The 57,671-nt window shown below is 71.9% G+C and carries 39 protein-coding genes and 1 tRNA gene (2 of these 40 only partly in view); 20 read left to right on the forward strand and 20 right to left on the reverse strand.

The window, feature by feature from the left end:
• The 3 genes in view from IPQ09_14985 to IPQ09_14995 are tightly spaced (at most 5 nt apart) and all read right to left on the reverse strand, a layout consistent with a single transcriptional unit that may run on beyond the window.
• A protein-coding gene (locus IPQ09_14985) for a succinylglutamate desuccinylase/aspartoacylase family protein (protein MBL0195501.1) crosses the window boundary here: on the reverse strand, positions 1–250 show its 5' portion. Its footprint begins 935 nt before the window's first position; the window shows 250 of its 1,185 coding nt (coding positions 1–250); the start codon lies at positions 248–250; its stop codon lies off the left edge, out of view.
• Between the two features lie 5 nt (positions 251–255).
• Positions 256–2,304 carry a CBS domain-containing protein gene (locus tag IPQ09_14990; GenBank protein ID MBL0195502.1) on the reverse strand — a complete coding sequence of 683 codons (2,049 nt, stop codon included), beginning with the start codon at positions 2,302–2,304 and terminating at the stop codon, positions 256–258.
• Positions 2,301–3,038, reverse strand: a complete 738-nt coding sequence (locus tag IPQ09_14995) for a hypothetical protein (GenBank protein ID MBL0195503.1) — start codon at positions 3,036–3,038, stop codon at positions 2,301–2,303. Before IPQ09_14995 ends, IPQ09_14990 begins: the two co-directional genes overlap by 4 nt.
• Before the next feature lie 590 nt (positions 3,039–3,628).
• Between IPQ09_14995 and IPQ09_15000 the strand changes: the two genes are divergently transcribed.
• Both IPQ09_15000 and IPQ09_15005 read left to right on the forward strand, forming a co-directional pair.
• On the forward strand, positions 3,629–4,669 hold the full coding sequence (locus IPQ09_15000) for an integron integrase (GenBank protein MBL0195504.1): 1,041 nt from the start codon (positions 3,629–3,631) through the stop codon (positions 4,667–4,669).
• A gap of 122 nt (positions 4,670–4,791) precedes the next feature.
• Positions 4,792–6,162 carry a hypothetical protein gene (locus IPQ09_15005; GenBank protein ID MBL0195505.1) on the forward strand — a complete coding sequence of 457 codons (1,371 nt, stop codon included), beginning with the start codon at positions 4,792–4,794 and terminating at the stop codon, positions 6,160–6,162.
• Position 6,163: 1 nt separating this feature from the next.
• On the opposite strand, the gene IPQ09_15010 is transcribed toward IPQ09_15005, so the two are convergent.
• The 4 genes from IPQ09_15010 to IPQ09_15025 form a co-directional block, all read right to left on the reverse strand.
• Entirely contained in the window at positions 6,164–6,307 is a 144-nt protein-coding gene (locus IPQ09_15010) for a hypothetical protein (GenBank protein MBL0195506.1), read from the reverse strand.
• Positions 6,308–7,450: 1,143 nt separating this feature from the next.
• Positions 7,451–8,173, reverse strand: a complete 723-nt coding sequence (locus tag IPQ09_15015; protein MBL0195507.1) for an NAD(P)H-binding protein — start codon at positions 8,171–8,173, stop codon at positions 7,451–7,453.
• On the reverse strand, positions 8,170–8,325 hold the full coding sequence (locus tag IPQ09_15020; protein ID MBL0195508.1) for a hypothetical protein: 156 nt from the start codon (positions 8,323–8,325) through the stop codon (positions 8,170–8,172). Before IPQ09_15020 ends, IPQ09_15015 begins: the two co-directional genes overlap by 4 nt.
• Positions 8,326–8,913: 588 nt before the next feature.
• Positions 8,914–8,990: transfer RNA gene (locus tag IPQ09_15025), tRNA-Arg, on the reverse strand.
• 217 nt (positions 8,991–9,207) lie between these two features.
• Here IPQ09_15025 and IPQ09_15030 point away from each other — a divergent pair.
• The 3 genes from IPQ09_15030 (at position 9,208) to IPQ09_15040 (ending at position 14,076) form a co-directional block, all read left to right on the forward strand.
• Positions 9,208–10,746 carry a hypothetical protein gene (locus IPQ09_15030; protein MBL0195509.1) on the forward strand — a complete coding sequence of 513 codons (1,539 nt, stop codon included), beginning with the start codon at positions 9,208–9,210 and terminating at the stop codon, positions 10,744–10,746.
• A gap of 208 nt (positions 10,747–10,954) precedes the next feature.
• Positions 10,955–12,442 carry a hypothetical protein gene (locus IPQ09_15035; protein ID MBL0195510.1) on the forward strand — a complete coding sequence of 496 codons (1,488 nt, stop codon included), beginning with the start codon at positions 10,955–10,957 and terminating at the stop codon, positions 12,440–12,442.
• Positions 12,443–12,558: 116 nt separating this feature from the next.
• Positions 12,559–14,076, forward strand: a complete 1,518-nt coding sequence (locus IPQ09_15040; protein ID MBL0195511.1) for a hypothetical protein — start codon at positions 12,559–12,561, stop codon at positions 14,074–14,076.
• Between the two features lie 134 nt (positions 14,077–14,210).
• Here the strand turns inward: IPQ09_15040 and IPQ09_15045 are convergent, their stop codons facing one another.
• The 3 genes from IPQ09_15045 to IPQ09_15055 all read right to left on the reverse strand — a co-directional run bounded on the left by IPQ09_15045 (position 14,211) and on the right by IPQ09_15055 (position 19,481).
• Complete coding sequence (locus IPQ09_15045) at positions 14,211–15,602, reverse strand: zinc-ribbon domain-containing protein (protein MBL0195512.1); 1,392 nt, start codon at positions 15,600–15,602, stop codon at positions 14,211–14,213.
• A gap of 179 nt (positions 15,603–15,781) precedes the next feature.
• Entirely contained in the window at positions 15,782–18,298 is a 2,517-nt protein-coding gene (locus tag IPQ09_15050) for a DUF4838 domain-containing protein (protein ID MBL0195513.1), read from the reverse strand.
• Between the two features lie 19 nt (positions 18,299–18,317).
• The gene (locus IPQ09_15055; GenBank protein ID MBL0195514.1) at positions 18,318–19,481 is read right to left on the reverse strand and encodes a hypothetical protein; all 1,164 of its coding nucleotides are present in this window, start codon (positions 19,479–19,481) and stop codon (positions 18,318–18,320) included.
• 174 nt (positions 19,482–19,655) lie between these two features.
• Between IPQ09_15055 and IPQ09_15060 the strand changes: the two genes are divergently transcribed.
• The 8 genes from IPQ09_15060 to IPQ09_15095 all read left to right on the forward strand — a co-directional run bounded on the left by IPQ09_15060 (position 19,656) and on the right by IPQ09_15095 (position 32,117).
• A complete protein-coding gene (locus IPQ09_15060; protein MBL0195515.1) occupies positions 19,656–21,953 on the forward strand; it encodes a protein kinase in 2,298 nt (765 codons plus the stop codon).
• A gap of 175 nt (positions 21,954–22,128) precedes the next feature.
• The gene (locus IPQ09_15065) at positions 22,129–23,181 is read left to right on the forward strand and encodes a hypothetical protein (protein MBL0195516.1); all 1,053 of its coding nucleotides are present in this window, start codon (positions 22,129–22,131) and stop codon (positions 23,179–23,181) included.
• Positions 23,178–24,383, forward strand: coding sequence for a hypothetical protein (locus IPQ09_15070; GenBank protein ID MBL0195517.1), 1,206 nt, complete (start codon positions 23,178–23,180; stop codon positions 24,381–24,383). Before IPQ09_15065 ends, IPQ09_15070 begins: the two co-directional genes overlap by 4 nt.
• 50 nt (positions 24,384–24,433) lie before the next feature.
• A complete protein-coding gene (locus IPQ09_15075; protein MBL0195518.1) occupies positions 24,434–26,158 on the forward strand; it encodes an NAD-dependent malic enzyme in 1,725 nt (574 codons plus the stop codon).
• A gap of 210 nt (positions 26,159–26,368) precedes the next feature.
• Positions 26,369–27,571 (forward strand): CapA family protein, encoded by a 1,203-nt coding sequence (locus tag IPQ09_15080; GenBank protein ID MBL0195519.1) that lies wholly within the window; start codon positions 26,369–26,371, stop codon positions 27,569–27,571.
• A gap of 81 nt (positions 27,572–27,652) precedes the next feature.
• Positions 27,653–28,630: a hypothetical protein gene (locus IPQ09_15085; GenBank protein MBL0195520.1), complete on the forward strand. Its 978-nt coding sequence runs from the start codon at positions 27,653–27,655 to the stop codon at positions 28,628–28,630.
• Between the two features lie 1,667 nt (positions 28,631–30,297).
• Positions 30,298–30,492, forward strand: coding sequence for a hypothetical protein (locus tag IPQ09_15090; GenBank protein ID MBL0195521.1), 195 nt, complete (start codon positions 30,298–30,300; stop codon positions 30,490–30,492).
• A 56-nt stretch (positions 30,493–30,548) separates the two neighbouring features.
• On the forward strand, positions 30,549–32,117 hold the full coding sequence (locus tag IPQ09_15095) for a hypothetical protein (protein ID MBL0195522.1): 1,569 nt from the start codon (positions 30,549–30,551) through the stop codon (positions 32,115–32,117).
• A gap of 119 nt (positions 32,118–32,236) precedes the next feature.
• On the opposite strand, the gene IPQ09_15100 is transcribed toward IPQ09_15095, so the two are convergent.
• Positions 32,237–32,485: a hypothetical protein gene (locus IPQ09_15100; protein MBL0195523.1), complete on the reverse strand. Its 249-nt coding sequence runs from the start codon at positions 32,483–32,485 to the stop codon at positions 32,237–32,239.
• 25 nt (positions 32,486–32,510) lie between these two features.
• Positions 32,511–33,032, reverse strand: coding sequence for a hypothetical protein (locus tag IPQ09_15105; GenBank protein ID MBL0195524.1), 522 nt, complete (start codon positions 33,030–33,032; stop codon positions 32,511–32,513).
• Positions 33,033–33,146: 114 nt separating this feature from the next.
• Here IPQ09_15105 and IPQ09_15110 point away from each other — a divergent pair, with 114 nt between their 5' ends.
• Both IPQ09_15110 and IPQ09_15115 read left to right on the forward strand, forming a co-directional pair.
• Entirely contained in the window at positions 33,147–35,225 is a 2,079-nt protein-coding gene (locus IPQ09_15110; protein MBL0195525.1) for a BamA/TamA family outer membrane protein, read from the forward strand.
• Entirely contained in the window at positions 35,225–39,817 is a 4,593-nt protein-coding gene (locus IPQ09_15115) for a translocation/assembly module TamB domain-containing protein (GenBank protein MBL0195526.1), read from the forward strand. Before IPQ09_15110 ends, IPQ09_15115 begins: the two co-directional genes overlap by 1 nt.
• Positions 39,818–39,848: 31 nt before the next feature.
• Here the strand turns inward: IPQ09_15115 and IPQ09_15120 are convergent, their stop codons facing one another.
• The 5 genes from IPQ09_15120 to IPQ09_15140 all read right to left on the reverse strand — a co-directional run bounded on the left by IPQ09_15120 (position 39,849) and on the right by IPQ09_15140 (position 47,243).
• On the reverse strand, positions 39,849–40,559 hold the full coding sequence (locus IPQ09_15120; GenBank protein MBL0195527.1) for a transposase: 711 nt from the start codon (positions 40,557–40,559) through the stop codon (positions 39,849–39,851).
• A 146-nt stretch (positions 40,560–40,705) separates the two neighbouring features.
• On the reverse strand, positions 40,706–41,992 hold the full coding sequence (locus IPQ09_15125) for a TCR/Tet family MFS transporter (protein MBL0195528.1): 1,287 nt from the start codon (positions 41,990–41,992) through the stop codon (positions 40,706–40,708).
• Between the two features lie 55 nt (positions 41,993–42,047).
• The gene (locus IPQ09_15130) at positions 42,048–43,883 is read right to left on the reverse strand and encodes a PEGA domain-containing protein (protein MBL0195529.1); all 1,836 of its coding nucleotides are present in this window, start codon (positions 43,881–43,883) and stop codon (positions 42,048–42,050) included.
• A gap of 104 nt (positions 43,884–43,987) precedes the next feature.
• Positions 43,988–46,027, reverse strand: a complete 2,040-nt coding sequence (locus IPQ09_15135; protein ID MBL0195530.1) for a serine/threonine protein kinase — start codon at positions 46,025–46,027, stop codon at positions 43,988–43,990.
• 46 nt (positions 46,028–46,073) lie between these two features.
• Positions 46,074–47,243, reverse strand: a complete 1,170-nt coding sequence (locus IPQ09_15140) for a KamA family radical SAM protein (protein MBL0195531.1) — start codon at positions 47,241–47,243, stop codon at positions 46,074–46,076.
• A 117-nt stretch (positions 47,244–47,360) separates the two neighbouring features.
• Here IPQ09_15140 and IPQ09_15145 point away from each other — a divergent pair, with 117 nt between their 5' ends.
• The 4 genes from IPQ09_15145 to IPQ09_15160 all read left to right on the forward strand — a co-directional run bounded on the left by IPQ09_15145 (position 47,361) and on the right by IPQ09_15160 (position 51,746).
• Positions 47,361–48,011: a methyltransferase domain-containing protein gene (locus tag IPQ09_15145; protein ID MBL0195532.1), complete on the forward strand. Its 651-nt coding sequence runs from the start codon at positions 47,361–47,363 to the stop codon at positions 48,009–48,011.
• 113 nt (positions 48,012–48,124) lie between these two features.
• Positions 48,125–49,111 (forward strand): CBS domain-containing protein, encoded by a 987-nt coding sequence (locus IPQ09_15150; protein ID MBL0195533.1) that lies wholly within the window; start codon positions 48,125–48,127, stop codon positions 49,109–49,111.
• Between the two features lie 55 nt (positions 49,112–49,166).
• Positions 49,167–49,784, forward strand: coding sequence for a lysophospholipid acyltransferase family protein (locus IPQ09_15155; protein ID MBL0195534.1), 618 nt, complete (start codon positions 49,167–49,169; stop codon positions 49,782–49,784).
• Between the two features lie 27 nt (positions 49,785–49,811).
• Positions 49,812–51,746, forward strand: a complete 1,935-nt coding sequence (locus IPQ09_15160; protein MBL0195535.1) for a serine/threonine protein kinase — start codon at positions 49,812–49,814, stop codon at positions 51,744–51,746.
• 173 nt (positions 51,747–51,919) lie between these two features.
• Here IPQ09_15160 and IPQ09_15165 read toward each other — a convergent pair whose 3' ends face one another.
• Complete coding sequence (locus IPQ09_15165) at positions 51,920–54,145, reverse strand: SUMF1/EgtB/PvdO family nonheme iron enzyme (GenBank protein MBL0195536.1); 2,226 nt, start codon at positions 54,143–54,145, stop codon at positions 51,920–51,922.
• 419 nt (positions 54,146–54,564) lie between these two features.
• Here IPQ09_15165 and IPQ09_15170 point away from each other — a divergent pair, with 419 nt between their 5' ends.
• Entirely contained in the window at positions 54,565–55,620 is a 1,056-nt protein-coding gene (locus IPQ09_15170; protein MBL0195537.1) for a hypothetical protein, read from the forward strand.
• 28 nt (positions 55,621–55,648) lie between these two features.
• Here the strand turns inward: IPQ09_15170 and IPQ09_15175 are convergent, their stop codons facing one another.
• Entirely contained in the window at positions 55,649–56,401 is a 753-nt protein-coding gene (locus IPQ09_15175) for a CPBP family intramembrane metalloprotease (GenBank protein MBL0195538.1), read from the reverse strand.
• A gap of 80 nt (positions 56,402–56,481) precedes the next feature.
• Positions 56,482–57,671, reverse strand: partial view of a PrsW family intramembrane metalloprotease gene (locus IPQ09_15180; GenBank protein ID MBL0195539.1) — the 3' portion only. Its footprint extends 40 nt past the window's final position; the window shows 1,190 of its 1,230 coding nt (coding positions 41–1,230); its start codon lies beyond the right edge, outside the window; its stop codon occupies positions 56,482–56,484.

The following is a 57,671-nucleotide window of genomic DNA, read 5'->3' on the forward strand; positions in this document are numbered from 1 at the left end:
CACGCATCGCCGCCACGTTGCCGGCGAAGGCGACCACCTCGCCGCGCACGGTCACGTCGCCGCGGGAGAGGCGCTCGAGCACGCGCCGCGCCGCGCGCACGCCGCCGAGCTCGTTGCCGTGAATGCCACCTACGGCGATGAGCGTGGGCCCGGGCTCGCTGCCCAGCACACGGCCAAGCTCGCGCTGTTCCGGGAGATCGGAGGGGAGACCCGCCGCGAGATCGTTCGGAGTCGCGTTCGGTTTCGTCATGCTGCTCACCCGTTGCTTCTACGCCGCGGGTGCTCCGACGCGGGCTCCACTTGTCCGACCTGATTTTCCAGTAACGCGGCCGCGATTTCCATGAAGTCTTCCTCCGTGACCAGGCCGACCAGGCTGCCGTCCTGCACCACGGGGAGGCACCCGATGCGGTGGCGGCGCATGAGCGCGATCGCCAGCGTGGTGGCGGTGTCGGGCGTCACGGTGACGAGCTCGGCGCCTTTGCGCATGAGGTCGGACACGGCGGTGTCCCTCGTGAGGTTCGCTTCCGACTCGGACTTTCGCGCGTGCTCGGTCATGTGCCGCAGCACCGCGCGCGCGGAGATGAGGCCGACGAGCTCGCCCGTCGTGGTCTCCACCGGGAGGTGCCGAACGCGCTGCCAGCTCATGAGCTCGGCGACCATCTCCACCGCGTCATCGGGCTGCACGGTGAGCACGTCGGTGGCCATGTAGTGGCTCACCTTGTTGTAGCCGGTGCGCTTCTCGTAGACCTCGTCCAGCGTGGCGTCTTCCCACTCGGCCACCGGCGCGCCGCTCTTCTCGCGAGCGATCGTGCCCGCCACGAGCGCCCCAAGCCGCTCGCCCGTGGACCCCCGCGACATGCCCGCGAGCGACCGAAGCATCCACCGAGACCCGGTGCGCAGCGTGCGTGCCCGTTGCTCCACCACACCCAAGTAGCGGGCCGCGTCGGCGTCGTCGATGCCCGCGCGCCGAAGCCCCGCCTCCGCCAGCGGGAGCAGCTTGTCGAGGACGAGCGGCTGCGCGATCGCCTCCTCGCCGTCGAGCCACGTGAGGCGCGCGGCGAGGCCGTCCCGGGCCGCGGCGTAGAAGTTCGCCTGCGCGTGGTCGAACTCCATGCGCGCGGGGAGGTCCTCGACGGTCGCGGTGAGCTCGCGCATGAGCCCCAGCCAGAACGCCGCGTTCGCGACCTCGTCGAGGACCGTGGGGCCGGAGGGGATCGCCCGCAGCTCGATGCGCAGGTGGGGCTTGCCGTTCTCGGAGATGCCGTAGCAGGCGCGGTTCCACCGGTAGATCGTGCCGTTGTGGAGACGCAGCGCCTTGAGCTCCGGCACGCCCCCGCGGTCGAGGGTGGCGAGCGCGTCCTCCCCGTCGTCGGTGCCCACGAGCGGGCGAAAGCGGGCGACGTTGTCCTTGAAGAGGGCCGCGACCCCTCCGCTTATCCACTGGCGGCCGAAGCTCACGCGCGCGGCGCGGTCGCGCAGGTGGTGGCCGGGGGCTCGGATATCGCACGACTGCTCGAAGAGGGCGATGCGGGTCTCCGCCCAGAGGCGCTTCCCGAAGAGCGTAGGGGAGTTCGTGCCTATCGCGAGGGTGGGGGCGAGCACGAGCTGCGAGATGTTGTAGTACTCGGCGAACCGCTCGGGCTCCGCCACCTGCAGGTGCACCTGGAAGCTCGCGTTGCACGCCTCGAACATGATCGAGTCGTGCTTGAGCATGAGCTCGTCCAGGCCCTTGATGGAGAGGTCGTAGGCTTCGCCGCGCGCCGCGTTCATGACGCGGTTGATCGTGAGGTACCGAGGGTTCGGGACGATGTTCTCGAGGCCGAGGTCGGACTTGGCGATGGTCGGTAGAATGCCGGCCAGCACCGGCTGGACGCCGAGCTCCGCGCCTCGCTGCTGGACGCGGCCGTAGAGCTCGCCGAGCTGCCGCTCGAGCGCGGCGAGGCCACCGCCGGAGAAGGGCTGCGGGTCCGCGTTGAGCTCGAGGTTGAAGAGCCCGAGCTCCGTCGTGAAATGGGGGTCGTTGAGGCGCTCGAGGAGGTCGAGGGCGCGCGGCGCGCAGCCGAAGGTGTCGTCGACGAGGAACATCTCCTGCTCGGCGCCGATGCGCGAGACGCCCCGCTCGAACATGCCCTCTTCGAGCATGCGCTCGAGGCCGCGCAGGTCGCGGAGCACCGTGCGCATGAAGGCCCGCCGGCCCTCGCCGGAGAGCTCGCCCGTGACGAGCTTGTGGGCGTGGGTGTTGCCGTCGCCTTCACCAGACTCCGGCGCCGTCGCGTTCGGCCCGCTGTCGTTCGCGCGGGTCATTCGGTCCACTTCCCCAGGATTTTGGGCACCATAGCCCGCCACGTGACCCAGTCGTGGTCCCACTCCTTGCCCCACGACTCGACGTAGTTGGGTATCCCCTTCTCGCCAAGCACGTGGGCGAGGCGGAAGCTCTCGTCAATGTCTTCCCACTTGCCCTCGCCGGTGGCGAAGTGGATGTAGCGAGTGCGCAGCACGTCGAGGTGCCGCCCGGAGAGGGTGGGCACGAAGTGCAGCGGCGACGACACCCGGAAGTAGTCGGTAGGCTCGCTCCGCTCGCACCACTTCATGATGTTGAAGGTGCCGCTCAGCGCGAGCGCCTTGTGGAAGATGTCGGGGAACCGGCACACCACGGCCGCGGCGTGGAACGCGCCGATGGAAGCGCCCGCCGCCCAGATGCCGACGTCGCCCGAGCGGCAATCGGTGCGGATCGCCGGCGCCACCTCGTGCTTCACGTACTGGTGGTACTGGTGCTGCATCCACATGCGGTGCTCGGGGCTGGTCTGCTTGTCGAACCAGGCGCTGCCGCCGACGCTGTCGCACGAGTACACGCGGAGCCGACCCGCCTCGAGGAGCGGCGTCAGCACGCGGATGAGCAGGAACCGGTCGATCTCGTCGGCGTCGCCGCCTGCGGTGGGGAATACGAGGACGGGTTGCCCTGCGTGGCCCCAGCGAGAGAGGGTCGCCTCGCACTGGAGGCGCGTGGAGTGCCAGCGGGTGGTCTCGTAGGTGGACAAGGTCCCAGAGTACGGGGACGCGGCGGCGCTGCCAAGAGGCGCCGCGTGGGACCCCGGCCCCGGAGCCCTCGAGGCCGCTCGAGCGCTCCTGTCCCGGGACCCCGGCCCCGTCGCGGTGGTTCGCCCCGTCGCGGGAGACGCCCCGCGCCGCTCGGTTCCCCCAGAGGTCGCGAGCGCCCACCTCGTCCGCCGGCGAAACAATGTGCAGAATGCATTCAGAAGAGGGCCGCATCGTCTTCCCAAACGTCGCGCCACTTTTGGCGTGGTCGCACACGAGATCAACCACTTGGCGCGTCGCTCGTCGACCGAAGGGCGCGTGCTCCGGCGCGACGGAGCGAGAGGGGCGGCGGATCGACAGTTCGTCGTTGCGTGACGTACGCGCGCCGCTACCGTGCGTCGCGGCAGGGACGAGCCCCCCGTGCGCGGCAGGTCGCCCCTTTCAGCTGCCCACTCAGGGAATGTGGGGGGAATGTGGCGTGGGTCCTCCACCTGGAGGATTGTCCGGGGCCTGGCCACGACCAACAGTAGGAGACGCGCGCGGATCCCCGACGTGTTCTTGGAAGTCTCGCTCGGAAGTCGCAACAGGCACCATGCAAACACCCCGTCTCGTCGACCAGGTCCGCGACGCCGTCGCGGAACGAGGTATGAGCCCGCGCACCGCCGAAGCCTACGTGGGGTGGACGCGCCGGTTCATCTCGTATTACCCAAAGAGGCGTCCTCTGGAGCTCGGCGTGGCCGAGGTCGAGGCGTTCATTGCCCACCTGGGCGCTGAGGGTCGCGTCGCGGCCTCGACTCAGAATCAGGCGCTGGCGGCGATCCTGTTTCTGTATGCGCGCGTACTTGGCAGTCCGCTCTCGGAGCCGGGAGCGATATCGCGCGCGAAGCTGCCCGAGCGCGAGCTGGTCGTGCTGACCCGCGCCGAGGTCGCCGCCGTGCTCGCGCGCATGAGCGGCGCCCCCCGGCTGATGGCGTCGATGCTGTATGGGGCGGGGCTCCGGCTGCTCGAGTGCGCCCGGCTCCGCGTGAGAGACATCGACCTCGACCGCCGCGAGCTGGTCGTGCGGGGCGCTGGCGCGGCGACCGAGCGCACCACGTTCTTCCCCGCCGACCTCGTCGCGCCTATCCGCGAGCATCTGGACCGCACGCGAGGGCTCCATCAGTCGGACCTCGCGGCAGGGGCGGGTTGGGCCGACGGACCGTCGCCGCCCGAGACGCCCGACTTCGCGCCCCGCGCGTGGGCGTGGCAGTGGGTGTTCCCAGCGACGCGCACCCACCTCGACGCCGCCTCGGGTCACAGGGGGCGCCGCCACGCGCACCAGACTGTGCTCCAGAACGCCGTGCGCGGCGCGGTCTTGGCGACCGGGATGAAGAAGCGGGCGAGCTGTCACACCCTCCGCCACTCGTTCGCGGCGCACTTGCTCGAAGAGGGCTACGACATCCGCGCCATCCAGGACCTGCTCGGTCACAAGGCGCTCGGCACCACGATGGTCTATGCGCAGGCTGCGCGCCGCAAGCCTACGCCGAGCCGCGAGGCGGCGACCCATCTCCCCGGCTTGGCACTCTGCCTTGCCAACGCGGAGCTCGAAGCAACGACGAACCCCGAACCTACCGGCGCAGCGCGACACGCCTGAGCCATGGCTTGCCCATGGGCTCGTGTGAGTCTGCGGGGCCCCGCCGGCTCGAGAATTGTCGTGGACTCGCGGAGCCTTCGGAGAGACGCTGCCCCGCGGCGTGAGCCAAGCCGGAGGGATGGATGGACAGGAAACAGCTCCTAGGGACTCTCTCTCTCTCGTGGAACCGCGAGGCGAAGCGTGCGGGAGCGCTCGGCGCCGCGCGTGTGTTGGTCGCGTCGGCGGCCCTCGTCCTCTCGACTCCGGCGCGAGCCCAAGCGCCTCAACCACCGAGCGCCTCCCCAGCGCCGCCCGTGGCCGTGGCTCCGGCGGCGCCCGCGGCACCGGGAGCCGTCACGCCGCCGCCCGCGGCTCCCGCGGCTTCGGCCGCAGCGCTGAGCTACGAGCTCGCCGGCGCTTCCCTGCGTGTGCGCGCCACCTCGGGCGGCGTGGCGCGCGACCTGCGTGACGTACCCCTGGGGTGCGAGGGGCGGGGCCTCCTGCGGGATGGGACGAAGCTCTACGTCGCGTGTGGAACCGCTGGGGTGGCGCGGCTCGATCTCGCCGATCCCGCCGCGCCCGTCCTCGAGGGCCGCACACCCGTCGACGGCGAGGCGGTCTCGGTGTTTCTGCTCGGGCAGAAGCCTTGGGTCGAGATCGCGCGCAGAGAGGCCCGGCCCGTCGACGCGGTCGGCATCGCGGGCGCTCCGGCCGTCGCGCATGCGAGCGCGACCGGCGTGGCGACCGTGGCGACCACGCCGCGCGAGAGCGGCGAGCCCACGCCCGCCGCGCGTCCTTCGGAGTCCCGCGTCGCACCCACGCGTGTGGGCGACGTGTGGGACGTCGCCGTCGCCGCTCAGCTCTTCCTGCCGTTCGGCACGATCGGCTTCGGCGCGCTCGGCGAGGCCGAGGTGGTGAAGCGTTTCGACATCCCGCTCGCGATCCACCTCCAGGCCAAACCGGCCGGCTTTGGCGCGGGAAAACAAGGGGGAGTCGGCACCGCGGTCGGCGTCGGCGTGGTCGCGCTCGACACCCAGTTTCTCGAGCTCGGGCTCGGGTTAGGCGCCGCGACCGTGAACGATCGCCAATACTCCTCCACGGGCGCTCTCTCCGATGAGTCGAGCTCGGTCGTGGTGGCGCAGCTCGTCCGAATCGGAGCGCGCGATGGTCTCGCGTTCGACGGGCGCGCCACGATCATCGTTCGACGCGACAATTTCCAGTTCGGCACGTTCGACGGCTCCATGCAGATCCCCCTAGCGAGTCGTTGGCACTTCATCACCGGCGGGGGAGGGGGTGTCGTGGGCTATGGCTACGGGCACGCCGGCGCGCGCTATCGGCTCTCCGAGACCACCAAAGCAGGCTCGTTCGCGATCTCCGGCTCCGCGGGGGTGGCCGGCATCTTCGGCACCAGCACGTGCGTCACGACACGGAGCGGCAGCTACAGCTACCTCGAGTGCTCGGAGCGCAGCTACATCGGCCCCGCGCTGCGGGTCGGGCTCGAGTGGCGCCTCTGAGTCACCGGTCGTAGGGCGGCGGCGTCAGGCGATCGACGATCGCGTGAACGACCTTCTCCGCCTCCTCGTCCCACGCGAGCGACGAAGCGCGCGTGCCGCGCCCGTCTTGAAGCCGGATGTCTCCGACGAGCACGTGAGCGGCCATTCGTGAAGGATACACGGGCGGGCGGTACTGCCGCTGGAGCGTTACGGGCAGCCCAAGATCCAGTGGAACGGCGGCTCGCACATGACGAACGCCTCGAGCTTCGACACACCCACGAAGCCGAGCCCCCCCACAATCCGCTTGTTCTCGTGCCAGTACTTCATCACCTCGTCGTCGTAGTTGCGCCGGACGAGCCACACGTCATCGTAGAACTGGTCGCAGCCGATCTCCTGGCAAATGTCGCCCCGGGTCGCCGCCCTCGGCGCCCAGATCGGCCGGAAGATGATGGTCTTCATGTTGGCCTGCGGCAGTGGGGAGACGCTCGCCCGCACCCACAGGACGAAGTCGTTGCTCGGGCGGGGGGCGGAGGCTGCGGGCGGGCGGCTCGGGCTCGGGCTCGTCCCCCCTTGGCGCCGCACGGCGGCGTTGAGCGCGAGCCGCTGCGTGTCGTAGATGGCGCACGCCCGCTTGCTCCCCGCGCGGCAAGCGTCGCGCGCGCGCGCCCACAAGTGCACACGCGGCAAGTGCCGATCGCACGCGGCCTCGTCGCCGTCCTCGATGCACGCCTCGAAGTCGTCGCCCGGAGCTCGACGGACGGCGGGCCGGCTCTTGCGGTGTTGTTTGCGCTCGCAGAGCGCCTCGTCGCCCAACTCGCAGCCCCGGAACCGAGAGAAGTGCGCGAGCGGCGACGTGTCGCCCACTGCCGCGAGCCCTCCGCACGCCCCGCGCTCGCCGAGAAGGCAGGCCTGAGCGTTGCACGCTGGCTCCCCCTCCGAGGGGCATGGGAGCTTGCGGCCCGGCGTCGGGGGCACGAGCTTTCGGGCGGCCTCGACCGCGGTGCGCCAGGCGACGCTCGCATCCGCGCACGGCGCGGGCGCGAGCCCGACGATCGAGTGCTCGTGCGCGCGGAGCCGGTCGACGAGCTCGTCAGTGAGCCACGCGGGGCGTACCGCGGCGTCGCTTTCGCGGACCAGCCGGCAGCCGTCGGCGGCCCCGTACACGCAGCCGAGCGCCGCGAGGTGCAGGCCTACCTCGGGACCGAGCGCGTCGGGCCCGCCGGCGAGCGCCCGCCGAGCGCCGCGGACACACAGTGCGGGGACGCTACGGACACAGCCTCGGTGCTCGGCGAACGCGGCCGCGGTGCGGTCACCCCGCGCTTCGAGCGCGGCGGCGACCGGGCCGCATGAGGCGGCGGTGAGCGCGGAGCAGCTCCCGACCGCAGCGGTGAGCGCCGACTTGTCGGGCGCCGAAGACGCGCCGTGGCGGGCGCAGGAGGCCTCGTCGCCAGCCTCGCACGCGGCGAGGCAGCGCTCGTCGTTGCCCCTTCCGCAGGCGTCGATCGTGGCGCGGCAGGACTGCACGCGCTCGTACGTGATTTGCTCGTAGCTCTTGTCGAAGAGCTTGCAGTCGAGCAGGGCGAGCGCGAGCATGGTAACTGGGAGCAGTGCGGAAGCGGTGCGGGCCCAATTCATCGCGGCTAGGATGACCGCCGATCCCGCGCGCGGCAAGCCGTGGGCGGCGACGGGCGGCGCAGAGATAGACGATATGCCGCACGCCGTGCTCAGCGCAGGCGCGGGCGAAGTTGTGGCAGATCAAGTCGAGGTCGTCGAAGCGCGCTTGCGTCAACCGTGCCGGAGGCATCATCGAGTGAACGAGGTAGACGCCGACGTCCGCTCCCTCGAGTGCGTGCTCCGTGGCCCTCAGATTGAAAAGGTCGCACATCCGCCACGTGACGCCCTCCGCCGAGGGCTGACCTGCGACGCTTCGAGCAAGCGGGATTACGCGGTAACGCTGGGCGAGCGCGAGGACCAGCGCGCGTCCGACGAAGCCGCTCGCCCCGGCGATGGCGATTCGAAGACCCTCGCTCATCGGAGCGCCTCCGCGAACGACGCGAGCTGCACCAGCCCGTCACAGAACGCCGAATACCGCAGGCCTCGTCGCTCGCCCGAGAAGATGTCGAACCTCCGCCCGGGCGAAGCCTTCATCTGGTCCAGCAAGGCCACCGACGAGGCGTTCACCAAGGGCGCTGTGAAGATTCGCTGCCGGCCGCGAGCGACCCATCACGGGGGGGCGACGACGACCGCCGTGGACGGCTAATTCGACGCTTGCGCCCCGACGACCCGTTCCACGACGTCTGCTATCGACGCGATCACAGGGGGTGACGGCCACGCATTCCACGTCGCTGCAAGCACTTCGTCCGTTGTGCGCACGGCACCAAGTACCGGGCCAGACGCCACCAGGATCGCCTTCGGCCAGGGCAACAGGTGCTCCGCGTACTCCAGCGGTAGAGCATGGCCTCGTGGTAACCGCTCAGGATGTACCCAGCGTCCTCCGAGAGCTTGCACTCGATGACGGTCGCCCGGCGGGAGAAACACGACTCTGATCGTTCATCGCGCCGGCAGAGTATCGCGGATCGGGCCCGCTGGGGTGGGCGCGCGAGTAGAGAGCGCCCTCGGCGAGCCTAAACCGAGCACGCGCATGCATCCTACACGCACCGCCTGCTCTTTGTGGAGAGGGCGCCGAGAGCCAACCCTCGCGACTTCCAGCGCGTCGTGCGCGCCCACGACCTCCGGACCCGTGGGTCACCAAAGTTCGTAAACGCTATCGAGTGGCGCGTCACACAAGATTCGAACTTGTGACCCTCGGCTTCGGAGGCCGATACTCTATCCAGCTGAGCTAGTGACGCGAGCCGGCCGACCCTAGCTCAAAGGCTCCCGCGGGTAAAGGTCCGCTTCGAGAACGCTCGGTTCTGGACGGCGTACGGCAGAGCTTTCACGGAAGTTCCCGAGAACGCTCAGAAAATCCGCTCGCGTGCGAAATTTATTTACGCGTCGATGGACTGGGCAGTTCTTGGAAATCCTGTCACAACACGTCGCGAACCTGGACCCGACGGAGACTTGCCCATGACGACTGCCTCTCGCATCGCCTTCGCTAGCCTGCTCGCCCTCGCCTGCGGCGCCGCCGCCTGCAGCACGGAGGTCGTCGTCGTCGGAGACCCCTCGAGCCCGGGCGCGCCGGGCGCGGTGCCTGGTCTTGGCGGCGTACCGGGCCTCCCCGCGAGCCCCCCGCCGAAGGTCTCGATCGCAGAGGTCGCGGTCTTCCAGGGCGTAAAGGTCTCCGTCTTCGCCGAGGGCGAGCGGGTCGCCGAGCGCAACGCGCCGCTCATCGCGGGGCGCCCCGCGTTGCTGCGGGTCTACGTGGCCCCGCTGGACGGCTTCCAGGCCGGCAAGTTCGCGGGCGAGCTCACCCTGAAGGGCCCCGACGGTAAGGTCACCACCCTGCGGGACGTGCGGACCCTCACCGCCAAGTCGACCGACGCGGTCGCGACCTCCACGCTCAACTTCGAGTTGCCGCCGGAAGCGCTCGCGCTGGGCACCACGTTCTCCGTCTCCGTCACCGACGACGGCAGCACGAACCAGGAGCCCGCGCGCTATCCCGCGGGCACCGCCGTAGACGACCTCGAGCTCAAGGCCTCGAACGTGCTGAAGGTCGTGGTCGTGCCCGTGCGCTTCGACGCGGACTCGTCCAGGCGACTCCCCGACGTGAGCGAAGCCCAGCTCGCCGTCTACCGGCGAACGATGATGGCGCTCTACCCGGCGACCGACGTGACCGTCACCGCCCGCGCGCCGTACGCTTGGTCGAACACGATCGCGCCGAACGGTCAGGGCTGGGACACCGTGCTGAACGCGATGGTCAGCCTCCGCCGCGACGACCGCGCCGACAGCGAGACCTACTACTACGGCGTGTTCAACCCCTCCGCGTCCTTCGGTTCCTTCTGCTCCCGCGGCTGCGTCACCGGCCTCTCGGGCCTCGTGAACCGCCCCGCCGACGCCTTCCTCCGCGCGAGCGTGGGCCTCGGCTTCACCGGCGTGGAGTCGGCCAACACGATGGCCCACGAGATCGGCCACGCGCATGGCCGCGAGCACGCCCCGTGCGGTGGCGCGAGCGGCGCGGACCGCTCCTTCCCCCACAGGGGCGGGGGGATCGGCTCCTGGGGCTACGACATCCTCTCGAAGAAGCTCATCTCGCCGACCACGGGCAAAGACATGATGGGCTACTGCGATCCGGCGTGGGTCAGCGACTACACCTTCTCGGCGCTCTACGACCGCATCCTCGCGGTGAGCGGCGCGCAAGAGGCGAGCGCGCAGCGCTCCACGGCCGGCGGTGGTGGCAGCTACCGCATCGTCTCGTTCGACGGCGACGGCGAGGCGAAGACGAGCGACGTCATGCACCTCGATGACGAGCCCGAGGGAGCGCCGCAACAGGTGGAGTACCTTGGCGAGTCGAGCCGCGTGATGGCCCGCGCCACCGCGCACGTCTACCGCTACGATCACCTCCCGGGCGGCATCGTCGTGGCGCCGGAGAAGGCGGGCGACGTTCGCGCGCTCCGGGTGGCGGGGTTCACGCGGAGCCTCACCTTCGCGAACCTCCGCGTCCGCTGACGCGTCGGCCCGTCGCCCCCGCCAACCCGTCGAACCTACGCATCATTTTGACTTGCGCCCGCTTCGCGGGTGGCGCATACCCACGCCCGCAGGTGGGCGCTCGCGTCCTCCTGGTCGTGCAAGGCGTGACCTCGCCTTCGGCTCGGTCCCGCCTTCGACCTTGGTTCGCCCCTGCGGGCTCACGTCAGCTTCATCAGGAGGAAATGTGATGCGGAAGGTTCGCGTCCAGTTTGGCGGGTGGGCCCTCGCGTTGGGGTTCCTCGCGTGTGCAGCGTGCGGGGCGGGGGCCGAAGGCACGTCCGGAGCCGACGGCAAGGCGGGCGGGCCAGGCGCCGCCGGTGCCGATGGCAAACCGCCCGTCGCCGGCGGGAGCATCCGCCTCGTCGAGCCGAGCGCGTCCGTGCTGGGCGGCGAGGTCGAGGTGACCATCAGCGTGGACGGCCTCGCGCTCGCCCCCGCGGCCACGGTGAGCTTCGGCGCCGGCGTCAAGGTGAGCGATCTCGCCCTCGTCGGGAAGCACGCGATCCGCGCGGTGCTCACGATCGACGAGACCGCGGCGCTCGGCCCACGCGACGTCGTGGTCACGAGCGGCGAGGCGAAGCTCACGGCCACGCAGGGCTTCCAGGTCGCGGCCTCGCTCGGCGTCACGGTCTCGGGTGGCAAGGCCGAACAAGGCGGGCTCGTGCAGCTCGACCTCAAGAACAACAGCGCCGAGTGGTTCGACCCGGAGAGCTTCGAGCTCTACGGTCAGCTGTCCGCGGCCGACGGCGCGTTCGTGCCCCTCTCCACCGACTACCTCGGCCCGCGCGACGGCCGCGTCGTGATGCTCGCCGACCCCGCGCTGCGGGTCGGCCCGATGGCGCTCGAGGGCAGCAATTTTCCGGGTGATCCGAACGCGCCGGTCTACCTGAGCGGCCCCGCGGCGCTGACCGTGACCGCCCGCGCGCCGGAGACGCTCGCGGCGGCCGAGCTCACGAAGGTGCTCGCCCAGCCCTTCGCGACGTCGCTGCTGAAGTACACGACGGGGGTGAACAAGCTCAACGTCGTGAGCGTCGTCCCGAGCGGCACCCTGCGGCCGCTGGTGCTCGGAATGGGCAGGCTCGGCAAGCTGTCGAACCTCATTTCCCAGGCGGCCACGCAGATCTACCCGACGACCGAGGCCGGGAGCGGCACGCTCATCGTGGGGAACAGCACGTTCGAGGGCGGGGCCGACGCGGCGAAATTCGGCTTCAAGGTGAGCGCCGTCTCCATCGACGCGGAGGCACCTTTCGCCGAGCCCACGACCAAGCACGACGGCTCCGACGCGACCGCCTTCGCCGACTGGGGAGTCGCGCCGCCGGCGCCGGGTACGGCCACGCCGGTCCGTCTGCTCGCCGGTGAGCTCGTCACGGCGGACACGGCCGACGTCTACCGGCTTGGACCGTTCCCCGCCGGCTCGGTCAACCTGGAGGTCTCGGCCTTCAGCGACGCGCCGATCACCATCGCCGTCAGCGAGGACATCACCTTCCCGACCGGCGCCGCCAACACCACGAGCGTCGCGCTCGGGTACAGCGCTGGCATCTTCGGCGCACAAGAGAACGGGGCGAAGCTCGCGCACGGCGCGCGCGCCAGCGCGGGCACCTACCGCTTCGTGCGCGTGAGGCCCCTCAACTCGAAGCGTGGAAAGTACACGCTCGCAGTGCGGAGGCTCCCGTGAGCCCGAAGGCGAGCACCGGAGGGGCGAACGATGGCCCCAAGGCGAGCCCGAGCCGAAGGCGAGGGGCCGCCATGAACATCCTTATTGACGACAGGTCGTTTTTTCGGAGGACTCAGATGAACCGCTCGCTTCTCTCTTCTGCTCTCGGCGTCGCGGGGCTCACCGCGCTCCTCGTGGCCTGCGGTGGCGCCGACGGCGCGGCGGGCGCGCCCGGCAAGGACGGCGCTCAAGGCGCCGCGGGCGCCGCTGGAAAGCCCGGTGACTCGGCCAAGGTCGAGCCCACGGTGAGCTTCGTGACCCCCAGCAAGGCCGTGCTCGATCGCGAGATCGACGTGGTCGTCAGCGGGAGCGGGACCACGTTCACCGGGGCCGCGAAGGTCGACTTCGGGGCCGGCATCACCGTGTCGAACGTGCGCGTGGTGAGCCCCACCTCGCTCGCGATGAAGGTGAAGATCGCCCCCACCGCCGCGCTGGGTCTGCGTGACGTCATGGTGGACGGCCAGAAGCTCGAGAAGGCCTTCGCGGTGCAGCCCGCGATTTCCGTCCTCCCGGTAGGCAAGGTGGAGCAGGGCGGCGTGGCCCAGGTCGCCATCCAGAACAACGATCTCGCGAACCCGTTCGACAAGGACAACTTCAAGGTCGACGCGCCCGAGCTCGTCGACTTCGGGGTCTCGGCCGAGTCCAACCTGTTCGCTGGCGGAGCCGTGCTCGTGCCGCCGCTCGCCGCGGCCTCGGCCGCGCTCACGGTCGCGAACGTCGACAGCAAGGGGGCTTCGCGCACCACGTTCATCGGCGATCCCAACGACCTGAAGGTCACGCCGCGCGCGCCCGGCGCGATCACGGCGAACGCGGCGGCGGCCCCCCTCGCCCTCGGGGCCGACCTCGCGAGCTTCTTCGGCAAGCTCACCGTGCCCATGGGGTCCGCCTACATCGTGGACTACCGCATGGAGGTGCCCCTCCCCGCCGCCGGCGCCGCCGCGACCACGCCGCTCGCCGCGCTCTTCGGCAAAGGCGGCAAGGCCAAGGACCTCCTCGACACCGCCGCGCCGCCGCAGGGCTTCTTCGGCCCCGAGGACCCGCCGTACGACATCCACCTCGTCTACCCGATGGTGAGCTCCACCGCAGCCGAGGAGCAGTACCTCGTCATGGTGAACACCGCGGGCCGCGCCGGCTCTACGACGTTCAGCACGGGCCTCATCAAGGCGTCGCAGGTCGCGGAGGATGCGGCCGCCCACAACACCGCCGCGACGGCGCAGACGCTCACGGCCCTCGAGCCGATGCCCGTCAACCTGGCGAACGACGTCGGCGGCAAGGTGCTCACGGGCGCGCTGGCCGCGGCCACCGAGGTCGACATCTACAAGCTCACCGTCGTCGCGAACGACACCATCCAGGTCGCGATCGCCGGCGAAGGAGAGTACGACGTCGTCACCTCGCGCAACGGCACGCTCGACCCCGAGGCCGCGGCCACGCTCGGGTACGCGTACTCGTCCACCAAGGGGCGCGGCGGCAACGCCACGTTCTCGGTGAAGAACAACACGACCATCTACATCGCGGTCACTCCCTACCAGGGCCGGTTTGGCAAATACACGATGTCGGTGCGCAAGGTGCCCGCGCTCCCGCCGCCGCCCCCCTGAGCGCCCACGGACTCCCCACGACGCCGCGAGCTGCCCTGCAGTTCGCGGCGTTTTTCGTTGGAGAATCGATACCTCCGAAGAGCCACACCGTCGCGCGCGGCGCGGCCCGGCTCACGCGCTGGCGAGAGCGTCGGTCAGAGGTTGAAGCTCTTGCCGACCTTGACCGGACTCCCCGAGAACGGCGGCACATGGGCGCTGCGGTACTTGCCAGCGATGCAGCCGCCCACGGGCGTGCCGGGGAAGTCGCCTCCGTCGATCACCGCGGTGGTGACCGTGCCCGACGGGCCGAACGTGACGGTGACGTGGCCGGCGCCGGTCGGGCCGTCGGGCTTCTTGCAGCCCGAGATGTTCACCGCGGCGAGCGAGCCCGAGGCCGCCGCGCGGTCGAACGAGCCGCCCTGGTCGGGCGCCGCTGTCGGGGCGGGCGCGGCGGTCGGCACCGCCTTGCGCATCTGCTCTTCGAGCGTGAGGGGCTTCGTGGGGGCGGGCGCGGCGGTCGGCGCCGGGGCCGCGCTCGGCGCCGGGGGCTCCGGCGTTCCGGGGGCCTTGGTGCCCGGCTTGGTGCCCGGGGGCGGCGCCGTGAGCTGGCCGGGCTCCTTCGCCGACGTGGTCGTGGTGGGCGCGGGCGCCGCGTTCGTGGCCGTCGCGTTCGGGAGCGGGTCGTTCTGCGCGAGCGCGCCGGAGAGCGTAGAGGTCGGCGTGGGCGCCGGCGTGGCGACCGGATCGGGGCGGGTCATCACGATCGCGCCGACGATCGCGACGCCGAGGAACGCCGCGCAGCCGATGATCGTGAAGATGATCTTGTTGTTGCCCTTCTCCTCTTTGGCCGTCGCCGTTTGGGAGTCCCGGGCGCTGGTGTCGGCGGCCGGCGCCGCGAGCAGATCCGGCGGCGCGAGGGCAGCGCCGAACGCGCCGCCTCCGCTGAGGTTCATGATGTCCTCGACGCGCGGCGGCACCGAGGCGCGGTCCGACTGGGAGGCCGTCAGCGAGCGAATGTCGATGAGGCCCGAGCCGTCGCCCTTCGCGGTGGTCTTGCTCTCTTCTTCCTGCTTCGCCTTCTCGATGTCCTTCGTGAGGTTGCCGAGCGAGAAGAGCACGCTCGACGGGCTGCGTTCGCCCGTGAGCTTCATGTCGACGTCTTCGCCTTCGGTGCTCTCGGGCTCGCTGCCCGCCTTGTCGACGCCCGCGAAGAGGTCGGCCGCCTTCTCGCTGCCCTCACGACGCGCGGCCACGACGCTCTCCCGCGAGTCGTCCTTCTTAGAGTCGGCGTCCCCTTCGGCCTTCTTCGGCTCCGCCCCGACGTCGGCTGGCTTGCCCTCGCCGCTCGAAGCGGGGGCGATCGACGCCGTCGACGTCGCCTGCCCGTCCTTCGTGGGGTCCGCCGGCTCGGTGGTGGTGGTGCCTTCGGCTCCGTTCACCACGAGCGTCGAGCCGCACTTCTTGCAGCGGATCCGCAGGATGTTTCCCGCGACCTTGTCGTCTCCGACGGTGAACTTGGACTGGCAGGAATCGCAGGAGATCTTCATCGCGGGGGTACTCGACGGTGGAGGCGGAGCCTTCGATGGGGACGCGCTCGACGTCGAAGACGTCCGCGACCCAAGCTCCTTCTAGCCTCCTAGAGTAACGCACCGCGGGCGATCCTCGCCGTCCATTCGAATGTGGTGAAGTGTAGGACTCCGGCCCGGCGCGCGGCCCGTCGAGGGCCTCACCGCGGCCGGTAGAGCACCGGGCGGCGAAAGATGCCGCCAAAGTGGTGCGGGTTGTAGAGGCGCACCGCGATCGTGTTCACGCCCGGCTTGAGCGCCGCGCTCACGTCGACCTCCCACTCGAACCTGAAGTCGGTCGTCCACCACCTGCCGGGGAGGAGGCGGTACCCCACGAGCCCACCGTTCACGTAGAGCCACCCCTCGTTGAAGATGCCGGGGAAGAGCGCGCGGATCGGCCCCTTCGCCTGCTCCGCCGTCAGCGTGAGCTCGGTGCGGTACCACAGGTAGCCCGTGTAGCTCTGCCAGTCGGGGTGGAGCACGCCCTGCGCCTGCGCGTAGAGATCGGTCCGCAGCTGCTCCCACTCGGTCGTGGGGTAGTCCTTTCGGGTCTCGGGGGTCTGCGATGCGGCGTGCGCCGTCCAGTAGGCCAAGTCGATGGGCTCGTACGCGTAGCCGCGCATCACGCCCGTGTCGTGCGGATCGCGGTGGAACGCCCACTCGACCGGGAGCTTCTGCACGAGCGTGCCGCGCGTGCCGTCGAGCCGCGCGAGCACCGCGCGGTACTGTTCGACCTCGCCGGTCCACCAGGCGGCGGTGCTCTCGCCCATCTTGGTGTTCACGAACGTGGGGTTCATCTGCGCGAGCGCCTGCCGTGCGGCGAGCCCTCGGGCGCCGGCCGCGACGCCGGCCACGTAGTCGGCGTCGGTCGCCACGCTCGCGACCATCGACGTGTACCCGTCGAGGACCTCGAAGCCGAGCCGCGTGAAGCGCAGCCGCTCGGCGTATTGGGGGGCGTCGCGACCGGTCTTCTCGGCGCCGCGGAGCGCCGCCTCGGCGGCCTCGAGGTGGCGGCGGAGCCGCGCGATGAGCGGCCGCGGGTAGAGGGCGGGGATCGCGAAGTGGTGGTGCTCGGTGACGATCGATCGCTCCCACGCCCCCAGGATCTCTCCCCAATACTGCGACATCGCCGACGCGGCGGGCCCGTAGAAGCGCGCGTAGAAATCGCGGAGCAGCTCGTCGACGTCCGCCTCGGGGTTCCAGAGGAGCTGCCCGCGAAGGTAGAGGTTGAAGAACGTCGTCGCGATCGCGCTCCGGCTCTCGGTGTCGACGCCGAGCGCGCCCTCGCGCGCCAGGGTCTTCGCGTCGCGCCGGAAGGCCTGGATCGACGGGTTCGGCACGTCGCGCCAGACGATCATGCTCTGGTCGTAGTCGTAGATGGTCACGCGGCCATCCATGACCTTCACCCACCGCCGGAGCATGTCGCGGTACTCCTGCCGCGCGGGGGCGCGCGGGTCGTCCAGCGCGTGCACGGGGTCGATGTCGATGGGCGCCAGGCTGACGAACAGCGGCTTCGCCGCGACGACGTCGCGCTGAGGCGGTATCGTCGCGTTCGAATAGGCAAGAAACCCGATGCGCGATGGGCTCGTCGGGTATTTCCGCAAGAGCTGCTCGCTGACGCGGTTGTAGAAGTCGAGAAAGTTGTCGGTCACCGAGTACGAGAGGGCGTACTTGTCGCGCACGTTCGCGCGGAGCTCGAGGTCGCGCCGCTGGTAGAGGTCGTAGGTGCCGTCGTCCATCCCGAGCGAGAAATCCTGGCCCTTCGCGAACAGCGGCGCGACCTGCGCCGCGACGTAGTTCGCCGGGAATTCACCCGCGATAGGGCCATTCAGCGCCGTCCTCTCCGGGGGCACGACGTCCTTCAAGTACTTCTCGAGGGTGTGCCCGCCGGAGACCCGTCGCTCTCCGAAGAAGTTGCGCCTCGAGAAGTCGTCGGCGCCTGCGGTGCTGCCGTTCCACGCGATCCAGAAGCGACGCACCTCGAAGGGCGAGCCGTAGGCGTAGTCGAGCGCGCCGACCTTGAGCGTGCGCTGCTCGGGGATCGACTCGCCGAACGCCGTGGGCATGAACCAGCGGCAGCCCCACTCGCGCAGGAGGTAGGCCACGGCGTACGCGTGCGACGGGTCGTTGTTCCCGGCGACGTAGAGCCGCTGGCCCACGCGGCGGAGCGCGATGGCGTCCGCCCCCAGCCGTGGGCTCTTCTTCGCGGCCGCCGTGAGCCTCGCGCCCAACGCGGGCAGCGCGCGCAGCGCCTCCTCGCCCACGACCACGAGGGGGTCGTTGCCGGCGAGCGCCGCCGAGACGGAGGGGGTCGTGTCGGCGAGCTTCAGCCGCGCGCCGCTCATGCGCTCGATCATGACGACGAGCTCGGTCGCCGCGGCCTTCTCGCGCGGGCCGGCCTGGGGCGACACGACGACGACGGTGGACGTGACCCCGTCGGCCACCAGCACGAGGTCGTTCGCGCCCGGGGCGCCCACCGTGTCGGTCGCGCGCACGTTCAGCGGAGGGCTCGCGTCCGCCGACGCCGCGCCGGCCTCGCGGGCGTTCGGGGACGCGTCCGGGAGGCTCGCGAGCCCGGGCGACATCGGCGAGGGCTGGGCGCAGGCCGCGAGGGCGAGCGCGGTCATGGCGCCCGCCAGCCCAGCGAGGGAGACAGCCCGATAGACAGCTCGCTTCATGCCCCCCCTCCTCGCGCGCTCACTGGCTCGCGCGAGACGCGAGGCTGAGCGAGTGCGACTCTCGAAGGTACCTCGTGTGAGGGTTCTCTCGCCGCCAAATGACGGTGTCCATGAAATAGTGGTGGATGTTGACCAGCGCGTAGAGCGCCGCGAAATAGGGCGTGTCCCCGAGCGCCTCGCGGGTCGCCTTGCCCGCGAAGATTGCGTCGAGGGCCGAGGGGGCGCCGTGGAACAGCACCCACCCCAGCGCGAGCGCCGACAACGCGACCAGGCCCACCCTCGCCCCCGCGGACATCTCGAACCACGGGGCGCCCTCGCGCTCGCGCGCCTCGCTCCGCTTCAGGAGATGGACCACGAACAGGTATTGGAGCGAGTGCAGCGCGGGGTTCATGTACCGCACGAGCGGGTCCACGCTCGAGTAGATCGACCAGGCCCACACGCTCGCGAGGAGCGCGACCAGCGGCGTCACGAGGGGCAGTCGCCGCTCGCGCCGCCACTTGGCCCCGAGCGTCCACACGAGCGGCACGATCGACGCGAGGAACGCCGCGTGCGTCGCGTGCTCCAGCCCAAGCCCGTGAGGTGTGGTCGTGTAAACTACACCCTTTTCGATCACCTCCGTGCCCGGATCGGCGGGGCTCGCCCACGCGTACGCCCAGCCGCAGAAGCAGTGCGCGAGGATGGCCCAGCGCTCCCGGGGGAGGAACGTCACGCCCCGGCGCGCCGCTAGCACCATCATCACCCCGAACCCTTGCTTCACGTAGTGCCAGCCCACGAGGAAGAACATGGCCTGGAACAGCCACCCGAAGAGCGGCGCGGAGCGGAGGGCGATCGCCGCGAGCCCCCAGGCCCCGATGACCGCCGGCACGACGAAGCCCGCGAACACGTAGCGAGCGCGCTGCGCCGGCCCGAACGCGTCGCCGAGCGCGCGCGCCCGCGCGTCCTTGTAGAAGAGCAGGTACGTGACGGCGAAGTGGGGGTCGTTCAGCGCGTGCGCGGCGTAGAACATGGTGAAGCCCACCGCGTATTCGGCGTCGTCGAGCCCGAGCGCCCGGCGGAGGAGGGTGGAGAGCGGAAAGAGCAGCGGCGTGAGACCACCGACGGCGAGAAACTCGAGCACGCGCGCGCCTGCCCCGCGTAAGGGTGTCGTAGGTCTCGCGCCGTAGCCCACCGCGCCGGCCAGCACACGCGCAGCGGGCGCCGGGCGCGAAGGCTGCGACTCCGACGCGGCCTCGAGCCCTTCGGCTCCGCTCACAGCCACTGGCGCCTCCACGACGCGCGACTCTACCACGGCGCCTGCGGCGGGCGCGCGGCGGCCTGTGCGGTACGGCGCCACGATTTCCGCTAGCCTTCGCTCGGGATGGACTTCGCTCACCTCACGCTGGGCTATCGGCTCGCAGGGCGCTACTGCGTCGAGCGGGTGATCAAGGCCGGCGGGATGGGCGCGGTGTACGAGGCGACGCACCTCGGCACCCACCGCCGCGTTGCGCTGAAGCTCATGCACCCGAACATCGTCCAGCAGCCCGAGGCCCGCGAGCGCTTCGCGCAGGAGGCGCGGGTCGCCGCCCGGGTGAAGAGCCGCCACGTGGTCGACGTCCTCGACGCGGGCGTGGCCGACGACGTGGGCGCCGCGCCCTTCTTGGTCATGGAGTTGCTCGAGGGCGACGAGCTCGGCGACCTCCTCCGCAGGCGAGGGCGGCTCTCCGCCGCCGACGTGCTCGTGTGCCTCCAGCAGCTCGCGGACGGCCTCGAAGCGGCGCACGAGGCCGGCGTGGTGCACCGCGACATCAAGCCGGAGAACCTCTTCTTGGTGCGTCGGCCCGACGACGAGCCGGGCGCGCCGCCGCTGCTCAAGATCCTCGACTTCGGCATCGCGAAGCTGTCCCAGGGGGTCTTTCACGAGTCCACGGCCTCCACCGGGACGCCGCTCTACATGGCGCCAGAGCAGCTCGGCCGCGCCGTAATCACCCCCGCGGCCGACATCTGGGCGTTCGGCCTCGTCGCGTTCGCGCTCCTCGTGGGCAAGCCGTTCTGGCGGGTAGACACCGTGGCCGAGCTTTATGGAACCCTCCTCGGCGGCGAGTACCCGTCGGCCGTCGCGCGGGCGGCCGAGCACGGCGTCGTGCTCCCGGCGGGGTTCGACACGTTCTTCCGAGGGTGTGTCGCCAAGTCCGCCTCCGATCGTTTCGGGCGCGTCGAAGAGGCGATGAACGCGCTCCGCGCCGCGCTCGGCGGCGCAGCGTCCCTCGAGGCCTTCACGAGCGGTCGCACGGAGGTCCAGGCGCCACGCGCGCTCTTCGCGGGCAAGTACGACCTCGTGCGGCGGCTCGGCGCGGGCGGCATGGGCGAGGTGCACCTCGCGGTCCACGTGGGCCTCGGCCATCAGGTGGCCATCAAGCTCCTCCATCGCGGCGCGCTCGAGAACCCCGCCGCGGTCGAGCGCTTCCAGCGAGAGGGGCGCGCCGCCGTGGCGCTGAAGAGCCCGCACGTCGCGCGCGTGCTCGACCTGGGCGTCACCGACTCTGGAGAGCCCTTCATGGTCATGGAGTACGTGGAGGGGAAGGACCTCGCCGCGCACCTCGCCGCGCACGGTCCCCTCTCCGTGGGGGAGGCCGCGACCTACGTGCTCCAGGCCTGCGAGGGGCTCGCGGAGGCCCACGCGAAAGGGATCGTGCACCGCGATCTCAAGCCGGCGAACCTCTACCTCGCGACCGCGATCGATGGGCAACCTCTCGTCAAGATTCTCGATTTCGGAATATCGAAGCTCTCGGCCGAGGCGCAGCAGGGGGCCAACGTCCAGCTCACCCAGACCCGCACGTCGATGGGCTCGCCGAGCTACATGTCCCCCGAGCAGCTCCGCTCGGCGCGCTCGGTCGACGGTCGCGCCGACCTCTGGTCGCTCGGCGTCGTGCTCCACGAGCTCGTGACCGGCGCGCTGCCGTTCGACGCCGAGACCCTCACCGAGCTCACCGCGCGCGTGATCGCGGACGAGCCCGCGCCGCCCTCCCGGATCGCGAGCGGTGTCTCGCCGGAGTTCGACCGGATCGTGGCGCGGTGCCTCGCGAAGGATCGTGAGCGGCGCTACCCCGACGTGGCGACGCTCGCGCGCGATCTCGAGCCGCTCGCCGCGCGCCTCCCGCAGGCGGCCCAGGGCGTGGCCGCCCGCATCGAGCGCTCGACCAGCCGGCTGCGGGGCACCGGCGGCACCGACGTCGCGTGGGGCACCACGGACGTGTCGTCGCCCGCCTCCCCACCGGGGACCTCGCGGTGGGCGCTCGCGCTCGTGCTCGCGCTCGCGCTCGCGCTGAGCCTCGCCGTCGCTGTCCCGATCCGAGCGGCGGTGGTGAAGGCTCGCGCGGCGTCCGGGTCGCCGCACCCGGCGCCGTCCGCCGCGGGCCCCACGCCCAGCGCGGTCGCGCTCCCCGACGATCGCACCCACCTCCCGGTCCTCGCCGAGGCGGGCGCGCCACCGGCCGTCGTCAGCGCCCCGCCCGTCCCCACCGCCTCCGCCGCGCCGACGGCCCTCCCGACCTCGCGTGGCCCGCAAGCGGCGCCCCTTCCGAAGCCGCCGAAGCCGCCCCCCGCTGCGCCTGCGCCGTCCGCTGCCGCCGTCCGGCCCAAGGTGGACCCGAACGCGATGCCCGACGAGCGACGCTAGATCAGCGGCGCGATCGTCGATCAAGCCCGCCGATCCAGCCTGGTGTGTCCTCGGAGGACCCTGGCGTTGGCCCAGACGGCCCTGCACCTCCGCGGTTCGCGCAGCGGTGGCCACGGGACACCCTTCGAGTCTTCGACGTGCGCGTCCCGGCCCACTTGGCCTACTCTGAGGCGCGATGAAGACCATGCCCCCAACCCGGCTGCGCGAGCGCGCTGCCGCGATCGTCTTCGCCCTCGGCGTGGGCCTGGGCGTCTCTCCCTGCTGGCTCGTGGGGCTCGAGGGCGTGGCGGTGGCCGCGGGCGCCGACGCGGCCACGGCGCAGGTGCTCTTCGAAGACGGCAAGCGCCTCGCCGCCGCCTCCAAGTTCGTCGAGGCGTGCCCGAAGTTCGCGGAGAGCCAGCGCCTCGATCCCGCGGCAGGGACGCTCCTACATCTCGGAAATTGTTATGAAAAAACAGGCAGAACCGCCAGCGCCTGGGCCACATTTCTGGAGGCGGCGTCGGCCGCGAAGCAGCAGAGCCGTGGCGACTGGGCCGAGCTCGCCACCGCCCGCGCGGAGGCCCTGCGGCCGAAGCTCGCGCACCTCGCGATCTTCATCGCCGATCGCCCGCCCGGGCTCGTCGTGAAGCGCGACGGCACCGTGCTCACCGCCGCGTCGCTGGGCGCACCTTTCCCCGTCGATCCGGGCGCGCACGCCGTCGAGCTCTCCGCCCCCGGCCGCAAGTCGCGCTCGATCTCCCGCGTCGTCGGTGACGGCGAGCAGGCCGCGCTGCACGCCCCCTCGCTCGAGCTCGACTCGCCGACGTCGCCCGTCGCCGCGTCCGCCCCGGGGGCTGCACCGGTCGCGGCGTCGCCGGTCCCCCCTGAGGCGCCCTCGGGCGGCAACGCCACGCTTGGGTACGTGGTCGGGGGCCTCGGCGTCGCGGGCCTCGGCGTCGGTGCGCTCACGGGGGCGCTCGCGATCGGCAAGAACAACGAGTCGAAGGAGCTCTGTCCGAGCGCCGGCCGCTGCGCGAGCCAGGCCGGGATCGCGGCGAACGACAGCGCCAAGACGCTCGGCACGGTCTCGACGATCGCGTTCGTCGCGGGTGGCGTCGCGGTCGCGGCCGGCGCGGTGCTGGTGCTCACCTCGGGCCCGCGAGCGCGCGCGGCCGGCACGGCGAGCGTCTCGGTGGGGCCGGCGGTCGGACCCGAAGGCGCCGGGCTGCTCGTGGGAGGTGCGTTTTGAGTCTGCTTCCTCCCTCCTTCTCCGCGCGCATCACGGCGCTCGCGGTCGCCGGGCTCGCGCTGGGCGCGTGCAACGCGATCATCGGCACGCGCGACCTCACGTTCGCCGAGGCGCGCGACGCCACGCCCGACGCCCGCGGCGAGCCGCCCGACGCCGAGGCGCCCGACACCGCTGCGCCGGACGTCGAAGCGCCCGACGCGACCGGCGACGCGTCGACCGACGGGCCGTGCAGCGCCGACCTGGCGACCGACCCGAAGCACTGCGGGCGTTGCGGCCACGATTGCCTCGGCGGCGCGTGCGCGGCCGGCGTATGCCAATCGTTCGCGCTGTTCCCAAACCAGACCAAGCCGCTCGGAATCACGCTGCTGAACGGCATGCTCTACTGGACCAACTCGGGCACGCACGAGGTGCGCCGCGGGCGGACCGACGGCACCGACGAGGCGCTGTTCGCCAAGGCGAGCTTCCGGCAGCCTTGGGGCATCACGAACGACGGCGTCAACGTGTACTTCGCGGCCGCACGCGACCCCGGCGGCGTGTTCAAGTGCCCCGCGGCGGACTGCCAGGCGGGCCTCCAGCAGCTCACCTCCAACGTGTCGTACGACGTGGCCGTGAGGGACGGTGTGGCCTTCTTCACCGCCTACCAGGCCGGCACGCTCTCGCGCGTGAGCGTCGCGGGCGCGTCGGAGATGCAGCTCGCGTCGATCAACACCCCGTTCCACTTGGCGGTCGACGCGACGCACGCCTACGTCACGAGCAACGAGTTCCACATCGTCCGGGTGCCCCTGGTCGGGGGCGCTCCCTTCGACTTCGGTCCCAACCCCGGCGACCTCGCGGGCGGCATCTTCGTGGACGACACGCGCGTGTATTGGAACTACTCGCGGCCCGCCGCGGCGGGCGTAGTGTACTCGCAGGCCAAGGCGGGTGGCGCGCCCACCCAGTATGGCAACTCGGCGCGAAGCCCGCTGGCGAACGTCGCCGACAAGGAGCGCGTGTATTGGGTCACGCTCGGTGAGAGCGGCGTCGAGGCCGACCGCGTCGACGGCAAGCTCCTTACGTGCCCCATCGCGGGCTGCACCACGCCCACCGTGCTCGCGAGCGATCTCCGGAACGGCTCCGCGATCGCGCAAGATGAGCGCGCGCTCTACGTCGCGGAGATTGGCGCGAGCGGACCGGGCTCCATCCGCAAGATCGCGAAGCCTTGAGCGCCAGCGTTCCGTGCATACATCGCCCGACATCCTGCTAGGGTGGCCGGATGACGCGCATTTCCAGCACCTTCGACGTCGTGGAGACCCCCGCAGGGCGTGAGCTCCGCATCGCGGTGACCGGGCTCGACGTGCTGCGCAGCCCCGCCATCAACCGCGGCACCGCGTTCACGCGGGCGGAGCGCGAGCTGCTCGATCTCGACGGGCTCCTCCCGCCCCACGAGAGCACCCTCGACGAGCAGCTCGGCCGCATGATCGCCGAGTATGCGGAGCTGACGACGCCGCTCGCGAAGAACCAGTTTCTACGCGCCCTCCAGGACCGCAACGAGACGCTCTTCTATGCGCTGCTGTCGCGGCACGTGGAGGAGATGATGCCCATCGTCTACACGCCCACCGTCGGGGAGGCGATCCAGGCCTACTCGCGCCTCTTCAAGACGCCGCGCGGCCTCACGTTCTCGCCGCGCAACATCGCCCGCGTCGACGGCATCCTCGCGAGCCACCCCCGCGAGGACGTGCGCATGATCGTCGCCACGGACTCGTCGGCGATCTTGGGGATTGGCGACCAAGGCTATGGTGGCATCGGCATCGCGATAGGCAAGCTCGCGCTCTACGCGCTCGGGGGACTTGCGCCGTACCACGCGCTCCCGACGAGCCTCGACGTGGGCACGAACCGCGTGTCGCTGCGCGAGGACCCCCTCTACCTCGGGCTCCGCGAGCCCCGCATCGTCGGCGACGACTACTTCGCGCTCACCGACGCCTTCGTCGCCGGCGTGAAGAAGCGGTATCCGCGCGCCGTCCTGCAGTGGGAGGACCTCTCGAAGGACACGGCGTTCGACGTGCTCGAGCGCTACCGCGACGTGCTGCCCAGCTTCAACGACGACATTCAGGGCACGGGCGCGGTCGCGCTCGCCGGTCTGCTCACGGCCGCGCGCCTCCGCGGCACGCGCATCGAAGACGACGTCTACGTGATCCACGGCGCCGGAGCCGGCGGCGCGGGCGTGGCGAGCGCCATCGTCGAGGGCCTGGTGGACGCGGGTCTCGCGCCCGAGGCCGCGTCGGCGCGCGTGTTCGTGCTCGACTCCAAGGGCCTGCTCACCCGCGACCGCACCCTGGAGCCCTACAAGCGAGCCCTCGCGCAGCCCGATGTCGTGTATTCTGCATGGAACATCGCGGGCGAGGTGCCCACGCTCCTCGAGACGATCCGCGGGGCGCGGGCGACCGTGCTCGTCGGCCTCTCGGGGCAGCCGGGCGCCTTTGACGAGGCCGCCGTGCGGGCGGTCGGAGAGAACGCGGCCCGCCCGGTGGTCTTCCCGCTCTCGAACCCCACGACGAGCTGCGAGGCGCTGCCGGAGGACGTGTACCGGTGGCTGGGCGCGCGGGCGGTGGTGTGCACGGGGTCGCCGTTCGCGCCGGTCACCCTGCCCGACGGGGAGGTCCGGCCGGTGGGCCAGGGCAACAACGCCTTCATCTTCCCGGGTCTTGGCATGGGCGCCACGCTCACTTGCGCGCGGAAGATCACGGGCGGCATGGTGCTCGCGGCGGCGCACGCGCTCGACGCCTACACCACGAGGTTTCACCTCGCCGACGGGCGCATCTATCCCCCCGTCTCGGAGCTCCACGCGGTGTCGTTGTTCGTCGCCGCGAGGGTCGCGAAGCAGGCGCTCGAGGAGGGAGTCGCGGCTCGGGACGACCTCCCGCGAGATCTCGACAGGCTCCACGCCCTGGCGACCGCGGCCGCCTACCGGCCCGAGTACCTGCCCATCGCGCGCGGCTAGAGCGCCGAACCGCTTGATGACCGAGGATTTTCGCCGAGTTGCGAGCCGTGCGAGGCGCGACGACGAGTCCTACTGCTGCTAGGCGAGGAGGAGCAACGAAGTACGGCGACGTAAATCGGCGAAAAGCCGACCGAATCAAGCGGTTCGGCGCTCTAGCTGGAGCGCCACCCGCCCGCGTGCGCCAGGGCGGGAGTGCGCTATACCTCGGCCATGATGCCCGCCAAGAGCCTCCGCCCCACCCCGCTCGCCTCGATCGCGGCGCTCGTCACGCTGGTCTCGATCGCCGCCTTGCCCGAGGTCGGCTGCGCGGTGAACCTCACCGCCGACGGCGCCGACGACCCGGGCGGCGGCGAGTCGGGCGACGCGGAGGACGCGGTCGGCGTGCCCATCACCGAGCCCGACGAGACCGACACGGCGTCCACGCTCGCCGCGGCGCCGCTCGACGTGCGCGCGGTCGAGGGGCTCTTCGACGTACGCGGCGTGGGCGACAGCGCGTGGTCGCGCACGCACCAGAAGGAGCCCATCGCGGCCGAGTTCGGCAAGGCGCTCGATCGCTTCGACGCCACCGGCAAGGCGTACCGAGGCCATGTAGGCTACATCAACTGGGAGACCGTGGTCGGCGAGCGCTGCGAGACCTTCGACAGCGTGTACACCCCGGGCAAGTCGTACGCGTTCGTGTCGCGCGCGGACAACCTGAAGCAGGCCATGGACCGCGGGTTCAACCTCGTGGGGCTCTCGAACAACCACTCGCGCGACTGCACGTCGCCCGACGGCGAGGCCATGACCGCCCAAGCCACGGCGGCGCTCGCCGACGCGAAGCACGCGTTCCACGGCGTGGGCGACGCGGGGCGCAAGAACGACGTGAAGGTGACGACGTTCGTAGCCCAGGGAAAATCGATCCGCGTCGCGTTCGGCAGCCTCTACCTGGGGAGCCGACGCGCGTGCACCGGGTCGGTGTGCGCGAACGACAAGCGCGCGCTGTTCGAGAACCTCCGCGGCGCCGCTGCCGATCTGCGCGTCGTCGCCATCCACAGCATGAACGGGACCACCCAAGACGAGCTCGTGCACGCGGGCATCGAGTTCGTCAAGTCGTACGACGGCGACGTCGTGTTCGGCAGCGGCCCCCACGTGTGGAAGCCCGTGCGCGTCGTGCGCAAGCAGAGCGGCAAGACCGGCGTTATCTTCGAGAGCCTCGGCAACTTCCTCCACCCGAACCTCGCGGCCCAGCAGAAGAACTACATCGGGCGCGCGCTGTTCGACCCGAACGCGCTGGTCCTTCGGCAGGTGCAGGTCATTCCCGTGTACAATACAGGTTCCGACGTGAAGTTCTCCACGGCCGATCTGCGCACCTTGCCGTCGAACCTGAAGCTCAAGACCTCCGAGCGCGGCGGTTTCGCGAACGTCAAGCCGTAGCGGTCTTACTGCCTCGGCGAAGGCCACAATAGTTGGCCCTCACGGCCCGGATCGTCTATCGACAGGGGGAAGGAGGCCGACATGGAGAAGACACCCTCGCGACGCGCGTTCCTCGGCCTCGCCGGCGGCGCGGCCGCTCTCCTCGCGGCGCCTGGCCGCGCCGAGGCCTCGATTGGCCTCGACCGCGTGAGCTCGAGCGCGCTCGGCACCACGCTCGCGCTCACCCTCCCGAGCGCGCCGTTCCCGAGCGGCGGCTCCGGCTACACCGACTCCACGGTGTGGGTGTTCGTGCCGCGCCACTTCCGCCCCTCCGGCCACGAGATCCCCATGCTCGTGCACTTCCACGGGCACAGCACCACGGCCGAGCACGCGATGGCCGCGCACAAGCTCCGCGAGCAGCTCGCGGCGAGCCGGCAGGACGCCATCCTCGTCGTTCCGCAGGGCCCGGTGAACGCCTCCGACTCGTCGTGCGGCAAGCTGGAGTCGCCCGGCACGTTCGCGAGGCTCACGTCCGAGGTGCTGGTCGGCCTCGGCACGCGCGACGCCACGCGCGCGCTCCGCACGAGCGCGTTCCAGCGGTCCCGCGTGGGCCGCGTGTGCCTCTCCGCGCACTCGGGCGGCTACCACGCGGCCGCGCAGTGCGTCCGCCACGGCGGAGTGGGCATCAACGAGGTCTATCTCTTCGACGCGCTGTACGCCGACGCCGACGTGTTCCGCGACTGGGTGCTCCGCGGCAAGGGCAAGCCGCCGCGAAGCCGCCACAAGCTCGTGTCGTACACCGCCGGCGGCAACACCGAGAAGGTGAGCGAGTGGCTCTTCGGGGAGCTCGAGCGCGGCGGCGTCCGCGTCGAGCGCGAGAAGGTCGAGGGCAGCATCTCGCGCCAGGCCCTCACGCGGGCCGAGGCGGTGCTCGTGAAGACCGCCAACGCGCACGGCGCCGTCGCCTTCGAGACCAGCGCGCTCCGCGACTGCCTGTACGCGTCGTCGCTACCTCGTCACCTCGACTCCAACTGGTTCTCTGCCAAGCGCGGCGCCCGCCCCATCGAGCGCGTCCGCTAGTCTCCTGGAAGAGTGATCCCTTCCAGAAGTCGCGCGGCTCGGCCTTTCGCCACAAGGGAGCGAGGGGGTGTCCCGTTTTCGGCGGCGGTGGGAGGATACTCATGTTCGAGGGTCGGCGTTCTCGCGCGGTCACACCCGAAACCACTGTCCCCTGAGCGCAAAGCGCCGCCTCCACCGCGCGGAACGACGTCCGAGTTGAGGACGGGCCCGCCGCCGCCGAAAACGGTCGGGCAGAAGCCGGGCGGGGGGGGGGGGGGGGGGGGGGGGGCGCGGGGGGGGGGGGGGGGGGGGGGGGGGGGGGGGGGGGGGGGGGGGGGGGCCGCCCGCGGGCGGGGCCCGGGGGGGGGGGGGGGCCCCCGGGGGGGGGGGGGGGGGGGGGGGGGGGGCGGGGGGGCCTGGGCCCGGGGGGCCCCGGGCGGGGGCTGCGGGCTGGGGGTGGGCGCCCCGGGGGCGGGCCCGGCCGGGGGGGGGGGGCCGCGCGGGGCCGGCCCCCGGGGGGCCGGCCGGGGGGGGGGGGGGGGGGCGCCGGGGCGGGGGGGGGGGGGGGGGGCGGGGGGGCGGCCGGCGGGCGCGGGGGCGCGCCGCGGGCGCCGGGCGCCGCCCGGGGGCCCCCGCGGCCCGCGGCCGGCGCCGCGGCGGGGGCGGGGGGGGGGGGGGGGCGCCGGGGGGGGGGGGGGGCGGCCGGCCGGGGGGGCGGCCCGGCGCGGGGGCGGCGCGGGGGGGGGCCGGGGCGCGGGGGGGCCCCGCGGGGGGCGCGCGGCCCGGGGCCGGGGCGGGGGGGGGCGCGCGCGGGCGGCGCGCCGGGCGGCGGGCCCGGGGGGCGCCCCGCGGGGGGGGGGGGGGGGGGGCCCGGGGGGCGCGCGGGGCGCGGGCCGCCGGCCCCGGGGCCGGGCGCCGGCGGGGGGGCCGGGGGGGGGGCGCCGCCGGGGCCCGGGCGGCCGGGGCGGGGGGCCGCCGCGGCCGCGCCGGCCGGGCCGGGCCGCGGCGGGCCCGGCCGGGCCCCCCCCCCCCCGGCGGCCCCGGGCGGCCGGGGCCCGGGGGGGGGCGGGGGGGGGGGGGGCGGGGCGCCTCCCCGCGGCGGCGGGGGCGGGGGGGGGGGGCGGGGCCGGCGCCGCCCCCCCCCCGGGGGGGGCGCGCGGGGCGGGGGGGGGGGGGGCGGCCGGGGCGGGGGGGCGGGGGGGGGGGGGGGGCGGGGGGGGGGGGGCCGGGGGCGGGCGGGGCCGGGGGGGGGGGCCGCCGGGGCGCCGGGGGGGGGGGGGGGGGGGGGCCGCGCGGGCCCCGGGGGGGCGCCCGGGCGGGCCCGGCCCCGGCCGGGGGGGGGGGGGCCCCCGCGGGGGGGGGGCGCCCCCCGGGGGGGCCGGCCCGGGGGGGGGGGCCCCCCCTCCCCGGGGGGGGGGGGGGGCTCCCGGGGGCGGGGGGCGGGGGGGCCCCCCGGGGGGGGGGGGGGGGGGGGGCGCCCCCCCCGGGGGGGGGGGGGGGGGGGGGGGGGCAGCCCCCCCCCGGGGGGGGGTTGGGGGGGGGGGGGGGGGGGGGGGGGGGCCCCCCCCCCCCCCCCCCCGCCCGCGGGGGGGGGGGGGGGCGGGGCACCCCCTCGCTCCTCGGCATGACACCGAAGACCGGACTTCTGATACGAACCACGACTCCAGGGGACTAGCCCCGCGAAGGTTGTGTGCGGAGTCTCGCCCGGTCCCGACGGCGTCGCCTTCGTCGGCGGCGTGCTCGCCGGCGCGAACAGCCCTACGCACGGAAACTACTCGTACCAGGACATCACCCTCAAGACGACCGGCGCCACGTCCATCACCGTCACCGGGCTCACGGGGGCAGGCTGGGGGCTCGCGGGCGCCTCGCACGACTGCGGGTGACGGCGGCGTCTTCTGGTCTCGACACGCCGCGAGCGCCCGCTGGATAATGCGCGCCCATGAAGCACGCCTCGTCCCCCCTGCTGTCGCTCAGCGTCGCTCTCGCGCTCTCCTCGGCGGTCGTCGTCTCCGCCTGCGGCGCGCCACCCGCGCCCGGGGGCGCCGGGAAGCTCGCCGACAAGACCTTCGCGGGGCAGAACCGCTGCAACCCTAAGAACCACGATCGTCCGTTCATCGTCGAGTGGGACGCGACCGACCAGTCGACCTTCCAGTCGTACGCCGCCAACGACATCGTCGTCGTGAAGTACGAGGGCTGCGAGATGAAGGTCCTCGACGGCTGCCGCAACGACGCGGTGAAGGGCGACGGCGGTTCGTACGCACCGGTGCAGTGGACGAGCGGCGGCGTCGAGATCCTCGACATCCACGACCAGACCGAGCTCTACGCCAAGCTGCCCCTTGGCGCGGCCACGCTGAGCGGCAAAGTCGAGAGCGGCGAGAAGCTGCACATGGAATATTACGTGAGTGGTACACGCACCGCCACGCGCGACTCGGTGTTCCGCAAGGACCTCGAGAAGAACCCGCGCTGCGCAGGCGCCACGCACTTCGTCTACGCGTACAACCTCGGCGCCTTCGCGATCGCCACGCAGTCGAACCTGAAGGGGGAGGTCCACGGCTCGTACCTCGGCTTCGGCGCGGGTGGCAGCAAGGCCAACGAGACCAAGACCGACAAGAAGGGCGGCGAGCTCTCCGCGTGCAAGGCGGACTCGGCCAAAGAGGTCGACTCGTGCAAGGTGCCCATTCGCCTCACGATGCGCGAGATTTCCCCGGGCGAGAGCCCCACGAAGGCCGCCGGCGTGGGGCCGGTGAGCGACCAGTCCCTGAACGCGGTGGGCGCTCTCCAGGCGACGAGCGACGCCGAGAAGAAGGCCGTCGCGCTCTTGCAGTCGGCGCAGTCCAAGAAGCAGTCGGGCGACGGCAAGGGCTGCCTCGCCGATCTCGACGCCCACGATGTCCAAGATCCACGCCCGGGCGGCCTCTCCACGGCCCCCGCGAGCGGCAAGAACGCCGGGCTGCGCGCCGAGTGCGTCATGCTCTCCGGGCAGTGCGAGGCGGGCAAGGTCGCGTTCCGCAAGGCGCTCGAGGCCACGAAGAGCGGGGAGATCGGGCCCGACCGCATGGACGCGATCGTGCAGGCCGAGGCCGGGCAGTGGTGCCGCGGTGCGAACATGGGCGACAAGGACAAGTTCGCGGCGGCGGGCCAGACGCTGACCGCGGGTGGCACGGGCACCCAGACGAAGAGCGTCGCCCAGTGCCAAGAAGCGTTCGACACCTGGATGCGGCTCCGCCCTCGCATGGACCCGAAGCCCAAGCTCGACGCCGTCACGGCCACGGCCGTCGGGTGCTTCGCCAAGGCGGGCGACTGCGGCGCCGCCTGGAGGGCCTACAGGGCCATCAACGACGCCAAGGAGCCCGGCCCCGAGCGGCGCGAGCCCGCGCGTGGGAAGCGGCCCGAGCGAGTGACCCACGGCCCGAGCCCCGACGGCTGGAAGGGCTACACCGAGGAGGAGACGCGGCGCGCGTTCGATGGTCTGAGCGAGAGCATGGGCCCGTCGTGCAAGGGCAAGTGAGCGGCGGTCTCCGGGTTGGACGCGCCTTGTTCGTAGAGACGCGGTGGCGCGCGCCGAGGCTCGGGCGGGCGCAGCGTCGAGAGACGTAGGGTAGGTTCATCCATCGGCCCGCGAAGCGGTCAGCCGAACAGCGCGCGCGCGCCCAGGTAGGCGACCAGGGCGATCGCGGCCGCGATCGCGCGCCGCTTGAGACCGGCGCGAAAGCCGAGCACGACGCCGATCGGAAGCACCGCGAGCGCGAGCACGCCCTCAAGTCGGCGGCCGGATCGCGCGAGGCCGACCGCGAGCGCGACCGCGAGCGTACACGTCGCCGCGAACGTCACGACGACGATCCCGAAGGCGAGAGGTGGAGGCACGAGCGCGCTCATTTCATGTGGCTCGCGGAGATCGCGCTCATCGCGCGCCGCCGTCACGCGGCAGGTCGCCTTCCCGGAGATCGCGGCCCACGTCTTCCTCTTCGCCGACATCGTTGAACACGGTCGTGCGTGAGGCCGGCGCCGTCGCGATGGGCGGAGGCTCGGGGAGCTCCCCGCCGCTCGCGTCGAGCCACTTGCCCGGCGCGAAGTAGAGCTGGGCGTCGGCCCCGCGCACCTCGGTCCACGGGGCGTACCGCGCACCTCGAGGCGGCACGACCCAGCGACCCCGGCGCCAACGCGCGCGCTTCCCCTGGAACGTCCACTCGCCGTCGAGCCACACCACGCCTTCGACGCGGGGACGGGTGGGGATGAGCTCCGTCTTGGCCGGAGGAGGAGGCGTCGTTATCGGCACGAGATCGGTCACCTGGTGCGTCACGAGCGTGGGTCGCGGCACGGCAGGCGCTCCGCACCCGACTGGCGCGAGCGCGAGCGTGGCGAGCGCGACGAGCGCCGGCGATCCGAGCCCGGCGCTGCCGAGGATGGTGCGGACCGAGGGCACGCGGCCATGCTACTCCACCCCAGGCGCGGAGCCGAGGTGCCCATTCCTTCATCGAGACCACGACTCGCCGACCGGAGCGCGAGAGCGTCGACGTCCTGGCGGGCCGGCTCTGGGGTGCTCTGGGCGCTGGTCGCGGTCTCAGGGATCCTGACTGGGATCCTGACGACGGGGTGCCACTCGATCCCGAAGGGCCGCTCGGCGATCTACAGCGTCGAGGTCAAGAACGTACGCGCGCGCGGGCCGAGCCCCGACATCGCCGAGATCGAAGAGAAGCTCGCCACCACGCCGAGCCCGAAGTTTCTCGGGCTATTTCGGGGAGTCGTCTACGAGTACACGACGTTCGAGCCGCAGACTCTGCAGAAGGATCTCGCGCGCGTTCAGGCCGCCTGTCGCGCACGGGGGTACTACGAGGCCCGCGTGCGCGCGGGGCGGGTCCACCAGACGACCGACAACCACGTTCGGGTCGAGATCCTCGTCGATCCGGGCGAGCCCGTGCGTGTCGCGAGCGCGCAGTTCGCTGGCATGGACGGCCTCCCGCTCGCCCTCCGCGCGAGCGCGCGGGTCGCTGCCGCCGAGGCCCTCGAGGAGGGCGCCCCGTTCGACGAGGCGGCGTACGACGCGGCGAAGGAGGCGCTGCGGAGGCGCCTGACCGACGAGGGGTACGCTTTCGCGACCGTCACCGCGCGCGCCGACGTCGACCTCCCGCGCCACCGGGCGTTCGTCCACTACGCGGTCGAGCATGGGACACCCCAAGCCCTCGGAGACGTTCGCGTCGTGGGCCTCGGGACCCTCCCGGAGGACCAGGTCCGCTACGCGCTGTCGCTCGAGCCCGGCGCGCCGTATTCGACGAAGGCGATCGAAGAGGCTCGGCAGGCCGTGCTCGAGCTCGGCGTCTTCGCGTCCGTCGAGATCCTCCCGGCGCTCGACGAGGGCCCGCGCGCCGACGGCCGGGTCCCCCTCGTCGTGAAGCTCGAGCCCTCCAGGCTACGCACCGTGCGCGTCGGCGGCGGAGTCGAGTTCGACGCCCTGAAGACCGCCCTCAGCGCGACGGCAGGCTGGGAGCACCGCAACTTCTACGGTGGGCTGCGGAAGTTCCACGTCGACCTCACGGTCGGGCTCGTCCTCTACCCGCTCCGCGTGAACAACATCGAAGCGCCGACCGACATTTTTCCCGAGGCTCGCCTCCGCTTCGATACCCGACAACCTGGCGTGTTCGGCGGCCGCATCGCAGGGTTCTTCCGACCGAGCGTCGAGGTCTATCCCGTGCTGATCGACCCGAACCCGCCGAAGGACGCGAACGTGCTCGGCTACGGCGAAGCGCGAGCGACCCTGGGCATCGAGCGGGTCTTCAAGCGCGTGTACGGCGCGCTCTCGCAGAACCTGCAAGTCGCCTATCCGTTCTCCTATCTCGGACCGGTCGATCCCACGCTGAGCCCCGTCGTCATCTCCTACCCCGAGCTCCAGGTTCAGCTCGATCTCCGCGATAGCCGCGTGAAGCCGCGCAAGGGCGTCTACGCGGCGGCGTCGTTCCAGGTCGCGGGGGTGGGCGGCGACGCGAGCGACGTGAAGATCCAGCCCGAGGTTCGCGGCTACGTCCCCGTGTCCAAGCGTGTCGTGCTCGCGGCGCGCGCGGGGCTCGGGTTCCTCGTCCCCTTCAACTATGGCAGCGCGGTGTTCGGAGACCCCGACGCCCTCGACGAGAAGTCGCGCACGCTCGACTACCAGCTCGTCTATTTTCGGGGACTCTTCGGCGGCGGGCCGAGCTCGAATCGAGGGTATGCCGCTCGCGGCATCAGCCCGTATGGCAACGTCGGCTTCTTGACTCCGGACTCGGCGAGGCTCCGCCAGGACTCGGACTGCCAGCCCGATTGTCGCGTCCCGACCGGCGGGTTTTCCCTCTGGGAGGCGTCCCTGGAGGTGCGAGTCGACGTCGTCGGGCCGCTCTCGGCCGCGACCTTCTGCGACGCCGGTGACGTGTCCCCGCAGCGAGGGAGCATTCGCCTCGCGCACCTCCACCTCTCGTGTGGACTGGGCGCTCGCTACCAGACACCGGTCGGCCCCATTCGCCTCGACGTGGGTTATCGGATTCCGGGGGCGCAGGTGATAGGCGGGCTCACTCCCGACGAGAAGGAGCCGAGCACGCTCGCAGGCGTCCCGATGGCGATCGCGCTCGGCGTGGGGGAGGCGTTCTGATGGCTCGACGGGCGCTGCGACGCGCGCTCGACGCGCTCGGCCTCTTCCTCGTCGCCTTGTTCACGCTCGCCGTGGGCGCGGTCGCCCACCTCGGGACCCGCCCAGGACTTCACACGATCACGTGGGCCGTTCACGCGGCCACCGGTGGCACGTTCAAGGGGACCCTCGAAGCGCGAGGGCTCGGGTCTATCGGTCTGCGAGGTGTCCGTGGCCTCGACGCCCGCGTCCGCTCTCCGAGCGGCGAGACCCTCGCCTGGGTGAGCGGCGTCGACGTGGACACCGACGTCCTCGGGCTCGTCGAGGGAGCCGTCTTCGGCGACCCGCCCACGCTCAGGGTCGACCGCCTCGCCATCGATCACGTCGCGCTCGACGTCTCCATGAAGGACGCCGGAGACGGCGAGAAGACCCTCGCGCTCGCCGACGCGTTCCTCCCGCGGACGCCCAAGCCAAAGTCGAACCCGGGTCCGACGCCCACCATCGAGCTGCGCAGCGTTCGCGTGCATCATGCATGGATATACGGGCAGGTGGCGGAGACCTTCGCCGCCGACGTGGAGGCCCACGGTCTCGACGCTTCGCTCAGATCCAGCGCCCAAGGTCTCGACCTCCGCGTCCACGACGTCCGGGTCGCGGCCCGAGAGGTCCTCCCCAAGACCGCGGTCGTGATCCGCGTGACGGCGCACGCGGCGCTCCCGGACGAAGGCGACGAGGACCTCGGCGCGGACCTCACGGGCGAGGTGGCGGGCGTCCCGTTCGTGATCGGAGGCGCGCTGCGAGGCGCCGCGTTCGAGGCGCACGTGGGGGTGCCGACGGCCGACGCCGCGAAGCTCACCGCGCTCGTGCCGGGGCTCTCTCTCCGCGGGCCGGTCTCGGTGGGGATCGAAGCGCGGGGTCAGCTCGGCGGAAGGGCGATCGCCTCCGCGCGGGCGCAGCTCGGCCCGGCCCTCGTCTCCGCCCGCGCGCGCGCGGATCTTGGGCCGGACTTCGTGGGCGACGCCGTATTCATGGCGGAGAACATCGACCTCACGGCGCTCTCCGCCGGCGCGCCGACGTCACGCCTCGGCGTTCGCGGTGAGGTGACTGCGCGCGCCCCGAGCGTCGGACCACCCTCGGCGGAGCTCTTCGCAGATCTCGCGCCGCGGTCCCACGTCGCGGGGCAGGGGCTGCCGCCCGTGCGGCTCGACGCAACGCTGGACGTCTCGGGGATCGCGACCGCGGACGTGGTCGCCGCGGAGCCGGGTGCACGCACGACGCTCCACGCGGAGCTGCCGACGCGCCCCACGGCCGGCCCCGTGACGTTCACGACCGACACAGCGCTCTCCCTCGCGGCGCTCCGACGCGCCGGAGCGCTCGGCCTGGGGGTGGGCACGTTGCGGACCCGCGGCACCTTGGACCTCGTGACGCTGGCCCTCCGCGCGCGCGCCGATCTCGCGGCGCGGTCGCTCGACGTGCGGGGGGTGCGCGCCTCGCGCGTGGACGTCGGGGTGGACGCGCGCGGCTCGGTCAAGGCGCCCGATCTGCACGTCACCCTGGGGGTGCAGGGGCTTCGGTTCGGCGCACGACACGCGCTGAGTCGCCTCGACGTCGAGAGTGACGTTGCCGTGAGTCGCTCGATTCACATGCGAAATACACGAATAGCGGGCAGGGGGTACGGCGAAGCGCTCTCCCTCTCGGCCCCCACCGCGCGCGTCGACGGGGCGGACTTCGACCTCGGTGGCGTCGAGCTCGCGGGGCTCGGGGGAAAGCTCTACGCCGAGGGCTCGCGACGGGGCTCCAAGATCGCCGCGCGGCTCCGGACCGAGGGAGAAGCGCTCGATCTCGCGCGGCTCGCGCGGCTCGTCGGCGAGCCCCGACTCGCCGGGCGGCTCTCGCTCGACGCAGACGTCACGCTCGACGGGGGAGAGGCGGAGGGCGACGTGCGCGTGACCCTCCGCGACGGGAGCGCGCCCGGTGTGCCTCATGCCCACGTCGCCCTCGAGTCTTCGCTCCACGCGCGCCGCGGTCGCGTGGCGATCGACGCCCAGCTCGGCGAGGTGGTCACGGTACGCAGCGTCGTTCAGGAGCTGACCCTCGACGGCCCGGCGCTCTCGAAGGCGGCCTGGCTGCGGGCCAGCGCCGACGGCGCTCTGTTCGCCGACCTCGATCTCGCGCGGCTCCACGAGGCCCTCCCTTCGGCCACGGAGGATCTCCCGGTCCGCTTGATGGGTGGCCGAGGGCGTGTGCAGGCGCGGTTCGTTCACGCGGCCGAGGGGCGACTCCCCTCGGTCAGCGCCGCGGTGTCGACGCGCGGACTCGCGCTCGGGCCGAAGCCCGCGGTCGGTGGCGCCGTGGCTGCGACCGCGTCGAGGGCTGCGCTGCGCGTCGACTTCGGGGCGGAGGCCATCGTCGATGGGGTCACGGGATTCGCCGCGATCTCCGGCCGACTCACCGACGCGCGGGGCCCCGTCGTCTGGCTGGACGGCCGGGGCCAGCTCCCCCTCGAGCTGCTCCTCGCCGGTGGGGAGACGAGCGATCTTCGGGCCGCGATGTTGGATCGAGCGTTCGGGTTCCATGTCGTCGTGCCGGAACGCAAGTTGTCGGCGTGGCCGGGGCTCGTGGACCTTGGTGGCACGACCGGGGCGGTCTCGCTCGACGTCTCGGTCGAGGGCACGCCGCGGGCTCCGCGCGGCAGGCTCGTGTTGGCGGGGCGGGAGCTCCGGGCGTTCGGCACCGGGCTCCCCTCCACCCTGGACGCGACGCTCCGGTACGACGGGGCGATCGCCGAGCTGGACGCGCGGCTCGCCGCCAAGGAGGGCGCGGCCCCGCCCGGGAGCGCGCACGTCAAGGCGCGCGCGGAGGTGGACGTCGCGCACCTCGCCGAGGGAAGGCCCGTCGCCGCGTTGCCCTGGAAGGCCGACGTCGCGACGGCGTTCGAGCGCTTCCCGCTCGCGACGCTCCCCACTCGGGGCGACGCGCGGCTCCGAGGCACGTTGGGCGGCACGGTCACCCTACGCGACCTGCACCGGGACGCGAAGCTCGACGTCGCGCTCGACGGGACGTCGCTCACCGTGTCGCGGGCGCCGATTCCGCACCTCGAGCTCCGCGCGAGCGCCGCGAACGGGACAGCGAAGGCCTCGCTCCGGGTCGACCAACCCGACGGCTTCGCCGAGGTCGTCGCGGGCGCCGGGCTCGCGTGGGGGGCCGCCCTCGCCCCGAAGCTCGACGCCAAGCACCCGCTCGACGCGCGCCTCAGCGCGAGGGGGTTTCGTGCAGCGGCGCTCGCGCCGTTCACCGCTCACAGCCTCGCGGACCTAGACGGGCGCGTCGACGCCGACGCGCACGTTCGAGCAGGCGGAGGCGGCGAAGACGTCGTCGCCGAAGGCACGGTGATCGCCCGGGACTTCTCCTTCGTCGTCGCCGCGATGGGCCAGGAGTACCGAGACGTTGGCGCGCGAGTGACCTTTTCGCCGGGCGGCGTGGTTCGCGTCGACGACATTCACGCGAGCGACGGAGTGGGCAAGATCGGAGGGTCGGCGGTCGCGCGCCTCGACGCTCGTGGGTTCGTTGGGGCGAACGTCGCGCTGCGCATTCCGGAGTCTTCGCCGATCGACCTGACGCTGGAGGGCCGAACGCTCGGCGACGCGTACGGCGATATCCGAGTGGGCGTACGGAACCTGCGAGCGACCAAGACCCTGGACGTGGCCGTCGACATCCCGAGCTTTCACCTGAAGCTGCTCGAGTCGGCGGGCAAGCAGGTGCAGGACCTCAAGGCCCGGACCGACGTGCGGGTGGGGGTGGCGCGTGACCGTGCGCTCGTGCCGATCGCGCTCGCCAAGTCGAAGGTCGAGCCGGACGTCCCGGCGGGAGACGACTCGGTGGTCCACGTGGCCGTGAATCTCGGCAGTGACGTGGTCCTTCGCCGCGGGACCGCGATCTCCGTGCAGCTCACCGGAGCCCCCAAGATTGGCGTCGTGAGGGGGCGGACGGATGTGTCGGGGCAAATCTCCCTCACGGGCGGGAAGATCGACCTGAGCGGGCGAAAGTTCCTGGTGGAGAGCGGGACGATCACCTTCGGTCAGGACGCGACGAACCCCGTCGTGATCGCGACGGCGTCGTGGACCGCGGCGGACAAGAGCCGCGTGTTCGCCGACTTCGTAGGTCCCGTGAAGACCGGGAAGCTCACGCTGCGCTCCGAGCCGGCGCGAACGCAGAGCGAGATCTTGACCCTCCTCGCGTTCGGCTCGGTCGACGGCCCCTCGGACGTCTCGAGCGGGGCCGGCAAGTCCCCGGGGAGAGGGACGCAGCTCGCTACCACCGTCGGTGGCGGAGCGCTCACTCAGGGCTTCGACGCCGCGCTCGACGACGTGATCGGCGTGCAGACCCAGACCCGCATCGACTCGACCAACGCGAACAACCCGCGCCCCGAGCTGGAGGTCCAGGTCTCGCGAGACGTCTCGATCCGGTTTGCGTACGTGCTCGGCACTCCGCCCCCGAGCGCGCCCGACAAGAGCCTTGGCACCGTCATTCTTCACGTCGCGCCGAACTGGTCATTGTCCACGACCGTGGGCGACAAGGGAAAGGCGACGGTCGATACCGTATGGCAATACCGCTATTGAGGAGTCCAAGAGCTCGAACGGTCCGCGCGCGTCAGCGCTCGCGCGCTCGGGAGGATGGCGCGCTCTCCGAGGCGACGCCCTCGTCGGTCTCTTCGGGCTGGAGGTCGCCGTGGGGTGTCGCCGGCGCGGACCTGGCGTGCCGCGCGGTCAGGCCGCCCGTGGCGAGCCGTACGCGCCGGATGTCCCGGGTCGACTGGACGAGCTCCGCGAGCTCATCGTCGGTCAGCTCCTCTTCGCGCGCGAGCATCGAGACCGCGCGCCGGTACGTGCGCCGGAGCTCACCCCGCTCGTCGAGGGCGGCCGCGTCGGCACGATCGCTGAGCGTACGTAGCCAGAGCCACGCGGCCCCAGCGACGACGAGCGTGAGCGCAGAGAAGAAGAAGGCGAGCACGACGTGCGACGCCTTGAACGTGTCGGCCCCCGCCAGGACGCGGGCGCAGAACGCGCCGATCGCGAGGGGCGCCACGACGGCCGTGGCGAGGAGCGCTCGCCGTCGCGTCCTGGCCCGGCGGGTCCACTCCGCGTAGCTCCGGTGAACGTGGGAGAGTGAGCCGTCGGGATCGCTCCCGAACATCCGCGCGACCCGGGGCGGGAGGCGGATGCCGCCGCAGTCTCGGCACGTCCAGCGGAACTCGCCCCCCGCGGTGGCGGGGGAGACCGACGCGCAGTGTGGACACTGGTGCTCCTGCCCCCACACGGCGCCGCACGCCTCGCACTCGGCGGCGCCGTGCGTGGCGGGCATCGCGCAGCGTGGGCATGACGTCGTGGGCGCCCGGTAGAGACTCACTGACCGTTCACTCTAGCGCCATTGGCCGGGGCGAACAGCCGCCGGCGGGGCCGAGAACGCTTGCCTGCTTCGACAGTCGGCGGGACCGCGGCCGTCGAGCGTCAGGGCGTGGCGGGCTTGATCGCACGACGCTCGGGCGACGCCGCGAACATTCGGAGCGCGAGGGCCAACCCGAGCACGTTCAGCGCCGCGGCGGCGAAGAAGGGCGCGCCTGGCACGTGCGGCGACGCGTCGTGCGGACCGAAGCGCGCGATGAGCCCGGTGCCCACGAGGGGACCCAAGATCGACATGAGGCTCTGGACGCTCGCGAGCGACCCCTGGAGCTCGCCCTGCTCGTCCTCGCCCACGGCGCGGGTGAGGAGCGCCTGCATCGAGGGGCCGGCGATCCCGCCCAGCGCAAAGAGCCCAATCAGCGCGTACGCGAGCCACCCGCGATCGGCGAGACCTAGCGCGACGAAGCCCAGCGCGCCGATCGAGAGCCCCGCGGTCACGAGCTGCCGCTCGGTGAAGCGGCGCATGAGCACCCTCACCAGGCCGCCCTGCACTACGGCCATGGAGAGGCCCACGAGCCCGAGCGACAGCCCGACCTGCTTGGTGGACCATCCGTACCGCGCCCCGCCGGAGAGCGCCCACACCGACTGCAGGATCGACTGGGCCATGAAGCCGCACGCGACCGTGCCGGCCAGGCCGCGGAGCGCGGGGGTGCGCACGAGGGCGGCCATCGAGCCGAGCGGGTTCGAGCGCCGGAGCGAGAAAGGGCGCCGCGAGGCGGGGCGCAGCGTCTCGGGGAGCACGGCGAGCCCAAACAGGAAGTTGCCGAGGTTCAGCGCGGCGGCGACCGCGTAGGGCAGGCGCAGGCTCACGCCGCCGAGCGCGCCACCGATGACGGGTCCCACGACGAAGCCCAGGCCGAACGCGGCGCCCGCCATGCCGAAGCTCTGCGCGCGTCGGTCGGGCGGTGTCGTGTCGGCGATCGAGGCGGTGGCGGCCGAGAAGCTCGCGCCGGTGATGCCTGCGATCACGCGCCCCACATAGAGCCAGGAGAGCGAGGGTGCGAAGGCGCTGAGCAGGTAGCTCGCGGCCGCGCCGAGCAGCGAGGGCAGGAGCACGGTGCGTCGGCCGAAGCGATCGCTCAGGCCGCCGAGCACCGGCGAGAACCCGAGCTGCATCGCGGAGTAGAGCGCCATGAGCACGCCGAACCTGTGCGATGCGCTGGCCAGGCCGCCGCCCGAGAGCTCCGCGACCAAGCGAGGGCCGACGGGAATGATCAGACCTATGCCGAGAGCGTCGAGGAAGAGCGTAAGCAGGATGAAGCTCGTCGTGGCCCCAGAGGCAGCGCGTCCCTTCGAGTCTACGGTGGCGAGCGGCCCTGCGGGCGCGTCGCTCACGACGAGCTCACGCCGCGGGCTCGCGCGGTCCGCGCGCCTCGCGCACGATGGGGGCTCACGGGCCGAACGTGAGCCCGAGGTAGACGCCCAAGTACACCTGCGGGCCCGAGGCCAGCGCGTAGCTCGGCGTCGTGAGGCCAACGCCCGGGGCCAGCTGTCGGTTCAGATCGGGGGGCGAGCGGGGCACCTGGTCGCCGAAGAGCTTCGCGCTCGGGCTCTCGGCGAGCATCATCAGGCCGAGGGGGATCGACAGGCGCTCGGTCAGCCGGAGCGCGACCGAACCGTCGAGGTTGAGCACGGGGGAGAGCGAGCCCGCGCCGTCGGTCGCGTAGGCGTCGCGGAGCGGATCGGGGCCGGTGGTGTCGCGCGCGAGGAACGACACGCGGTAGGAGGCGCCGACGCCGACGGCGAAGCTGCCGCGAAGCTTCTGGGTCTGGAAGGAGAGCCGCGTGCGCCCAAGCAGGAACCCGCCGGCGCGCCCGATGAAGAAGTCCTCCGTGCGCGCAGGATCGGGGCCAAAGCCGCCGCCGACGCCGAGGTTTGACGGACCGTAGGTGACCGTGGCGCGCTGCTGATCGTACGAGCCGCCGAGGAGCAGCTCGAGCCCGACCGGATCCCAATGGTGCCCGGCGAAGAAGAAGAGCCCACCCCCTATCCCTGCGCCCCCGCCCGTGCATCCGGTGATGCCCTGTGACTTGTTCTTGCAGCTCTGCTGCACGTCGCTGCCGTTGCCGGCCGGCAACATGACGCCCATGACGCCGAAGCCGCCGTAGAAGCCCTCGAGCTTGCGGGGACCCTTGTCGTCACCTCCGGTCTTCACCACCGACGAGAGCGTGAGCACGACGGTGCGCGACGAGGTCTCCTTCTCGGCGAGCACCACCTCCTCTTCGAACCGCTGGTACCCCTCGCGGGTGATCACGAGCTTGTGGGTGCCGGCGGGCAGCTCGCCCGTGTACATGCCCTCACCCACCTCGACGCCGTCGATCGTGATCTTCGCCGTGGGGCTGCCGTCGACCGTGACCTTGAAGCGCGCCGCGGTGGACGCCGCGCGGACCTCCACGTCGCGGCGCGAGCCCTTCTCGATCTGCACCTTCTCGGTCGGCGACTTCAGCCGGTCGCCTTTGGCGGCGACCTCGTGGGGGCCCGCCGCGACGTCGCCCTCCCACGGGGCCGGGCCCATGTCGATGCCGTCGACGAAGACGTGGACCGTTCTGCCCTCGGCCTCGTGGACGCGGAGCGTGCCCTTCTCGGAGATGGCCACGAGCTTGGCGACCACGGTCGCGCCCGCGTTCGCGGCGATCTGCACGGTGCTCGTGAAGGGCGTGAACCCCGCCTTGCGCACCTCGACCTTGTGCTCGCCGACGCCGAAGCGCGGCGAGCGCGCGAGCGGCAGGGCGCCGCGCGAGGCGCCGTCGACCACGACCTCGGCGCCAGCCTCGGACTCCACGGTCAGCGTGCCGGTCTTCTCGCCAAGCTCCTTGAGGCGCGCTTCCACCTTGGTCCGGTGGTCCTTCTTGAGCTTCGAGACGTGGGCGCGGATGAGCTGCTCGTACGCGTCGTACGCGGCCGGTGCGTCGCCCTTCGAGTAGAGGGCGTTGGCGAGCCCGTCGAGGGCCGCGAGCGAGGGATCGGCCGCCTTCGCCGCGGAGTACGCGGTGATGGCGGCGGGCCAGTCCTTCGCGCGGGTGGCCTTGTCGCCGGCTGCGAGGGCGGCCATCGATTCTTTCGTCACGCCCTGCGCGAGCGCCTGACCGGGGGCGAGCGCGCCGAGCGCGACGGCCGCGACGGCCACCCTTGCGAGCCAGCCGAAGCGCCCGAGGCGGCGCGTGCGCGCGCACCCGACGACGTTCTCGGACCGTTCCAGGCGGGGCTCGAAAGAGGCAGGCTTCACGCCTTCACCCTACCGACGCCCCCCGCGCATGGGAAGGTTAAAGCCGAGCCGCGTCGTCTCCGGCCTCACCCGACCGGCGAGCTCGCGCGGGGCCGCGGGAGGGCTCACGGCAGGTGCTTGGGGCGGCAGATGGGCGCGCGCGGGGCGGCGCGGGCGCGCTCGCTGGGCGGCGTGCGCCCGTGGCTCTTCAGGGCGCCCTGCGCTTCCGCGGGGACGAGCTGGCGCAGCTGCCACGCCTGGAGCCTGTTCTGAATCTCCGCTCGGTCGAGCGCGTCCTTGCTCTCCGCGACGTAGTTCGCGACGAAGAGCACCGTCGCGACGTGCGACGCGGAGAGGAGCAGTATGGTCGTAAGTGACGGTGTCTCCACAGCATTGAGGAGGATGACGAACCGGTCCTTCTCGAGCACGAACGTGCGCGGCAGCACCCCCAGCAGCTCTAGGGCGAGCGGCAACACGAGGCTGAGCAGCGCGAGCCCGCTCGCGAGGAACCGGTGCGAGCGCCGCCCGCTCAGCACGAACGCGACGGTCACGACGGCGGCGATCGCGGGCACCGAGATGAACGGCCCGAAAATGAGCGAAGAAGACGCGACCGCGGCGTAGGTGATGGTCGGCGCGACCCAAACGGGCAGGCGTCGACTCACGAACAGCGCCGCCGGAGCGAGCCCCCACAGCACCACGTTGAGCGCGACCGACGTGGGGTTGCGCACCCCCATGAGCAACGCGGTCGGGAACACGAACAGCAGCGCCCCCAGGGCGAACAGCAGCGAGCCGCGGCGGGAGGCGCGGTCCGCGCGGCGCGCCTCGAGCGTGTGGACCTCGTCGACGACCTCCGCGGGGAGAGCCGACGGAGGGGCGGTGACCAAGCGCACGAGCAGCGCCAGCGCCTCCGGGTCGTCCGGATCGAGCGCGAGGGAGCGGCCCACCTCACGGAGCGCGCCCTGGCGATCCTCCGGCGTACCCTCGGGAGCGAGCGCGCGCCCGGCGAGCTCCCGCGCGGAGATGGCGTGGGTCCGCGCGAGGGCCTGCCGCCGCTCGAGGTCGAGATCGCCGCTGAGGAAGTCTTCGATCGCCTCGGAGAACTCGCGCGCCGACGCGTAGCGCTTCTCGGGGTAGGGGCTCGTCGCCCGCATACACACGGCGTCGATCGCGTCGGGGATCGCGCTGTCGGGGCGGCGCGCGCTCGCGCTCCGGTCCTCGCCCCGCAGCGTGCGCGCGAGGATCTCGGGCGTCTCGCCGTTGCCGAAGAGTGACTCGAAGGTGAGCAGCTCGAACAGGATGGCGCCCAGCGCGAACACGTCGGTCTGCCCGTTCACCTCGCCCGACTGGCCCAGGATCTGCTCCGGCGCCATGTACCCGGGTGTCCCGATGATAGCCCCCGAGGCCGTCTTGGCCGAGGCGACGTCGGTGAAATCAAGCTTCGAGATCGCGAGGTCGGCGGTCTGCTGGCTGATGGGAGGGGCCTCGTTCGCGAGGAGCTTCGCCACGCCCCAGTCGAGCACGTAGACCTCGCCGAAGTCGCCCAGCATCACGTTCGCGGGCTTCAGATCGCGGTGGACGACACCCTTCGTGTGCGCGAAGTGGATCGCGAGGCACACGCGCGAGAACGCGGAGAGGAGCTTGCGCAGCGGGTATTCGGCGACCGTACGCGGATCGCCCTCGCGTAGGCGCTCGACGAGCAGCTCGAGCGTCAGCCCCCGCACCCGGCGCATGGTGAAGTAAAGGGCGCCCTCCTCCGCGAACGCGAGGTCGTAGACCGGGACGATCGCGGGGTGCTCGAGCTGCCCCTGGATGCGCGCCTCGCGGAGGAAGCGCGCGCGGAGATCGGGGCGCGAGAGCTGCATGGGCCGCATCGCCTTCATGGCGACTTCGCGGCCGATGTGCAGGTCGGTGCAGGAGCGCACCTCGCCCATGCCCCCCTCGCCGAGGAGATCGTGCACCGCGTATCGAGCGTCCTCCGGGCGGTTCGGGCGGAGACCGTCGAGCAGCGGATCGTCCCGGCGGAGCTCGAGGGTGACCGCGCGCTCGAAGCCGGTGTCCTGCAGCATGGTCTCGGCGTAGCCCACGGCGGGCTGCACCGCGCTGCGGTAGGGGGCGATGACGGGCGTCGCCGGTCCCCCGCGGTTCTTGCTGCTCGGCGCGCCCATCAGGGGACAGTGTGCCAGACGCGGCCCCGCCGACCCGCAAGAAACATCAAGGGTCGACGTAGTCGACGAGGTCGCCCCTGAACGTCCGTAGGGTCGTGCGCCCCGGCGGGCCCAGCGCTCGGCTCACCACGTAGTTCGGCGTGAGCGGGACCTTGCCGAGGCCGCCCGGGGTGTCGCAAATGAGCTTCGGGAGCGCGATGCCGGTGAGGCGCCCCTGCAGCGTTTCCATGAGCTCGACGCCGCGCGCGAGCGGCGTGCGGAGGTGCGACGTGCCCCGCACCGGGTCCATTTGGAGGAGGTAATAGGGGCGCACGCGCGCCCGGACGAGCCCCCGGAAGAGCGCCTCGAGCGTGCCTGCGTCGTCGTTCACGCCGCGCAGGAGCACGGTCTGGTTCATCACCGGGAACCCCGCGTTCGCGAGGCGCTCGCAGGCGGCGATAGAGGCCTTCGTGAGCTCTCGCGGGTGGTTGAAATGCGTCATCACCCACAGCGGGTGGTGCTTGCGGAGCGCCTGCACGAGCTCCCGGGTGATGCGCATGGGCAACGTGACGGGCACGCGCGTCGCGAGGCGGATGGTGTCCACGCTCGGCACCTCGCGAATGGCCTCCACGAGCCTCACGAGGCGGGCGGTGGCCATCGCGAGCGGATCCCCGCCGCTCACGATCACGTCGCGCACCTCGGGGTGGGCGCGGAGCCACGCGAACGCCGGCGCGAGGGCCTCGAGCGAGACCGCGCCCCCGCCGTCGCCCACGATGCGCGAGCGCGTGCAGAAGCGGCAGTACACGGCGCAGCGATCGGTCGCGAGCAGGAGCGCGCGGTCGGGATAGCGGCGCACGAGGTGCGGCGCGACCTCGTGCGCGACCTCGCCCAGCGGATCGGTGAGGTCGCCCTCGACCGTGAGGTCTTCCTCGGCCCGGGGCACACACTGGAGACGAATCGGGCACCGCGGATCGTGCGGATCGGCGAGCGAGAGGTAATAGGGAGTGATCGACATGGGCAGGCCCTGCCGCGCGGCGCGGGTCGCGCCCTCGAGCTCGCTCGGGGAGAGCGGCAGCCGCCGCGCGAGCTCGTCGACGCGGGTGATCGCTCCACGCACCTGCGCACGCCAGTCGCGCGGTCCGGCGTCGGCCTCGGCGCGCGCGCGGCCTCGGCGGCGAGGAGCGGGGCGCACGAGCGCGGACGGGGGCACGAGCTGCTCGGCGGCTTCGGTCGCCATGGCGACGCTATAGGCGTATCGGCGGCCGGGCGCGAGAAGTCTCGCGCGACGGCGGGGACGCGGCTGGTCCGTGCGCCGCGCTCGGCTGAGCCTCGGGCGCCTGGTAGTGTACCCGACGTGGACCGAACCTTCTGGGAAGAGCGCTGGAACCTTGGGCAGACAGGCTTTCACGAAGGCGCCCCGAACGAGCTGCTGCGACGGCACGTGGGCGCCCTCGGCGCGGGGCACGTCTACGTGCCTTTGTGTGGGAAATCAAACGATCTCAAATATTTGCGCGACCAGGGTTTCGACGTCACCGGCGTGGAGATCGTGCCCTCCGCGATCGCGCAGCTCTTCGCCGAGCTCGGCCCGGAGGCGCCCCGTGTGGAAGAGCTCCCGCCTTTCCGCAGGCACTCGGGCGCGGGCCTCACGGTGCTCGAGGGCGACGCCTTCGCGCTCACCCCCGCGCACCTCGGCGGAGAGGTCGATGCCGTGTTCGATCGCGCAGCGCTCGTCGCCGTCGCCCCGTCCACCCGCGAGGCGTACGTCGCGCGGCTCGCGGACGTGCTGCGCCCCGGGGGCCGGGTCTTGCTCGTGACCTTCGACTACGACCAGAAGAAGCTCTCCGGCCCGCCGTGGGCGGTGTCGCCCGAAGACGTACGCGCGCTGTGCGACGCGGCGTTCGAGGTCGAGCTCCTCGAAGAACGCCCCGCCGCCGTGGGCCCAAAATTTGCGGCCGCCGGCGCCGAGGTGCGGGAGCGCTTGTTCCTCCTTCGGAAGCGCGGCTGACCACGCGCGGGCGCGCGGTTCATGGCGAGACCTCGCCTTCGGTTCGGGCTCGCCATCGACCTTCGTGCGCCCGTTCGGGGCATACTTTCAGGTTCGGGGTACGCTACCGGGCCATGAGCCTCCCGCCTCCCCCCGCGCCCCTCCGCCCGTCGGCCGCGCCCGCTGCGCCCTCCGCGCCGCCCGCGCCGCCCGCGCCGCCCGCGCCCTCCTCTGCGTTGCGGGTGCGCGACCTCATGACGCGGAACGTGTTCACGCTGAGCGCCACGCAGAGCGTGCCGCTGGCCGAGGCGATGATGAGCCTCAAGCACATCCGCCACGTCCCCATCGTCGATGACGCGGGCCATCTGCAGGGCCTCGTCACCCACCGCGATCTCCTCGCGGCGTGCATCAGCACCCTGTCGCCGCTCTCCGACGAGGAGCGCTCGAGCCTCCAGCTCTCGGTGCCGGTGTCTCGGCTCATGCGGCGCGACGTATGGACCATCTCGTCGTTGGCGCCCGCGAGCGCGGCGGCGCGACTCATGCGCGACCACCAAATAGGCTGTCTGCCGGTGGTCGACGACGGCGTGTTGGTCGGCATCCTCACGGGCACCGATCTGCTCGAGCTCGCCTCGCGCGCGCTCGAGAGCGTCGCCGCGCCGCGCGCCGGGTGGCGAGTGGAGGACGCGATGACGGCGGTGCCGCTCTCGATCGAGCCGAGCACGACGATCGAGAAGGCGCGAAGCGTGATGTTGCGCTTCGGCATCCGCCACCTGCCCGTCGTGGAGGGCGGAAGGCCGATCGCGCTCGTCGCCGACGCGGACCTGCGCGTGGCCGAGGTCGTGTATCGCGAGTGCGGGCAGAAGACGCAGGCCTCGCTCGCCACCTACTTTTGCGGCGGCGAGCGGCTGCACAGGACGACCCCCGAGGCTCACCTCGACGACGTGCTGCTCGACATGTGGCGGAGCCGGCTCGACGCCACCCTCGTGGTGAGCGCCAGCGACGGAGCGCTGGTCGGCATCCTCACGACGGCGGATGCGTGCCGGCTCTTCGGCGAGCACCTCGCGTCGCTCCGCGCGGCTGCTCGGCGCCCCGGCGTCGCTGACGAAGCCCCCGGGGGCTGAGCGCCCCTTCGCAGGAATGCGTGCGGGCGCACGGGCGGCCCTGTAGACTGGAGGCGTGCCGACCCGCGTCACCCCGAGCTGGCTCAGCGCGCGCGCGCTCGGCCTCGCTGGCTGGAAGTTCGAGGGCCCGGTGCCCTCCGAGAAGAAATACGTGATGCTCGCCGTGCCCCACACGAGCAACTGGGACGGCGTGCTGCTGCTCTCGCTCACGCGGAGCATCGGCGTGCGCATCGAGTGGATGGTGAAGGACTCGTGGGTGAAGGGCCCCGTGGGGCCCGTCCTGAAGCGCCTCGGCGCCGTGGCGATCGACCGCTCGCACGCCACTCACGTGGTCGACCAAATGGTCGAACAGTTTCGAAGGAACGACGAGCTCGTGCTCGCGGTGCCGCCGGAGGGCACGCGCGCCTATGCCGACCGCTGGCGCTCTGGATTTTACCACATCGCGCGGGGCGCGGGCGTGCCGGTGGTGCCCGGCTACCTCGACTTCGCGCGTCGCCGAGCGGGCCTCGGGCCGGCGATCGCGCTGACGGGCGACATGCGCGCCGACATGGACAAGGTGCGGGCGTTCTACGACGAGAAGCGCCCCGTGCCCTTCGATCCGGCCAAATTCGGCCCGATTCGTCTCCGTGAGGAGGAGCCCTCGCCCGAAGGTGGAGGCGCGGCGTCGCGCTGAGGCGCCGAAGCGCGCTATCGTAGGTCCGTGCAGCCGACTCCCTCGGGCGCCCTGGCCTGCCCGCGCTGCGGGGCCACGTACGATAGCGACGCCGCGTTCTGCGTGCTCGACGGGACGCCCCTCACCAAGACGGCGGTCGCCGACAAGGGCTACGTGGGAGCGGTCGTCGGCAACGACATCGAGCTTCGCGAGATCATCGGCTCGGGCGCGATGGGCCGGGTCTACCGTGGCTTTCAGCGCGGAACGGATCGCGACGTCGCGGTGAAGGTCCTCCACGGCGAGCTGCTCGGTCGCTCGCAGCTCGTGCAGCGCTTCTGTCGCGAGGCGAAGATCGCCGGCAAGCTGAAGCACCCTCACGTGGTCGAGGTGTACACCACGGGTGAGCTGCCGGACGGCGCCTCCTACATCGTCATGGAGTTCCTCGACGGCGCGTCTCTCGCGACGGTCCTCGAGGCTTCGGGTGGCAAGCTCCCGCCCGAGCGCGCGATCTCCGTCGCGCGGCAGATCTGCGACGCCATCGGCGAGGGCCACCAGCGCGGGATCATCCACCGCGACCTGAAGCCCGAGAACGTCATGTTGGTCTCGCGCACACGGCGCGACGGGGCGGCGCGTGACGCGCGCACGCACGCGCACCGCGCGGACTTGAACTGGGTGAAGGTCCTCGACTTCGGGATCGCGCGCTCGACCCTCCCCGACGGCTCGATGGAGACCGCCGCGGGCGCCATCTTCGGCACCGCACGCTACATCTCGCCCGAGTGCGCCCAAGGCGAGACGGCGACCCCCGCGAGCGACGTCTACTCGCTGGCCGTGATGCTCTACCAGATGCTGTCGGGACACACGCCGTTCAACGCCGACCAGCCCGTGGGTCTGCTCTTCAAGCACGTGCACGACCCGCCGCCGCCGCTCCGGAGCTGGCCGGGCGCGGAGGGGCTCCCTCCGGCCCTCGAGCATGTCGTGATGGCGTGCCTCGCGAAGGATCCCGGCGCGCGCCCGCAGGACGGCGAGGCGCTCGACAGGGCGCTGCGCGAGGCGGCCGAGGCGGCAGGGCTCGAGCTCCCAGGCTTCGGCTCGGTTCGCGGTCGTCCGAGCGTGGCGAAGGTGGCCGACACCCTCGACGATGTGGTCGGCCCGATCGTGCGCCCCGCCGAGGGGGTGGCGCCCGCCCCGGTCCTCGCCGAGCCGCGCACCCGCGGCGCCTCGAGCCCGCCGCCGCGCGCGCGACGGACCTGGGCGTGGGGCGTGGCCGTGGCGCTGTTCGCGTTCGTCGTGGGCGCGGGCGGCGCCGGGCTCCTCGTCCGCGCGCGCTACTCGCGCGAAGACCCGGCGCAGGCCGAACGCACCAAGCACATCGAGCGCACGCGCGAGGCCCTCACGGATGGCCACTACACGGCGCCACCAGGTGAAAATGTGAGTGATCTCGTGCGTGTTGGGCTCCAACGTTGGCCGAACGACGCCGAGCTCAAGCGGCTCCGCTCCGACGCGGAGCACGAGATGATCACCATGGCGATGGCGGCGCGGAGCTCGGGCGATCTCGTGGGCGCGCGCGATCTCGCGCGCGGCGCGCACTCGCTCGACTCCACCGACAACTCGGCGCGTTTTCTCCGGGCGCAGCTCGACGACGACCTGCGCGGGATCGCGAGCGGCGCGACGGTGAACGTGGGCGCGCCGCGCCTCGTGTTCGAGTCGCCCCCGGTGGTGAAGCCGGGCGCCCGGGTCGAGATGACCTGCCGCGTGGTCCCCGGCGCGGCCGGCGCGAAGGCGAAGATCTCGGGTATCCGGGTCACCCTCCTCCCCAATGGCAAGACCACCGGCGGTGCGCCGGTCACCCTGACGAGCACGGACCCCTCGAACGTGCGCGCGGTCGTCGTCGCGCCGGAGCCGGGCAGCTACGACGTGAGCTTCGAGGCGAGCGTGGATGGGATGGTGGTGCGGGCCATGCGTGACCTGGACGTCGCGCCGTAGGCGGAGCGCGGCGGCCCAGGGCGCGAGCGCCCCACCCTCAGCACTGCTCGCGCGCGATCGAGACGCGCGCCACATCCCTCGTCGGAGCAGCGCTCGGAGAGGCCTTGATCCTCAACGCGGCGCGAGCACTCGCCCCGCACGACCGAGGGCCGCTCACGTCGGGGGAGCTCCCCTCATTCTGGGCGCCAGCACCGGGCTCCGGCCGCGTAGTAGGAGCGGTAGAGCGGGTAGTTGGGATAGGTCTGGCGGGTCGAGAGGGCGTGCCGTTCCCACGATCCACCGCGCATGATGCGCGGGCCGTCTTCAACGTGCGCGAGGCCCGTGAGCTCTGGCGCGCCTACGGTGGCCCACGAGCTCGGGTACGAGCCCGGCGCGACCGGGGGATCGGGCCAGCCCACGTCTGCGCAGTCGACGCACGTCCCGGGCGTGCGCTGGTAGTCGAGGGTCCACTCGATGAGATTGCCCGTCATGTCGTGGTGCCCCCAGCGGGCGATGTCCTGACGCCTGCCCGCTGGCGAGATGTGCGCGGCGCCGTCGCCGGGGAGGCGGTAGGGCGTGCCCCAGCTAAAGCAGTTGGGATACGCGGGGGTGCCGCCATCGGTGCAGAATGCATGCGTCGCGGGGGCGAGGGACGGATTGCCCATCCAGTCCGCGTCAGTCGCCGAGGGCACGGGGCCCCACGCGTAGGTGCGCTGCTCGTCGCCACCCTCGCCCGCGTATCCCCATTCGGCTTCGGTCGGCAGAGAGCCGCCGTCCCAGACGCAGAACGCGAAGAGCGTGTACCAGTCGACGCACGTGACGGGCTTGTCGTCGTTCGCGCTGATCGCGGTCGTCCAGGTCGCCGCTCCGCCGTTCGCGTTGTCCCCGCCCTCGCCACAGGCCACGGTGAAGCGATCGCGCACCTCGTTCATGTTCCGAGGCAGCCGCCGCGCGAAGGTCGGGCGCCAGCCGCTGCCCGGGATGTGGGGGTGCGCGCCCGCTCCGTCCGGGAGGTTCAGCGCCCCCGCGAGGTTTCCGCTGAACGTGTTGAGGAAGGTGCGCATGCGCCCCTGCGTGATCTCGAACTTGTCGAGATAGAACGGCGAGACCCACGCGCGCAGCGACGCGTTGTTCGCGCGGTTGTACCGGTAGCGTCCCTCGGCGTCGCGCATGGTGTCGGGCGGGAGATCGGCGAGATCGGGGACGCGCAGGGTCGTGCAGCAGCTCTCGTCGGCGCCCGGGCCGCAGTTGTCCTTTCCGCGTCCCCCGCCCGCGCAGCTCTTCGGGGGCTCGCAGCGATTCCCCGTGCACGCGCCGGTCCGGCAGTCGGCCCCATCCACACAGACGCGGCCGTCCCCGCAGCGCGGAGTGAGCAGGTCGGCGCCGCCGCAGTCCACGTCGCTCTCGGTCCCGTTCTTCACGCCATCGCTCGGCGATGTCGCCTGGCAGATGTTGCCCGTGCACACGAGGCTGTCGCAGTCGTCCGCGACGGCGCAGGCGTTGGTCGCCGCGCAGCGAGGGGTGAGGGGATCGGGCCCGCCGCAGTCGATGTCCGTCTCGGTCCCGTTCTGCACGCCGTCCGCCGCGGACGGGGCCTGACACACCCCGCCCGGGCACACGAGGCTCTCGCAGTCGCTCCCAGAGGCGCACGTCTTGGTGGGCGCACACCGCGGGACCGCGAGGTCGGGTCCGCCGCAGTCCACGTCGGTCTCGCTGCCGTTCTTCACGCCGTCGGTCGAAGTAGGGACCTGGCAGACACCGCCCGTGCACACTCCGCTGTCGCAGTCACCGCCCGCCACGCACGCTTGCGGCGGCGCGCAGCGCGGCACGGCCGCGTCCGGACCGCCGCAGTCCACGTCGGTCTCGCTGCCGTTCTTCACGCCGTCTGTCGACGAGGGGGTCGCGCACTTGTTCGCCGTGCAGATCTTGCTCTCGCAGTCGCCGCCGAGCGCGCAGTCCTTGCCTGGGGCGCAGGCCGGGGCGTCAGCGCCCCCGCAGTCCACGTCGGTCTCGCTGCCGTTCTTCACGCCGTCGGTCGCCGTGGCGGCTCGGCACACGCCGGATATGCACGTCGCGGTCACGCAGTCTGCTGCGGTCGCGCAGCCCCTGCTCGTCGCGCACTTGGTGAGACACGAGCCGCCGCAGTCCACGTCGGTCTCGCTGCCGTTCTTCGCGCCGTCCGTGCATGTCGGCGGCTTCGCGGCGTCCACTCCGGTGTCCGGTGGCTTGGTGGCGTCCACCGGGGGCGCGCTCGCGTCCGCCGGGGGCGTCGTCGCCGTCGTCGTCGCAGAAGGCGTCGTGGCGGCGTCTCCTCCGCCTGGCTCGGGGCCGGGCTCGGGGTCGGACGAACACGCCACGACGAAGCCAAACGGGAGCACCGCTGCGAGGAGAAGGAGACCAGTCGGGCGGCGATTCATCATGGGGCCTCGCGATCGCCTCGCGGCCCCGGGGGCGCGCGAGGCTCGTGGAGTTGGTGTACCGAGCGCCCCCCAATGTCGAATGTCTCACGCACCTGCGGACGTCGCAAGGACGGCGTCGAGGCGCGCCTGCCCGGCTCGCTGGCTCCTGGCCCGTGCCGCTCGGCCACGCTACGGTTGGCCGAATGCCCTCCATCGCGGTCAGGTCAGGCCGAGGTCGTGGGCGCGGTCCGCTGAACAGGCTTCTCGCCGTAGGACTCGTCGCGCTTGGCTCGAGCGACGCCCTTGCCGAGCTCGAAAGCGGAGGTTGAGCTGACTCATCTCAGCTCCGCGAGTCGCTGGGTGACGAAGTGGGAGTCCTTCATGTATCCCCGCTGAGGCCCTCGTCTCACGCTTCACCGCGAGCGCGCTGAAAAGGTTCGATGATCATTGAACGCCGGTTTCCCGTCACCACCATGCTCCGCTGGGCGAGCCGCAGCGTGGCCCTCTCGGCGCTGTGGTGCGCCGTCGTGTATGTCCTGTATGCAAAGCTCGGGCTCTCGGTGCTCCGGGTGCCGTTCTTGCCAATCGCGACCGTGGGCACGGCCGTCGCGTTCTATGTAGGCTTCAAGAACAACGCGGCCTACGATCGCTTCTGGGAGGGGCGCAAGATCTGGGGCGGCGTGGTCAACGCGAGCCGCACGTGGGCTACGATGGTGCTCGCGTACGTGCATAGTTCACCCTCCGCACCCTCCGACGTGCCGCGCGAACACGTCGACGCGCTTCGGCGCGAGCTCGTCTACCGGCACCTCGCCTGGGTGAACGCGCTGCGCCTGCAGCTGCGCAAGACCTCCCGGTTCTTCGATAACCCCACGAAGTGGACGCGCGAGCGTATGGCCGCGCACGCGGACCACATGCGCAACGACTGGGACAAGGAGCTCACGCCCTTCTTGAGCGCCGAGGAGCTCGCCTATGTGAGCGCGCGCGCCAACCCTGCGACGCACCTCTTGTCGAAGCAGACGGAGGCGCTCGCCGCGCTTCGCGCAGATCGTCACCTCGACCTCTTCCACCAGATCGAAATGATGGGCTTGGTCCGCGAGCTCTATGACCTTCAGGGCAGGTGTGAGCGGATCAAGAACACGCCGCTACCTCGACAGTACGCGGAGTTCAGCCGCACGTTCGTGCGGGTGTTCGCGTTCCTCGTGCCGTTCGGCTTGCTCGACGTCTTCGCCACGCGCATCACCGAGGCGACCGCCGCCTCCGGGCTCGTCGCCCAGTGGCTGCCGGTCCTCCCGATGATCGGCGCGTCGTCGCTCGTCACCTGGGTCTTCATGGCGATGGAGGGCATCGGCGACGCGAGCGAGGATCCGTTCGAGCGGAGCATGAACGACGTCCCCATGAACGCGCTCTCTCGCACGATCGAGATCGACCTCCGCGAGCTGCTCGGCGAGACCGAGCTGCCGCCGAAAGAGACCAAGATCGGCAACCTCATGTACTAACCAGCGCAGGGCAGCTCCTGCGGTCCGCTCACCGGAACACGAGCACCCACACGTCGTAGGCGGCGTGCGTCCACACGGCCGCAGCGAAGCCGCGGGTCGCGTAGATGAGGGTCAGGGCGAGCCCGAGGAGGAGACGGAAGACGAACGAGGTGAGCTTCCACGGATCGCCGAGCGCGCCCACGTAGTGGAAGCCGCTGAAGAGCAGCGAAGACGCCACGCCCCACGCGACGAGGATGCCCATGGACCGCAGGGTGAGCTTCGCCCCCGACGACGCGACGAAGCTCGTCTGCGGCTCCGCGAAGAACGCCAGGAGCATCTTGGCGCCCACGCCGTAGAGCAGCACGCGGAAGGCGAGCTCCTCGTAGAACCCGGCGCCGAGCGACATCACGAAGCCCGTGAACCGCGAGCCCTCGTCGATGTGGCCGGCGAACAGGCGCTCCATCACGACGCCGGCCGCCATGCGCATGAGCGCCGCGTAGAGCACGCCCTCGAAGGCGATCTGGACGAACTTGCCAGGGCGAAACGCGTGGCCGCGACCGAGGAACGCGAACGTGCCCGCGAACACGACGCCGATCGCGAAGGTGATGCCCAGGTACGCGGTGGTGCTGCCGTCGGCGAGGTGGAGCAGCTCGCCGGTGAGCATGTCGGTCGCGTTCTTCACGCGAAGGAAGACCACCGACAGGTGGTAGAGCACGAAGATAGGCAGGGTGAGCGCGAGGTCGACCCACGCTCCCGGCTTGTCTGTGAGGGCCTCGCCCTCGCGCTCTGCCTGCTCGGTCATGCCGGGCCAAGCTTCCCACCCCCGCGCACCACGCGGCAAATTCGCGGCGAGCCGCGGGCCGCGTCACGGCGGGATCCCCTTCAGCGACGGAGCGGGCCCTGGCCCGGCGTCCAGGGGACCGGCTGCGGCAGCTGCCGACCGAGGCTCTTCGACATCGCGTCGCGCAGCTTGTGGAGGTCCTGTCGTAGCGGAGCGACGAAGTCGGCGCTCACGGTCGCCTTCCGCGCGCGGGTGGCGCGGCCGGCGTGCCACTTGCTGAGCGAGAGGCGGCACGCGGCGTCGACGAAGGCGCGGCCCGGGGCCCCGCCCCAGCTGAACGTCGCGCGCATGTGGGCGACGGGGGAGGTGACGAGCTCGAGCTCCTGGAGCGTCATGTTCCCGAGCAAGAGCTCGTCCTCGAGGTTCTTGCGGATGATTCGCCCCTTCCGCACCACGAGCCACAGGAGCAAGCCGAAGAAGGCGAGCACGAACAGCAGCCACAGCGGCAACATGAGGAGCGGCAGGTTGTTCGAGATCGTGGCCGAGGTGTTCCACACGAAGTGCAGGAAGACGGCCCCGAAATAGCCCATGATCGGGGCGGTCCAGCGCACCCAGGCCTTCTCGGTCTCGCGCGCGAGCCCGAAGCCGATCCCGGTCATCGACGTGTAGAGCGGGTGTCCCCACGGGGCCAGCACTCCGCGAATGATGAACGTGCCCGCGAGGATGTTCTCGCGGCCCGCGAACTCGGCCTGCGCGGCCCGCCCATAGTAAATGATGTTCTCGATGGCGGCGAAGCCGAGCGCGGCGAACGTGGCGTAGACGATCGCGTCGACGATGCCGTCGAACTCCCGCTTGGCAAAGTAGAACACACCGAAGACGGCGATGGCCTTGAAGAACTCCTCGACGATCGGCGCGCTCACACACGCGCCGACCGCGTCCCCGAACTGCGGCCCGCCTATTCCCGCGGCGACCGCGCCGAAGAAGGTGTTCACCACGGCCGACATGCCGCACGCGGCGATGCCGCCCCACGCGAGGCACATCATCAGGGCCCAGAGCGGCTCTGGATCGTAGCGGTCGACCACCCAGGGGACCCACAGGTAGATGAGGAGCGGCGGCAGCGCGAGGACGGCGCCGATCGCCATCGACGTGTACGCCGTGCCGGGGTCGTTGGAGAACGCGGGCGGCACGAGGAACAGCGCGAACAGGAGGAAGCCCCCGAACAACATCCCGAGGATGTAGAGGACGATGCCCGCCATCTTGCGGCCGCCCTCGGGATCCGGGCGCTTGCCGG

The sequence above is a fragment of the Myxococcales bacterium genome, assembly GCA_016720545.1.
Classification (GTDB): domain Bacteria; phylum Myxococcota_A; class Polyangia; order Polyangiales; family Polyangiaceae; genus JAAFHV01.

Excerpts from the sequence above, each read along its gene's own strand:
- IPQ09_15000 (MBL0195504.1), top strand. The coding sequence starts at position 3,629 with ATGCAAACACCCCGTCTCGTCGACCAGGTCCGCGACGCCGTCGCGGAA.
- IPQ09_15085 (MBL0195520.1), top strand. The coding sequence starts at position 27,653 with ATGGAGAAGACACCCTCGCGACGCGCGTTCCTCGGCCTCGCCGGCGGC.
- IPQ09_15075 (MBL0195518.1), top strand. The coding sequence starts at position 24,434 with ATGACGCGCATTTCCAGCACCTTCGACGTCGTGGAGACCCCCGCAGGG.
- IPQ09_15115 (MBL0195526.1), top strand. The coding sequence starts at position 35,225 with ATGGCTCGACGGGCGCTGCGACGCGCGCTCGACGCGCTCGGCCTCTTC.
- IPQ09_15080 (MBL0195519.1), top strand. The coding sequence starts at position 26,369 with ATGATGCCCGCCAAGAGCCTCCGCCCCACCCCGCTCGCCTCGATCGCG.
- IPQ09_15170 (MBL0195537.1), top strand. The coding sequence starts at position 54,565 with ATGATCATTGAACGCCGGTTTCCCGTCACCACCATGCTCCGCTGGGCG.
- IPQ09_15140 (MBL0195531.1), bottom strand. The coding sequence starts at position 47,243 with ATGGCGACCGAAGCCGCCGAGCAGCTCGTGCCCCCGTCCGCGCTCGTG.
- IPQ09_15100 (MBL0195523.1), bottom strand. The coding sequence starts at position 32,485 with ATGAGCGCGCTCGTGCCTCCACCTCTCGCCTTCGGGATCGTCGTCGTG.
- IPQ09_15165 (MBL0195536.1), bottom strand. The coding sequence starts at position 54,145 with ATGATGAATCGCCGCCCGACTGGTCTCCTTCTCCTCGCAGCGGTGCTC.
- IPQ09_14990 (MBL0195502.1), bottom strand. The coding sequence starts at position 2,304 with ATGACCCGCGCGAACGACAGCGGGCCGAACGCGACGGCGCCGGAGTCT.
- IPQ09_15035 (MBL0195510.1), top strand. The coding sequence starts at position 10,955 with ATGCGGAAGGTTCGCGTCCAGTTTGGCGGGTGGGCCCTCGCGTTGGGG.
- IPQ09_15095 (MBL0195522.1), top strand. The coding sequence starts at position 30,549 with ATGAAGCACGCCTCGTCCCCCCTGCTGTCGCTCAGCGTCGCTCTCGCG.
- IPQ09_15010 (MBL0195506.1), bottom strand. The coding sequence starts at position 6,307 with ATGGCCGCTCACGTGCTCGTCGGAGACATCCGGCTTCAAGACGGGCGC.
- IPQ09_15005 (MBL0195505.1), top strand. The coding sequence starts at position 4,792 with ATGGACAGGAAACAGCTCCTAGGGACTCTCTCTCTCTCGTGGAACCGC.
- IPQ09_15120 (MBL0195527.1), bottom strand. The coding sequence starts at position 40,559 with ATGCCCGCCACGCACGGCGCCGCCGAGTGCGAGGCGTGCGGCGCCGTG.
- IPQ09_15065 (MBL0195516.1), top strand. The coding sequence starts at position 22,129 with ATGAAGACCATGCCCCCAACCCGGCTGCGCGAGCGCGCTGCCGCGATC.
- IPQ09_15030 (MBL0195509.1), top strand. The coding sequence starts at position 9,208 with ATGACGACTGCCTCTCGCATCGCCTTCGCTAGCCTGCTCGCCCTCGCC.
- IPQ09_15060 (MBL0195515.1), top strand. The coding sequence starts at position 19,656 with ATGGACTTCGCTCACCTCACGCTGGGCTATCGGCTCGCAGGGCGCTAC.
- IPQ09_15175 (MBL0195538.1), bottom strand. The coding sequence starts at position 56,401 with ATGACCGAGCAGGCAGAGCGCGAGGGCGAGGCCCTCACAGACAAGCCG.
- IPQ09_15040 (MBL0195511.1), top strand. The coding sequence starts at position 12,559 with ATGAACCGCTCGCTTCTCTCTTCTGCTCTCGGCGTCGCGGGGCTCACC.
- IPQ09_15045 (MBL0195512.1), bottom strand. The coding sequence starts at position 15,602 with ATGAAGATCTCCTGCGATTCCTGCCAGTCCAAGTTCACCGTCGGAGAC.
- IPQ09_15150 (MBL0195533.1), top strand. The coding sequence starts at position 48,125 with ATGAGCCTCCCGCCTCCCCCCGCGCCCCTCCGCCCGTCGGCCGCGCCC.
- IPQ09_15135 (MBL0195530.1), bottom strand. The coding sequence starts at position 46,027 with ATGGGCGCGCCGAGCAGCAAGAACCGCGGGGGACCGGCGACGCCCGTC.
- IPQ09_15050 (MBL0195513.1), bottom strand. The coding sequence starts at position 18,298 with ATGAAGCGAGCTGTCTATCGGGCTGTCTCCCTCGCTGGGCTGGCGGGC.
- IPQ09_15015 (MBL0195507.1), bottom strand. The coding sequence starts at position 8,173 with ATGAGCGAGGGTCTTCGAATCGCCATCGCCGGGGCGAGCGGCTTCGTC.